Origin of the sequence: Janthinobacterium sp. UMAB-56 (assembly GCF_900095265.1) — a bacterium.
Taxonomy (GTDB): domain Bacteria; phylum Pseudomonadota; class Gammaproteobacteria; order Burkholderiales; family Burkholderiaceae_D; genus Janthinobacterium.
Genome location: NZ_LT607672.1, coordinates 37349 through 82705 on the forward strand (window position 1 = coordinate 37349; position 45357 = coordinate 82705).

The window sequence follows — 45357 nt, forward strand, 5'->3', positions numbered from 1 at the left end:
TGAATAACGGGGTTGGCCCCTGGGGGACACGGCGTCCCCGCCCCCCGGTCCTGGCTTGCGGGTTTAGCACACCTGACGAAATCACTTTTTTGCTCGGGACGCAACAACCTCGTAGGCCAGGCTATTCCGAGCCCCCGTCCGTTATCGGCCAGATGCCGCCGTGCAAAAAAATGAAGTCCTGTCTTGCGCATTATCCAGCCCTATGCCCACGACAACAAATAACGCTTCAACCGGACGTTCGTGATCCATTCTAACAACAACCCTCATGCCGTTGCGGCTGGCCCTACGAAGATAACGCAATGATTCGACTTCTCTACATTAGCCATGCCGCCCCCATGATCTCGGAGGAACAAGTGCAGGACATCCTGCTGTCCTCGCGCCGAAATAATTCGGCCAGCAGTATCACGGGCATCCTGATCCACGGTGGAGGACTGTTCATGCAAGTTTTAGAAGGCCCGGAACAGGATGTGCTGCGCAAATATGTGAAGATTCTAGATGATCCCAGACACAGCGACGCACAGATTCTTTATATTTCTCCGGCGAACGATCGGATCTTTGAGAAGTGGTCGATGGGTGGCATCGAGAGTGATCCCTTGCAATTTCAATATATCTCCAAATTGCGCGCCCGCCGTCTACAGGTCATCGAGCCAAATAAGTTCACGGAGACGATGCGCGAGTTTGCACGGAGGCTGAGAGACGCGAAGTAGGTGAGCAGAGTTGCCCTGCGCGGTTGGGCCGGACTAGTTTTTTATGTCTTTTGGCGCAGGTATGGAATACCAGCGTTTTCAATTGACGCGAAGGTCCGATTTGGGCCTAAGAGGACGCACACGGCGGCCAGCGAGAAGATGGTGAACTGAACTGATGCCATGGCTAAAGCAATGCTGCTCCCCCTGTTTCAGTACCTTTTCGCTGCTCGCCTTCAGCACAGCATCGCCGAAAGGCGCTCGGCCACGTTGCAATGACGTAGTTTGAAAGTCTGCCAACCGCTCTTGGGGCTTAATTCGCCCTGCGCGCCACTCGCGCCACCACCAGCTCGATCAGCTCCGCAATCAATGGCCGGAACGTGGCGGCGCTGCCGCCCTGCCCCAGCATCACGGTGCGCGTGGTCAGGTGCGAGAAGACGGCGTCGAACAAGATTTGCGGCAGGTTGGAAAACGCGGTATCGGGCGCGATGCGGCCCTGGGTGCGCTGCTGCTCCAGCAGGCGCAGGATCAGCGCGTGCCACACTTGCGGGCCGTGCTCATACCAGGTGAGTCCCACGGCCGGCACGGCGGCCGCGCCCGTGACGACGAGGCGGTAGAAATCCACGTGGCGGGGGCTGGTGACGACGGCCACCAGCTCATCGAGTATCAGCTGCAAGCCCTGTTCCAGACCGACTTGCGATGTATCGAGCTGGCGCAGCGCGATGATGAAGTCAGCGCACAAATATTCGACCACCGCCACCAGCAGCTCCTGCTTGCTGCCGAAGTAGCGGTAGGCGGTGGCTTTCGAGCCGCCCGCCTCGGCCACGATAGCGTCCATGCTGACACCATCGTAGCCCGATGCGAGGAAGAGGTCCGCCGCTGCCACCAGCAGCTTGCGCCGCCGCTCCTCGCTTCGGGTACTCGGGGAAGCTGGAACGGTGCGCAACTGGGGCATGAAGCTAACTCTTACTGTGTCTTGGGAAGCGCGTATGCTATCACGTAATCTCCCCTGTCCGGGCTCTGGCGGGCGCCGCCCGCCGCCACCACCACGTACTGGCGGCCCGACTTGGGCGACACATACGTCATCGGCGTACCTTGCGAGCCGACGGGCATGCGCGCCTTCCACACTTCGCGGCCTGTGGCCATATCCATGGCGCGCAGGTAGTAATCCTGCGTGCCGGCATAAAACACCAGGCCAGAAGCGGTGCTCATGCCGCCACCCAGAGTGGGCATGCCCAGCGGGACAGGCAGCCGCGCGCGCACGCCGTTGACGACGGCATCTTGCACCGTGCCGGCCGGACGCTCCCACACCTTGGTGCGCGTTTTCAGGTCGATGGCGGCAAACACGCCCCAGGGCGGACTTTGGCAGGGTATGCCCAGCGGCGAGTTGAAGGCCTTGTGGTCGATGACGAAGGGCGTGCCATCCATGGGATAGGTGCTGCCCACGCCATGGCCAGCCGTCAGCTTGGCCACGTCCACCGTTTCGCGCGGCACCAGCTTGACCACTTGCGGCATGCGGATATCGTTGACGAACATATAGCCATTGCTTTCATCGACGGCCGCGCCGCCCCAATTGAAGCCACCGTAGTAGCCCGGATAAATCAGCGTCTCCTTTGTACTTGGCGCCGTGAACTCGCCCTGGTAATTAAGCTTGCGGAAGCTAATGCGGCAGGCCAGCTGGTCGAAGAAGGTGGCACCCCACATGTCGCGCTCCGTCAGGGTTTGCGCGCCGAGGGCCGGCATGCCGGTGGAATATGGCTGCGTCTTGGACACCCAGTCGCCAGCCGCGTGCTCCTGCGGCACGGGTTTTTCCACCACGTCCGCAATCGGTTTGCCGGTGCGGCGATCCAGCATGAATATCTGGCCGCGCTTGGTCAGCTGCACCAATGCGGGGATCTTGCCGCCCTTGCCGTCCGGGACGTCGTACAGGGCCGGCTGCGCGGCCACGTCGTAATCCCAGATGTCGTGGTGGACGGTTTGATACGTCCAGCGCTCGCGGCCCGTGGCCATGTCGAGGGCGACGATGGCCGACGCGTATTTTTCCGTCAGCGGCGGACGCTTGCCACCCCAGAAGTCGGGCTGCTCGTTACCCGTCGGCAGGTACACCAGGCCCAGTGCATCGTCGAACGCCGGCGCGGACCACATATTCGGCGTGCTGCGCGTGTAAGTCTGCCCTTCAGGCGGCAGCTTGGTGATGGCAGGATTGCCCAGGTCCCAGGCCCACACCAGTTCCCCCGTGTCGGCGCTGTAGGCGCGCACGACGCCCGATGGCTCATCGGTGGAGCGGCCGTCAAACACCCAGCCACCAAGGATGATCAGATTGCGCGCCACCGTCGGCGCGGACGTGTAGGCGTAGTACGGCACGTTCATTTTCACCTTGCCCAGGCCAACGGTCAGGTCGACGGAGCCCTGGTCGCCGAAACCCTCGCACCGCTTGCCCGTCTGCGCATCGATCTCGATCAGGCGCGCATCCATGGTCACTTGCACGATGCGCTTGGCGCACGCGCCTGCCACCGGCGCGCCGGCTGTTCGCATGCCCTCGAACTGGAACGGCTTATCCACCTTGGCCGGCTCGTAATAGCCGACGCCGCGGCAGCGGTTCCACGTCTTGGTGTTGGCCGGCTTGGGATCGAAGCTCCAGCGCTGCTTGCCCGTGTCCGCGTCCAGCGCGATGACCTTGCTGGTCGGCGTGCACGTGTAGATGGTGTCGCCGATTTGCAGCGGCGTGTTTTGCGACTCGGACGCGCCTTCGGCAATTTCGCCCGAGCGGTAGCTCCACGCCACTTGCAGCTGGACGACGTTAGCCTTGTCGATCTGCGTGTAGGGCGCGAAGCGCGTGCCCTTCGGCCCATAACCGTAATGCGCCCAGTTGCTGCTGCCGTCATTGACGGCCGTCACAGCATCCTGCTGCGGCTGCACGCTGGCCTCCGTCACCCCATGCGGCTTGAACATGGCGGCGAAACCGGCCACCAGCAAGACGGCCAACAAGGCAGCGAAACCGCGCGCCTGGCCAGTGTGTTTGCGCCCCGTCAGCCACGGATGCAGCAAGGCGGCCACCAGGCCGATAACCAGGAATGGCGCCAGGCGCGGCACCATGGGCCAGAAAGCAAAACCGATTTCCCACACGGCCCAGGCCATGGTGGCGATGAGCAGCGCGGCGATGATGCTGCTCGCCAGCGGCTTGCGGCGCAAGTACAGCACGCCGGCCAGGATCAAGCCGAGTCCAGCCAGCAGGTAATACCAGGAACCGCCTAGCGTAATGAGTTCGATGCCGCCCGCCGCCAGGGCCAGGCCGGAAAGTACGAGAAATATGCCAAAAACCGCGAGGGCAATGCACTTGCCCCTGGAAACCGACGGGATCGCCGTCGCTCCATTCTTTGTTGAAGTGTCCATTTTTTATCCATGACGCCTCCCCTGCCTAGGCAAACACGCCGGAGATGGCTGATTTTTTAAATCTACGTAGTGAAACTGTACTGTACGGTTTCATTTTATGCCGATTTTTGATGCAAGTAAAGAAAGTGATGTCGGAGCTGGATTTTTGGCGGGGATGGGATGGCGATGCGACGCCGGCGGGCCGGTTTTGACGTTCAAGCAAAGGCTGTTGTAAGGCTCGAAAAACGCCCAGGGCTAGGCGCCCCGCCGAAGACAGTACGAATAGTACGGCGAGGCGGAGCAACAACGCTCTGGGCGTTTTCTCGGGTGTTACAAAGACGCCATGTCGATCACGAAGCGGTACCGCACATCGCTCTTCACGACGCGCTCGAAGGCCTCATTGATATCCTGGATGCGGATGATTTCGATGTCGGAAACGATATTGTGCTTGCCGCAGAAATCCAGCATTTCCTGGGTTTCCTTGATCGAGCCGATCATGGAACCGGACAGGCTGCGGCGCGCGCCCACCAGGCCGAAGGCGCTGATCGGCGGCACGGCGCCGTCCGGGATGCCGACGATGACCATGTTGCCGTCAACTTTCAGCAGGTTGATGTACTGGTTCCAGTCGATGGACGCGCCCACGGTGCAGATGATCAGGTCGAAGGTGCCGGCCAGCTTGCTGAAGGTTTCCGCATCATTGGTGGCGTAATAATGGTCGGCGCCCAGGCGCAGGCCATCTTCGCGCTTCGACAGGGTCTGGCTCAGCACCGTCACTTCGGCGCCCATGGCGTGGGCAATCTTGACGCCCATGTGGCCCAGGCCCCCCATGCCCAGGATGGCGACTTGCTTGCCGGGGCCCGCCTTCCAGTGGTTCAGCGGCGAGTACAAAGTGATGCCGGCGCACAGCAGCGGCGCGGCAGCATCCAGCGGCAGGTTATCGGGTATCGACAGCACATAGCCTTCCTTGACGACGATGCTGTCCGAATAGCCGCCCTGGGTGGCTGTCTTGCCATCCGCTTCCAGGCCGTTGTAGGTCTGGATCAGGCCTGGCATATACTGTTCCAGGTCCACGTTGCGCGTCTTGCAGGTGGTGCAGGAATCGACGAAGCAGCCCACGCCCACGTGGTCGCCCACCTTGAACTTGCTGACATTGGCGCCAACGGCCGTGACGACGCCGGCGATTTCATGGCCGGGTACCATGGGGAAGGCGGCGCCGCCCCATTCGTCGCGCGCCTGGTGGATGTCGGAATGGCACACGCCACAGTATTTGATCGAGATGGCCACGTCGTCTGCGCGCGGGGCGCGGCGCTCGAAGGTGAATGGTTGCAGTGCGGAGGTAGGGCCCAGTGCGGCATAGCCTTTGGCGATGGTGGTCATGAAAACTCCTTGAGTGATAGTGCGGAAAATGCGCGTGCCATGCATGCGATTGCACAAGTGTGCCCGAGAAGCCCGGTCACCGTTACCGCGATCCTGCAAGACCTTTGCACGATCCTCCAAATCTGCGTAAGATCATGCCCTGCCCCTACCCGCCAGACGCCTGCCCGCCCCATGTCCACACAGATTCCCCCGCAAGATGAAATCGCCGCCCTGATCAGCCGCCACGCGCCGCGCACGGGCGACTACACGACGGCCATCGGCAACCTCACCTTCCACCGCCAGTCCTCGGTCACCGAATCGCTGTTCCATGCGGCGCGCCCCAGCGTGGCCATCATCGCGCAGGGGGCGAAGGATGTCACATTGGGAAGCGAAACCTTCCACTACAGCCGCATGCAGTATCTGCTGACCTCCGTCGACCTGCCGGTGCAGGTGCGCGTGGTGGAAGCGAGCGTGGAGCAGCCGCACCTGTGCGTGGTGCTGGGCATCGACATTGCCGACGTGGCGGCGCTGCTCGACAGCGACAATGCGACGCGGCAGAAAATCCTCCCCGCCACGCGTGGCATTTCCGTCAGCGACGTCTCGCCCGAGCTGCTCGACGCCATGCTGCGCCTCGTGCGCCTGCTCGACAAACCGGCGGAAATCGCCGCGCTGGCGCCCCTGATCCGCCGCGAACTCACTTATCGCCTGCTGAACGGCCCCGTCGGCGCGCGTCTGCGCCACATGGCGCTGGCCAGCAGCCAGTCGCACCAGGTCGGACAAGCCATCGACTGGATCAAGCACAATTATTGCGAACCGCTGCGCATCGAGCACCTGGCCGGCATCGCCAACATGAGCATGTCCTCGCTGCACCACCATTTCAAGGCGATCACCGCCATGACGCCGATGCAGTACCAGAAGCTGCTGCGCCTGCAGGAAGCACGGCGCTTGATGCTGGTCGAGCAGATCGACGCGGGCACGGCCGGCTACCGGGTCGGCTACGCCAGCGAATCGCAGTTCAGCCGCGAATACAGCCGACAGTTCGGCCGCGCCCCCATGCGCGACGTGGGCCAGGTACGCGCTCAACTGAGCGGTGCCAGTGCCAGTGCCAGTGCCAGTGCCGGTAGCGCCTATTCCAGCTTGCCGTAAGCGCCGCCGCCCGGCGTCTCGATCACGAACACGTCGCCCGCTTGCATGTCGGTCTTGCCGATATGCGCCAGGTGCTCCAGCGTGCCGTCAACCCGCTCCACGTAATTGCGCCCCAGCGCGCCCGTTGCGCCGCCTGCCATGCCGAACGGCGGAACAATGCGGTTATTCGACAAGATCGCCGCCGTCATCGGCTCCAGAAAGCGCAGCCTGCGCACGCCGCCATTGCCGCCGTGCCAGCGCCCGGCACCGCCCGAACCTGCACGGATGCTGTAGCTGTCGAGCCGCACGGGGAAACGCCACTCGAGGATTTCCGGGTCCGTCAACCGCGAATTGGTCATGTTCGTCTGCACCACGTCCGTACCATCAAAACCGGGGCCGGCCCCCGAGCCGCCCGCTATGGTCTCGTAATACTGGTACTTGGCGCTGCCAAACGTGAAATTGTTCATCGTGCCCTGTGAGGCGGCCATGGCGCCAAGGGCGCCATACAGAGCGTTCGTGATGCAGGTCGAGGTTTCCACATTGCCCGACACGACGGAGGCCGGGTACTGCGGATTGAGCATGGAGCCGGGCGGGATGATCACGGTCAAAGGCTTCAAACAGCCCGCGTTCAGCGGAATATCGTCGTCGACCAGGGTGCGGAACACATACAACACGGCGGCCATGCAGACGGCAGACGGCGCATTGAAATTGTTCGGCAGCTGGCCGGACGTGCCCGTAAAGTCGATGCTGGCGCTGCGCTGCGCTGCGTCGACCTTGATCGCCACCTCGATGCGCGCGCCGTTGTCCAGGTCCAGCGCATAGCTGCCATCGTTCAGGGTGGTGATGACCCTGCGCACGGCTTCCTCGGCATTGTCCTGCACGTGGCACATGTAGGCTTGCACCACGAGCAAGCCGAAATGCGCGACCATCTTGTGCAGTTCTTCAGCCCCCTTCTGGTTGGCCGCCACCTGGGCGCGCAAATCGGCCAGGTTTTGCTGCGGATTGCGGGCGGGCCAGCTGGCGCCCGTCAGCAAGGCCAGTGTTTCATCCTCGCGCAGCATGCCGGTGGCGCCGTCGACCAGCTTGAAATTGTCGATCAACACGCCCTCTTCCTCGATGCGCGCGGAGTCCGGCGGCATGGAGCCGGGCGTGGTGCCGCCGATGTCCGCATGGTGGCCGCGCGAACCGACGTAGAATAGGATGGCCGCGCCCTCCTCGTCAAAGACGGGAGAAATCACCGTCACGTCGGGCAAATGCGTGCCGCCGTGGTAAGGGTCGTTCAGCATGAAGACGTCGCCGGGCCGCATGGCGCCCGCATTGCGCGTCATGACGGTGCGGATGCTCTCGCCCATGGAACCGAGGTGCACGGGCATGTGCGGCGCATTGGCGATCAGCTGGCCTTGCGCGTCGAAGATGGCGCAGCTGAAATCGAGCCGCTCCTTGATGTTGACGGAATGGGCCGTGTTCTGCAGGCGCAAGCCCATCTGCTCGGCAATCGACATGAACAGATTATTGAATATTTCCAGCATCACCGGATCGGCATTGGTGCCGATAGCGACTCGCTCTGGCAAGGTGGCGTCCCTGCGCAAGATCAAATGACCGTGCGCCGTCACTTGCGCGCGCCAGCCAGGCTCGATCACGGTGGTGGCGTTGGCGTCGCTGACGATGGCAGGACCGGCTATGGTATCGCCGGGACGCAGGCTGCTTGCCACATACAGGCCGCTGTCGCGCCACGCACCATCACAGTACATGGCCACCATCTGCACGGGCAGCAGCGCGCCCGCGCGCGCCGCATATGCCGGCGTGGCCACTGCGGGCGCCTCGGATGCGCCGATGGCTTCCACGGAAATGGCTTCGACAATCAAGGCGCGCGCCGGCATCAAGAAGGAAAAACGCTTTTTGTACGCCGCTTCGAACTGCGCCTGCATGCCGGCCGCCGTATCGAACAGCACGACGAGGGCCGAATCCGTGCCCTCATAGCGCAGGTGCACGCGCGACACCAGGGCGATGCGCTCCGGCGCCACGCCCTGGCGCAGCAAGTCACCCCGCGCCAGTTCGCCCAATTGCGCAACATCGGGCGCCAGATCCACGCCCAATGCCGCTTCGACAGCCCGTTCGCGCATGGCGCTCTGGTCGGCCAGGCCCATGCCGTAGGCTGACATCACGCCCGCCAGGGTGTGGATGAAGACCGTGCGCATGCCCAGCGCATCGGCCACCAGGCAGGCATGCTGACCGCCCGCGCCGCCAAAGCTGGTCAGCGCATATTCGGTGACGTCGTGACCACGCTGCACGGAAATCTGCTTGATGGCGTTGGCCATGTTGCCGATGGCGATGGCGATATAGCCTTCGGCCACCTGCTCCGGCGTACTGCCCACCGTGCGCGCCAGGGCCTCGAACTGGGCGCGCACGCTGGCAGTGTCCAGCGCCTCATTGGCGTCGGGGCCGAAGACGCGGGGAAAGAAGGCGGGCTGCAGCTTGCCCAGCATGACGTTGCAGTCGGTGACGGCCAGCGGGCCGCCGCGCCGGTAGCTGGCGGGGCCGGGATTGGCGCCCGCGCTGTCCGGCCCCACCTTGTAGCGGGCGCCATCGAAGTGCAGGATGGAGCCGCCGCCCGCCGCCACCGTGTGGATGCTCATCATGGGGGCGCGCATGCGCACGCCGGCGATCTGCGTTTCGAACACGCGCTCGAATTGGCCCGCGTAATGCGACACATCCGTCGAGGTGCCGCCCATGTCGAAGCCGATGACTTTATCGAAGCCGGCCAGCGCACTGGCGCGCACCATGCCGACGATGCCGCCGGCGGGGCCGGACAAAATACTGTCCTTGCCCTGGAAGGCGCGCGCATCCGTCAAGCCGCCGTTCGATTGCATGAATTGCAGGTGCACGCCGGGCAGCTCGGCCGCCAGCTGGTCCACGTAGCGGCGCAAGATGGGCGACAGATAGGCGTCGACCACCGTCGTGTCGCCGCGCGCCACCAGTTTCATCATGGGGCTCACCTCGTGCGACACGGAGACCTGGGTAAATCCCACCTGGCGCGCCAGTTGCGCCAGCCGCGCCTCGTGCGCGTGGTAGCGGTAGCCGTGCATCAGCACGATGGCGATGGCACGCACGCCGCGCGCATGGGCAAGTTCCAGCGCGCTGCGCGCGGCGGCCTCGTCGAGCGGGGTCACGACGTCACCGTGGGCGCCCACGCGCTCATCGATCTCGATCACGTCGCCATACAACAGTTCCGGCAAAATGATCTGGCGCGCGAACAGCTGCGGGCGATTCTGGTAGGCGATGCGCAAGGCGTCGCGAAAGCCGCGCGTGATGGCCAGCACCGTGGCCTCGCCCTTGCGTTCGAGCAGCGCATTGGTCGCTACCGTCGTCCCCATCTTGATGGCGCCCACCTGTTCGACAGGCAGCGGCGCGCCAGGCGCAAGCCCCATCAGCTGGCGCATGCCGGCCAGCGCCGCGTCGCGGTACTGGCCCGGGTTCTCCGACAGCAGCTTGTGGGTGGCCAGGCTGCCGTCAGGACGGCGCGCCACGATGTCCGTAAAGGTGCCGCCCCGGTCGATCCAGAATTGCCAGTCCATCGTCCTGCCCCCGTGCTTATGTGAGATGGCTATTGTAGCCGCCAAACAGTGGCGCGTTTCAGGCGTGCGCACCTTGCCTTTCGCCCGCTTCGGCCGTATGTTGAAAGCATGCTGACTAACGGAACACGCGCCATGCCCCTGATCGACTCTGCAACACCGCTGTACGCCATCGCCGAACTGCGCGCCATCGAACGAGCCGCCATGCGCGACCTGCCGCAAGGGCTGCTGATGCAGCGCGCGGGCCAGGCTGCCGCCAGTGCCGCCCTGAAGCTGCTGCACGCCCAGGAAGACGGCGATGCGGGCCACCGGTGCGTACTGGTGCTGGCCGGCCCCGGCGACAATGGCGGCGATGCGCTGGAAGCGGCGGCGCACCTGGCCGCCAGCGGCGCCGAGGTGCTCGTCTGGCTGGCGCCCGAGGCGCAAGCCACGTCACCCGAACGCGAACAGGCGCTGAGCCGCGCGCGCAACAGCGCCGCGCGCTTCATGGACGCGGCGACCAGCATCGCCTCGGCGGCCGTGGGCGCGGCGCCATGGCACCTCGTCATCGATGGCCTGTTCGGCATTGGCGCGTCGCGTCCCCTGGATGGCGAATGCCGCGACATGGCACAACTGGTCAACGACCTGGCATGCCCCGTGCTGGCGCTCGACGTGCCGAGCGGCCTGCACGCCGATACGGGCGCCGTCGACGGCACCGCCATCCGCGCCACGCATACGCTCACCTTCATCGGCGACAAGCCGGGCCTGCACACGGCAAATGGCCGCGACTATGCGGGCGAAGTGGAAGTGGCCGCGCTGGCCATCGACCCTTCACTGCTGCCGCCCGCCAGGGCCCAGTTGGGCGGCCTGCATCTGTTCGCGCGCCAGTTGCAGCCACGGCGCCAGAATACGCACAAGGGCAGCTACGGCAGCCTGGCCATCATCGGCGGGGCGCAGGGCATGGCCGGCGCGCCCATCCTGGCGGCCCGCACGGCCCTGCATGCGGGCGCGGGACGCGTGTACATCGCCTTTCCCGACGCGCCGCCGGCGTTTGACAGCGGCCAGCCGGAACTGATGTGCCGCCATGCCAGGGACGTGGACTTCTCGGGCCTGCACTTTGCCGCCCTGGTGGCCGGTCCCGGCCTCGGCGACGAGGTCGACACGGTGGAGCTCCTGCAGCGCACGTTCGCGAGTGACAGCCCGCTGCTGCTGGACGCCGATGCGCTGAACCTGATGGCGGCCGAGCCGGAATTGCAGTCGGCACTGGCCGTGCGCCCTGGCGCAGGGGCGACGATATTGACGCCCCATCCGCTGGAAGCGGCGCGCCTGCTCGACTTGACGGTGGCCGAGGTGCAGGCCGACCGCCTGGGCGCGGCACGCCAGCTGGCCACGCAGCTGGGCGTGATCGTGGTGTTGAAGGGTTCCGGCACGGTCATCGCCGCGCCCGATGGACAAGTCGTCATCAACAACACGGGCGGCCCCGCGCTGGCCACGGCCGGCACGGGAGACGTGCTGTCCGGCCTGTGCGGCAGCCTGCTGGCGCAGGGCTGGCCGGAATGGGAAGCGGCGCTGGGCGCCGTCTGGCTGCATGGCGCGGCGGCCGATGCGCTGGTGGCGGCAGGCAGCGGCCCGATAGGGCTGACGGCCGGGGAATTGATCCCGGCCATCCGCAAGCTGATCAATGCCTTGTCGGCATCATCACGCGCTAGATCAAGCGGCCAGCTGAAATAGTAATCGTGCGCCCGCAACGGGCGGCGATCGAACTGTCGTGCGTGACCAGCACCAGGGTCGAGCCCCGTTCGCGGTTCAGCTCGAACATCAGCTGGATCACGGCCTCGCCCGTGGCCGCATCGAGGCTGCCAGTCGGCTCATCGGCGAACAGCAGCGGCGGTTGCGTGACGAAGGCACGCGCCAGGGCCACGCGCTGCTGCTCGCCGCCGGACAGGTATTTGGGATAGTGCTTCAGACGGCTGCCCAGGTTCACTCTGCCCAGCATGGCTTGCGCCTTTTCCTTCGCGTCAGGGTCGCCGCGCAACTCCAGCGGCAGCATGACGTTTTCCAGCGCCGTGAGGTGGGCCAGCAGCTGGAAGGACTGGAACACGAAACCGAGCTTTTCCTTGCGAAAACCGGCGCGGCCGTCTTCGTCTAGGGCGAAGATATCCGTGCCATCGAGGATAACCTTGCCCTCGCTGGGCGTGTCCAGGCCGGCCAGCAAACCCAGCAAGGTGGACTTGCCGGAACCGGAGGCGCCGACGATGGCCAGCGTCTCCGCCGTTTGCACGGTAAAATCGACTTGATGCAGGATGGTCAGCTCACCATCGGCATCGGGAACGCGCTTGGCCAGCTGGACCACTTCGATGGCCGGCCGGGCATTTTGGCTGTTGGGTGCGGCGGGCCGCTGGGCCGCTGCGTCTGACGGGAGAAAACTGGTGGAAGTCGCTTTAGGGAATTCGGGCATGCTGATCTATCTTAAAAAATTTCGTGAACAAATAAGTGTCAAGGGCAGCAGCCGCATGCGGCGCCGCACCCTGTCCTTGCTTCCTGCGGCAGCCCTGCTCCTGGTGTCAGGCATGACGAACGCCTATTCTGCACCAAAAACGCTGCTGGTGCTCGGCGATAGTCTCTCGGCCGAATACGGGCTGGCACGGGGCACGGGCTGGGTGGCGCTGCTGGAACAACGGCTGGCCGCGCAAAAGAACGACACGCGCATCGTCAACGCCAGCATCAGCGGCGAGACCACCAGCGGCGGACGCGCGCGCCTGCCCGCACTGCTGGCCAAGCACCAGCCCGATGTCGTGCTGATCGAACTGGGCGCCAACGATGGCTTGCGCGGCTTGCCCGTGGCGGCTGCCGAAGCGAATCTGCGCGCCATGGGCGAGGCGGTGAAAAAGACGGGCGCGCAGGTCGTGCTGGTGGGCATGCGCATGCCGCCCAACTATGGCCGCGCCTATGGCGAGCAGTTTTATGGCGTGTACGGCAAGCTGGCCAAGGAATGGAAGGCGCCGCTGGTGCCCTTCATGTTCGAAGGCATCGCCGACCAGCCACAACTGTTCCAGGCTGACCGCATGCACCCGAATGCGCAGGCGCATCCGACGATTCTGAAAAATATCTGGCCACAATTGGCGCCATTGCTGAAAGCCAAGTAAGCCAGCACAGGTTGCAGACAAAAAAATAGCCGCTCGAAAGCGGCTATTTTTATGCGTGGAAACTAACTCTTATGGTGCTTCCGGCGCTGGGGCGGCTGGGGCGGTGACCGGCTTGACGATCTTCACCTTGGCCTTGTTTTTCAGGTACTCGACGTAATCGAACATTTCCTGTTGTGCCAGGATGCCGCTGATCTGGTCTTTCTCTTGCTGGCGGCGCGCTGCGTCCACTTGCGCCGGCTGCTGCACCTTGGCGATGCGGTAGATGCCGTAACCCAGGGCTGGCAGCTCAACGCCCACATAGGCTGGCAGTTTGCCCGTGTCGGCTTTCATGACTTGCGCGATGGCAGCGCGGTTGATGCCGTCAAGCTTGTTGCGCGACACCCATTGCGCCGCACCGAAACCGCTCGCATCACCGGAAGCCTTCAAGGCCGCCAGCTTGGTCTCGCCCGCCTTCTTGGCCAGCTTTTCCGCTTCTTCCAGGGTCACGCGCTGACGGATCATCGCTTCGACTTCGGCCAGCGGACGCTTGCTTGCCGGTTTGAATTCCACCACGCGGCCGGCGATCAGCACGTTCGGTGCGACGGTGACGGCTTCGGTATTGCGCTTGTCTTTCAGCGAGTCATTCGAGAAGATGGCGGTGAGGAACTTGGCATTGTTGAACGGTGCCTTGCCCAGTGCTGGCGACGGCGTGCGCGACAGGTTGGCGACGGTGTCCACTTTCAGTTTCAGCTTGTCGGCCACCGGCTTCAGGCTGTCCGATTGCTCGTAGACCATGTTGGTGAACGTTTCGGCCATTTCCGAGTATTTCTTGGCAGCAAATTGCTTGCGCAGGTCGGCCGTGATTTCGCCGCGCACTTCATCGAGCGCCCGCACGTGCTGTGGCTTGAGCGAGGTGACGGTGAGGATATGGTAGCCGAAATCGGAAGCGACGACATCGCTGATTTCGCCTTGCTTCAGTTTGCTTACCGCGCTCAGCAGCGGTGCCGGCAAGCCATCCTTGCCAATCACGCCCAGGTCGCCGCCCTGCTCTGCGGATGCCGGGTCTTCCGACTTGGCCTTGGCCACGGCGGCAAAGCTGCCAGGTGTCTTGCGCACGTCGGCCAGGATGGCCTCAGCCTTGGCCTTGGCGGCTGCCTTGTCGGCGGCCGATGCGTCTTTCTTGACAGCGACCAGGATGTGGCTGGCCTGACGCGCTTCTTCCGTCGTGTAGGCTTTCTGGTTCTTCGCATAGTAGGCCGTCACGTCGGCGTCGGTGACATCGACTTGCTCGCCGGCAGCGCTGTCGTCCAGCACGACGTATTCAATCTTGGCTTGTTCCGGGATCTCGAAGAACTTGCTGTTCTTGTCATAGAACGCCTTGATCATGGCGTCCGTCACTTTGACTTCCGGCACGTACTGGCCGATAGGCAACAGCAATTCCTGCACTTCACGCTCTTCCGAGGTGATATCGGACAGGCGCTTGGAGACGGTGCTCGGCGCGAAGGCGGTGCCTTGCACGGCGCCGGCCAATTGCTGCAGGGCCATATCGCTGCGGCGACGCGCATCGTACATCTGCGGCGTCATGCCTTGGGCAGCGAGCATGGATTTGTAGCGTTCCAGGTCGAATTTACCGTCCGGCAAGGTCAGGCCAGGGATTTCCAGCACTTCCTTTTGCAGCACGGCATCGCTGATGACCAGGTGGCTACGGCCCACTTCGGCGGCCACGGCGCGCTCTGCGATCAGGTTGTCAAGGATGCTCTGGCGCGCTTCCGGCGTGTCGAACATTTTCTGGTCGAACTGCTCGCCCATCATCTGGCGGTAGCGGTCGATCTGCTGACGTTGCGCTTCTTCATATTGCTGCTGCGTAACGACCTGGTCGCCGACCTTGGCGATGGTGTTCGCGCCATCGCCGAAGCTTTGGTAGCCGCTGATACCGACCAGTGCAAAAGACGGGACGATGACCAGCATCAAGAGAAACTGCATCAAGCGTCGATGGGTACGAATAAATTCAAACATGGTCAGCCAATTCGGGATGAGTGGATCACTATAAAAAAAGGCGAACATGCGTTCGCCTTGATTTCTTCGGCGGAATGGACGGGACAGATGTCCACTTCCCCTTTAGATTCAACAACTTGGCGCTGGAACTAAAGCAGGATTCTGACGCCCAAGCCATTATCTCCTGATTCTACAATGCCCATAGCGCTATAGCAAGAGTAAATCAGGGCGCGCGCCCTGCCCTGGCGCCGCATGCCAGTTATGGCTCGGCTCGGCTCGGCTCGGCGACCGATATTAAACACGGCGCAGCTTAAAGGGGATTTAAAGGATCGCACTTTTTATTCAAAACGGCATGTCGGAAATTGGAGATGGGGGCGCGCGCCGATAATCGGGCACATAAAAGAAAAACCCGCGCTACTTATTCAGCAGCGCGGGCTTCTATATTCTGGCGGAGCGGACGGGACTCGAACCCGCGACCCCCGACGTGACAGGCCGGTATTCTAACCAACTGAACTACCACTCCTTAAGAGCGTATTTTTTTGGCGGAGCGGACGGGACTCGAACCCGCGACCTCCGACGTGACAGGCCGGCATTCTAACCAACTGAACTACCACTCCGAAAAATACACAGTACTACTTGCATTTGCATCCAGGCTTGCGATCCGAAGAACTTCTAGCCTGAAATCGCGGCACCCGGAGGCGCCGCCAAATGTTTCCGGTGATTGTCACCTCACCGAAGTCCGTTAGTTTACAGCATCCTTCAAAGCTTTACCAGCTTTAAATTTTGGAACTTTTGCAGCTTCGATCGTGATCGCTTCTTTGGTACGCGGATTGCGGCCGGTACGCTCAGCGCGTTCGCTGACCGAGAAAGTACCAAAACCAACCAGCGTCACGCTGTCGTTGTTTTTCAAAGTTTCCGTCACGCCGCCGATAACAGCGTCGAGTGCGCGCGCAGCGGCGGCTTTGGAAATGTCAGCTTTTTCAGCAATGTGGTCGATCAATTCAGTCTTGTTCACTAGCATCCCCAATTACAAAGGTATAAAACGTTTACCGTATCGTTGCGGCACTTTTGGCACCACAGCTGTCCGGCGAAAAAAATGTGCAGGCGTATTAAACAAGCCACACTGTATATGTGTCAAGCGCTTTGGGGGCGCAATTCACGTTTCAATATAAAACAAGCGCTCTAAAAGCGCTTGTTTGGGGAAAACAGGGGTAAAACGTTAGTGTTTTACTACCTCGGTAGCCGCATCAGGCTTGGCTGCGGCGGCCGTGACAGCCTCCACTGCAGCGACGTCCGGCAACGGTTCAGGCATGCGCTCGAGGGCGATTTCCAGCACCTTGTCGATCCAGCGCACCGGCACAATCTCCAGTTTGTTCTTGACGTTGTCCGGAATGTCGGCCAAGTCCTTCACATTCTGCTCTGGAATCAAGACCGTCTTGATGCCGCCGCGATGAGCCGCCAGCAGCTTCTCTTTCAGGCCGCCGATCGGCAACACTTCGCCGCGCAAGGTGATCTCGCCCGTCATCGCCACGTCGGCGCGCACGGGGATGCCCGTGTAGACCGACACCATGGCCACCGTCATGGCCGCGCCAGCCGAAGGACCATCCTTCGGTGTCGCGCCTTCCGGCACGTGGATGTGGATGTCGCTCTTCTCGAACACGTCCGCCTTGATGCCCAGGCGCTGTGCCCGGCTGCGCACCACCGTGCGGGCTGCCTCGATCGACTCTTTCATGACGTCGCCCAGGGTACCCGTGCGGATAATGCCGCCCTTGCCCGGCATCGACACGGCTTCGATGGTCAGCAGATCGCCGCCCACTTCCGTCCATGCCAGACCGACCACCTGGCCCACCTGGTTTTCTTTCTCTGCGACACCGAAATCATAGCGGCGCACGCCGAGGAATTTATCCAGGTTCTTCGAGTTGACGATGACTTTCTTGTCGGATTTCTTCAGCAGCAGCATCTTGACCACCTTGCGGCAAATCTTCGACACTTCACGCTCGAGCGAACGCACACCGGCTTCCCGCGTGTAGTAGCGGATGATGTCGCGCAAGGCCGACTCGGCCACCGAAATTTCCTCTTCCTTCAAACCATTGTTCTTGATCTGCTTCGGCAGCAGGTAACGCTGCGCGATGCTGGTCTTTTCATCTTCCGTGTAACCGGACAGACGGATCACTTCCATGCGGTCAAGCAAGGCTGGCGGAATGTTGTACGAGTTCGACGTCGCCACGAACATCACGTCGGACAAGTCGAAATCGACTTCGATGTAGTGGTCGGAGAAGGTGTGGTTCTGTTCCGGATCGAGCACTTCCAGCAGGGCCGACGATGGATCGCCACGGAAATCGGCGCCCATCTTGTCGACTTCATCGAGCAGGAACAAAGGATTGCGCACGCCGACTTTCGACAGCGATTGCAAAATCTTGCCCGGCATCGAGCCGATGTAGGTGCGGCGATGACCGCGGATCTCGGCTTCGTCGCGCACGCCACCCAGGGCCATGCGCACGAACTTGCGGTTCGTGGCGCGGGCGATGGACTGGCCCAGCGAAGTCTTGCCGACGCCAGGAGGACCGACGAAGCACAGGATAGGCGCTTTCAGCTTGTCGACGCGCTGTTGCACTGCGAGGTATTCCAGGATACGTTCCTTGACCTTGTCGAGGCCGTAGTGGTCGCCTTCGAGCACTTTTTCCGCATTCGCCAGGTCGTTATTGACCTTGGATTTCTTTTTCCAAGGCAAGTTGACCAGGGTGTCGATGTAGTTGCGCACGACCGTGGCTTCGGCCGACATCGGCGACATCAGCTTGAGCTTTTTCAACTCGTTGGTCGCCTTGTCGAGCGCTTCCTTCGGCATCTTGGCCGAAGCGACTTTTTTCTCCAGCTCGTCGAGGTCGGCACCATCTTCGCCCTCGCCCAGCTCTTTCTGGATCGCCTTGACCTGCTCGTTCAGGTAATACTCGCGCTGCGACTTTTCCATCTGGCGCTTGACGCGGCCACGAATGCGCTTTTCCACTTGCAGGATGTCGAGTTCGCCTTCGAGCTGGCCCAGCAGGTGTTCGAGACGCTTGGCCACGCTGAAAATTTCCAGGATGACTTGTTTTTGCTCAAGCTTCAGGGGCAGATGCGCGGCCACCGTGTCGGCCAGGCGGCCGGCATCGTCGATGCCAGACAAGGACGCCAGGATTTCCGGTGGGATCTTTTTGTTCAGTTTGACGTATTGGTCGAACTGCTGCACGATCGCGCGGCGCATGGCTTCGACTTCCGACTCGTCGCCCGGCTCGGACTCGAGCGGCGTCAGGTCGGCGATGAAATGCGTCGGCGCATCGCTGATGTGGTTGATACGGGCACGCTGCGCGCCTTCGACCAGCACCTTGACGGTGCCATCGGGCAGCTTCAGCATTTGCAGAATATTGGCGACACAGCCAATTTCATAGATATCCGAAGGGGACGGCTCGTCCTTCGCGGCTGCTTTTTGAGCGGCAAGCATGATGCTCTTGCCCTGCTCCATCGCAGCTTCCAGCGCCTTGATCGACTTTGGACGGCCAACGAACAGCGGTATCACCATATGCGGGAAAACGACGACATCCCGCAACGGCAATAACGGCAGTTGAGTTTGCTCAGTTAATTTGGAAGTTGTCATGGCGTACCTTATAGAAAGCGTGTTTACGATGTTGGCGCTCGCTGCCAAAACACAAGACCGGCGAGAATAAATAATTCTGTGAAACAAACATAAAGTCTATTTCGCAAAACACACCCGCATGACTGTAACAAATGCAGTTTTAACAGTAAAAAAGCCACACGCAGCTAAGCGCCGCGAGTGGCTTTACGATTGAAGCCTGCACTCATTGGTTTAAATTGTACTGCCATGCATTAAGGAATCAAAACCCTTTTTATGCATTTGTCTCGGCAGTTTTCAATTTTCTCCGGAGGCTTTGGCAGTCTCTTGATAAATCAACAAAGGTTTGGCGCCACTGGTGATGGTATTTTCGTCGATGACGACTTTCACCACATTTTGTTCGCTCGGCAGTTCGTACATGACGTCCAGCAAAGCGTGTTCCAGGATCGAACGCAGGCCACGGGCACCGGTCTTGCGCGCCAGCGCCTTCTTGGCGATCGCATGCAGGGCGGCCGGACGAATCTCCAGTTCCGCGCCTTCCATCTCGAGCAGCTTCGAATACTGCTTGATCAGCGCATTCTTTGGCTCGACCAGAATCTGGATCAGTGCCTCTTCCGTCAATTCGGCCAGGGTGGCGATGACGGGCAGACGGCCCACCAGTTCCGGGATCAGGCCGAACTTGACCAGGTCTTCCGGTTCCGCTTGCAGCATCAGCTCACTGGCCGAGCTTTGCGACTTGCTGCGCACCGTGGCCGAGAAGCCGATGCCGCTCTTTTCGGAACGGTTGGCGATCACTTTCGACAGGCCGTCGAAGGCGCCGCCGCAGATGAACATGATGTTGGTCGTGTCGATCTGCACGAAATCCTGGTTCGGGTGCTTGCGGCCGCCTTGTGGCGGCACGGAAGCCATCGTGCCTTCGATGAGTTTCAGCAAGGCTTGCTGCACGCCCTCGCCCGACACGTCGCGCGTGATGGACGGATTATCGGACTTGCGCGAAATCTTGTCGATTTCATCGATGTAGACGATGCCGCGCTGGGCTTTCTCGACGTCGTAGTTGCAGCTTTGCAGCAGCTTCTGGATGATGTTTTCGACGTCCTCACCCACGTAACCGGCTTCGGTCAGGGTGGTGGCATCGGCGATCACGAACGGCACGTTGAGCATGCGCGCCAGGGTCTGTGCCAGCAGGGTCTTGCCCGAGCCGGTAGGACCGACCAGCAAGATGTTGCTCTTCGCCAGTTCGATGTCGTCTTTCTTGCCCAGGTGCTTGAGGCGCTTGTAATGGTTGTACACCGCCACCGACAGGATGCGCTTGGCAGTCTGCTGGCCGATCACGTACTGATCGAGCAAGGCGGCAATTTCTTGCGGCGTCGGCAGGTCGGATTTGGTACCGGTCACCGTCTCGATGCCCGACGTTTCATCACGGATGATGTCGTTGCACAGGTCGATGCACTCGTCGCAAATGAACACGGACGGGCCGGCGATGAGTTTCTTCACCTCGTGCTGGCTTTTGCCGCAGAACGAGCAATACAGTAATTTTTCGCCGCTAGAGGATTTTTTGTCTGACATAAGGCATTTTGGTTGGAACTGCATTAACAATATTGCAAAATCGCAAGCCGGAGTGCGGTAGTTGCCCATAAGGCAACCACCCATGACGCGAGTGAACAACGTGCACAAGCTCCATGCTACCCGAAATAAAAGCGAAACGCCCGAACGTTTGATCGCCCGGGCGTTTACTTACATGCTTAGCAATACCGGTAGGGGCTCATCAAGCGCGGCTGGTCAACACTTTGTCGATCAAACCATACTCAACGGCCTCGTCGGCGGACATGAAACGGTCGCGGTCGGTGTCCTTGGCGATCTGTTCGATCGACTGGCCCGTGCGCTCGGCCATGATGCCGTTCAAGCGGGTGCGCAGGTACAGGATTTCCTTGGCCTGGATCTCGATGTCGGACGCCATGCCTTGCGAACCACCGGACGGCTGGTGAATCATGATGCGCGAGTTTGGCAGCGAGAAACGCTTGCCCTTGGCGCCAGCGGCCAGCAGGAAAGCGCCCATCGATGCGGCCATCCCGGTACACAGGGTCGAGACGTCCGGCTTGATGAACTGCATGGTGTCGTAGATGGCCATGCCGGCCGAGACCGAGCCACCTGGCGAGTTGATGTAGAGCGAGATTTCCTTTTCCGGATTTTCGCTTTCCAGGAACAGCAGCTGGGCGACAACCAGGTTGGCCATCTGGTCATTGACCGGGCCGACCATGAAAATCAAGCGTTCCTTCAGCAGGCGCGAGTAAATATCATACGAGCGCTCGCCGCGACCGCTTTGTTCCACCACCATCGGCACCAGGCCGAGCATCTCTGTGTCCAGCGCCGGATTACGGTTCATACCTGTCATTTCATTTCCTTGTGAAGCAGTTAGGGGATGCTACCACCAGCTTGGGACACCAAACAAACCTACTGCGCGTCGCGATTTGCGGCCTCCGATGCTCACTGTGCATTCGCACAGCTCCGCTTCTCAGCCACAACTCCCATCCGCTCGCTACGGTTTTGTTAGGTGTCAAAGGCAATAATGGCACCCCAATACCAACTGGTTTACGCTTGTGCGTTGCTTCCCATCAGTTCATCGAATGCAACTGCTTTCGACGTGACTTTCGACAGGCCCAACACGTAAGTGACGACGTTTTCTTCCAATACAAGGGCTTCGATCTCACCCAGACGACGACGGTCGCTGTAGTAGTACTTCAGCACTTCGCGTGGATCTTCGTAGCTTTGGGCGAAATCTTCGATTTGCGCCTTGACTTGCTCAGGCGTTGCCTGCAGCGTGTTGTCGCCCACCAGTTGCGACAGGATCAGGCCCAGGCGTACGCGACGCTCGGCTTTTTCTGCGAACAGTTCTGCTGGGAAAGGCACGTCCTTGACGTTCATGCCGCGCTGCGCCATGTCTTGACGGGTCATTTCGGCCAGGCGCTCGGAATCCTGAGCGATCAGCGTTTTTGGCACTTCCAGCTCAGCAACTTTGATCAGCGCGTCCATGACGGCTTCCTTGTTGCGTGCTTTCACGCGGCCAGCGACTTCGCGCTGCAGGTTGACTTTGATGTCTTCGCGCATTTTGGCCAGGTCGCCATCGGCAACGCCCAGCGATTTGGCGAATTCAGCATCGACTTCCGGCAGGTGCGCCCATTCCAGCTTTTGCAGGGTGATGGTGAACGAAGCGGTTTTGCCGGCCACGTCCTTGCCATGGTAGTCCTCAGGGAAGGACAATGGGAAAGTCTTGGACTCGCCCACTTTCAAGCCCAGCGTCGCGGCTTCGAATTCTGGCAGCATGCGGCCTTCGCCCAGCACGAAAGCGTAGCCTTCAGCTTTGCCGCCTGGGAATTCAACGCCGTCGATGGAACCGACGAAGTCGACCGTTACGCGGTCGCCGTTGGCAGCGATCGGCTCACCGCCGTCACCGTGTTCGCCAGCTTCGCCCTTGGTGTGGAAGTGCACGCGCTGCTTGCGCAGGATGTCGATGGTCTTGTCGATTTCGGCTTCCGACACGTCGGCTTGCACGGTTTCGATTTCAACGACCGTCAGGTCGCCAATGGCCACTTCCGGATACACTTCGAAGGTTGCGTCGAAAGCCAGCTGGCCTTCGGCTGCTTCTTCTTTCGGCACGATGTTCGGGAAACCGGCCACGCGCAGATTGTTTTCGTTGGCGGCGTCGTTGAACGCGCGGCCGACTTTGTCATTCAGCACTTCGGATTCAATTTGGTAGCCGTATTGTGCTGCGACCATTTTCAACGGCACTTTGCCCGGACGGAAGCCCGGTGCCTTAGCCGTACGGGCTTGCACTTTCAGGCGCTTCTCAACTTCCGTGCGGACGTCCGTCAGCGGGAAGGAGATCGTGATACGACGTTCGAGTTTGCCCAAGGTTTCGACTGCAGTTGCCATGTAAAAAATCGTCCAAAAAATAAACACTGTTGGTGCGAGAAAAGAAGACCCGACCCCTTGCGCCATCACTGGCGGCAAGACATGGGTCCAGCTTCACTCGCTCGCATATTCATCTGTAAAAGTACTGAAAACAGGACGATGGACCTGGTCTACCCGGCTGAGGGAAAACCCGCACCAGGCACCAAACAATCCGCCGCTTCCAGTACTGCGACAGGGCTCCGAGCAGCCAGCCATGCTTCTCAGTAAATGCAAGGCCAGCCATCATTCGGTAAAGCGTGGCATTATAACAAAGGACTTCGGGAAAGTGGCTGGCTTTGCAGCCTGGCCACAGAGGATACCAGCGGCAGCGAACGCGTCGCTACAGCCTGGGTGGCCCTGTCTTTACTCTTGCCCCGGCATTCATTATTTCGCCAGAGACAGGCTTTCCAGCCTGCTTCGTTCATTAGTATATGCGAACTGGCGCCCCGTCCGAAACAAAGAAATGCGCTCTCATCGAAGATTTCGGCCAAAAAACCTTTGATTTATCTCAATTTGGCCATTTTTTCGGCAAATCACTGCCCGCGCCCCGCCCTGGCACCCGATCTGCGGCGAAAAACAGCGCACAGACAGACATCCGGGCCGACGAAAAGAGCAAGAGGAAAACAGCGAAGACGCCTGCAAGGAGGCTGAGAACAACTTGATGGTGCTGCACATCCAGGCTGGAACAACCCGGATTGGTGCGGATGGGGAGACTCGAACTCCCAAGCCGAAGCACTGGCTTCTAAGACCAGCGTGTCTACCAATTCCACCACATCCGCAATTTGCACGACTTGACGCAAGCTACACGCCGCGCAGGCTGTCACCTGCGCCACCCTGATTCTAACAACTCGGGGGCAATCTGGCTACCGTGGACTTGCCGGGCAAGTCCGCCGTAAAGCAAAGGCGGCATTCTACTGGATTTCCCAGAGGAATGCCGCCTTTTTTATATCAGCTGGCTAACACTGATCGTCAAGCACCATCCTTGTCCAGCACCACCGGCTTCCTGACCCGGAACCAGGCCGCATACAGGGCCGGCAGGAACAGCAGGGTCAGGGCCGTCGCCAGTATCAGTCCGCCCATGATGGCGACTGCCATCGGCCCCCAGAAAACGGAGCGCGAGAGGGGAATCATGGCCAGCGCGGCGGCGGCGGCCGTCAGCACGATGGGACGGCAGCGCCGCACGGCCGAGTCGATGATGGCATCCCATGGGGCCGAACCATCGTTGATGTCTTGCTCGATCTGGTCGACGAGGATCACCGAGTTGCGGATGATCATGCCGAACAGCGCGATGATGCCCAGGTTGGCCACGAAGCCCAGCGGACGGTGCAGCAGCAGCAAGGCAAACGCGGCGCCGGCCACGCCCAGCGGCCCCGTCAGGAATACCAGCAGGGAGCGCGAGAAACTGTGCAGCTGCAGCATCAGCAGGGTGAAGATGATGAAGATGGCCAGCGGCAGGTTGGTCGCGATCGACGCTTCCGCTTCGCCGCTGTCGGCAGCCACGCCCTTCACGGTGATGCGGTAGCCGGCCGGCAGCTTGACGCGCAAGGCGTCCAGTTGCGGCGCGAGCTGCGTCGAGACAGTGGCGCCCTGGATGCCGTCGATCACGTCCGATTGCACGGTAATGGCCCATTCACGCTTGTCGCGCCAGACCACACCCGGCTCCCAGACGAAATGCGCGCGGGCCAGTTGCGAGATGGGCACGGACTTGCCCGTTGCGGTCGGGATATTCGTGTCGTTCAGCACGGAAATCGTCGCCCGCTCTTCCAGAGGCTGGCGCACCTGGATATCGATCAGCTTGTTGTCTTCGCGGAACTGGCCGATGACGGTGCCCGACAAAATCGTATTGGCCGCCTGCATCACCGTTTTCGAGGTGACGCCCAGCGCGCGCATCTTGTCCTGGTCCAGGTCCAGGCGCAGCACTTTCACCGATTCATTCCAGTTGTCATTGACGCCCAGGGTGTTCGGATTGCCGCGCATGATGTCCTTGACCTGGTCGGCAATGGCGCGCACACCCGTCACTTCCGGACCAGTCACGCGAAATTGCACGGGATACGGCACGGGCGGCCCGTTCGGCAGCAGTTTTACCCTGCCCCGCACTTCCGGGAAATCCTTCTTGAAGACATCGACGATTTGCTGGCGCAGGCGTTCGCGGTCAGCCAGGCTCTTCGGCAAGACCACCACTTGCGAGACGTTGGTCTGCGGGAAGATCTGGTCCAGCGGCAGGTAGAAACGGGGACTCCCGGTGCCGACGTAGCTGGTGACGCTGTCCACGCCGTCGAGCTTGCTGACGAAGGCTTCGAATTTCTTCACCTGTTTCTCGTTCGCGACAAAGGTCGTGCCTTCGGGCGACCACAGTTCCACCATTAGTTCGGGACGGCTGGAATCGGGAAAGAATTGCTTTTCGATAAAGTTAAAGCCATAAATACCCAGCGCAAAGATGGCCAGGGTGGCGGCAATCGTCGTCTTGCGCCACTCCACGCACCAGGTGACGGCGCGGCGGAAGCGGCGGAAGTTCGGCGTATCGAACAATTCATGGTCGTTATGCGCGTGCGGCTTGACCTTCAACAAGACATAACCGATGTAGGGCGTGAAGACGACGGCCACCACCCACGAGATGATCAGGGCCAGCGCATTGACGGAGAACAAGGAAAACGTATATTCGCCGGCGGCCGACTTGGCCAGGCCGATGGGCAGGAAGCCCGCCACCGTGATCAGGGTGCCCGTCAGCATGGGCATGGCCGTCGAGGTGTAGGCGAAGGTGGCCGCGTCGAAACGCGACATGCCCTCTTCCATCTTGCGCACCATCATTTCGACGGCGATGATGGCGTCATCGACCAGCAAGCCCAGCGCGATGATCAGGGCGCCCAGCGAGATCTTGTGCAAGTCGATGTCAAGCAGGCGCATGAACAGGAAGGTGACTGCCAGCACCAGGGGGATGGTCAGCGCCACCACCAGGCCGGGACGCACGTCGATGCGCAGCGGCTTCGTGTGCAAGCCCAGCGCGACAAAGCTGACGGCCAGCACGATCAGAATGGCTTCGACCAGGGTATGCACGAACTCGCCCACGGAAGCGGACACGGCTTCCGGCTGGTTCGACACGCGCTGCAGCTCTATGCCCACGGGCAACTCGCTCTTCATGCGCGTCACCGTCGCTTGCAAGGCCTTGCCCATGTCGATGATGTTGCCGCCCTTTTCCATCGACACGCCCAGGCCGATCACTTCCTTGCCATTGAAGCGCATCTTGTCCTTCGGCGGATCGAGAAATTCGCGTTTCACAGTGGCAAAGTCGCCGAGGCGGAAAGTGGTGCCATTGGCGCGCAGTTCCAGGTTTTCCAGGTCTTTGACGGTCAGTATGGCGCCCGTCACGCGCACTTGCAGATTGTCTGTGGGCGTCACCAGCACGCCCGTGGCGTTAATGCCGTTCTGTTCGGACAATTGCTGCACGATGGCGTCGAAGGGTATGCCCATCTGGGCAAATTTCTTGTGCGAAAAGATGATATTGATCTTTTCATCTTGCACGCCGAACAGTTCCACCTTCGATACCTGCCCCACGGCAAGCAATTCCTGGCGCACCTTGTCGGCATAGTCTTTCATTTCCGCATAGGTAAAACCGTCGCCCGACAGGGCGAAGATGGAGCCATAGGTGTCGCCGAACTCGTCATTGAAGAAGGGGCCCACCACGCCGGACGGCAAGGTGCCCTTGATATCGCCGATCTTCTTGCGCACCTGGTACCAGGCGGCCGCCGTTTCCTTGGGCGGCGCCGATTCGCGCAGTTCCAGCAAGATCAGGGTTTCGCCCGGCTTCGAATAACTGGTAATTTCATTGATATACGGCGTTTCCTGCAGCTTCTTTTCCAGCTTGTCCGTCACCTGCTCGGCCATCTGCAGCGCCGTGGCGCCCGGCCAGTACGCTTGCAGCACCATGGCGCGGAAGGTGAACGGAGGATCTTCATCCTGGCCCAGGCTGGCATAGCTGAGCATGCCGCCGATCAGCAGCACGGCCATCAGGTAGCGCGTCAATGGTATGTGTTCGAGCGCCCAGCGCGACAGATTGAAGCCGCCCTTCATTTGACGGCCCCCATACTGACGGCGGCGGGCTTGCTGGCCAGCTCGGCGCCGAGAATGCTCACTTTCTGGCCCGGCTTGAGCAAGTTGACGCCGGCCGTGACCACGGTCTGCCCCGCTGTCACGCCCGAGGTCAGCAGCAACTCATTGCCCGCCACGCCACCCACTGTCACCGGCACGAGCTTCACGGCGCCGTTTTCCACCACCCATACAGAGCTTTGCGATTTTTCATTGAACAGAGCCGTCAACGGTACCTTGATCTGCGGCGTAGCCGTCTGCGAGGCGAACTGAACCACAGCCGTCATGCCCAGGCGTGCCTGCGGCGCGTCCGGGATGCTGACCTTGGCAATATAGGTGCGCGTGGCGGCATCGGCCACGGGCGACACGATACGGATCTTGCCCGGGAGCGCCTGTTTCGGGTCGGCCCACAGGCGCACCACCACATTCTTGACGCCGCGCAAGGTTTCAACCTTGTCTTCAGGAATGCCGATCACGACTTCCTTCTCGCCGCTTCTGGCCACTTGCACGACAGGCGCACCGGGCGCCACCACCTGCCCCACTTCGGCCTCGATGCGCGTGACGACGCCATCGACGTCCGCCAGCAAGCTGGCGTAGCCGGACTGGTTCGCCTGGCCCCGGTACAGCGCCTGGGCAGCTTCCACGTTTGCCTGCGCCGCCTTGTAAGTGGCATTCTTGCCATCGAGCACGGCCTGGCTGACGAAATTCTTCTCGCGCAAATCCTGGTAGCGCTTCAGTTCCACGCGGGCCAGGTCGCGGCTGGTTTCCGCGCTGAGCAGCGAGGCCTTGGCCTGCGCCTGCGACAGTTGCAAGTCGACCGGATCGAGCTGCATCAGTACTTGCCCCTTCTTGACGAAGGCGCCAACCTCGACCTTGCGCGTGACGATCTTGCCGCCCACGCGGAAACCCAGCTGCGACTCGACGCGCGGCACGACCTCGCCCGCCAGCTCGGCACTCACGTCAACATTGCTGCTAGCGAGCACGATTGCGCGCACGGGGCGCACATCGTCCACTTTGACGGCAGGCTTGGAACAGGCCGCCAGGCTCAGCGCCAGGGCAGCGGCGGCGATCAGCCGCAGGGCGGGCATTGCAGGTGCGCCGGTCTCGCGGCGCAGGGTTTTCAGGGCAAACAAGGTATTTTCCTTTACTATGCGGGCTGTTGGATTTTTGCGTGAGGAAACTTTTCGCTAGTGCACGGGGGCTAGCGAAATTTTTTCGCACGCGATATCCTTAAATTTGTGACAATATCAGTTGCATCACCGGAGGCACGCCTGGCCTCTTACTGACTTTCTGGTTATTAATTATAATCGTGCGCAAAAGTTTTTAGTGACTTTTGCGTCATTAATCTCGAGATTAAAAAACTGCAAGACTAAAGAAGCGTGTTCAATGCCTGTAGACCATTACGAAAATTTTCCTGTTGCATCATTTTTACTGCCGCGCCGCCTGGTGCCCGCCGTCGAAGCCATCTATGCCTTCGCCCGCAGCGCCGACGACCTGGCCGATGAGGGTGACGCCACGCCGGCCGAACGCCTTGCTGCCCTGCACGCCTACGAAATGGCGCTGGGCCGTATCGAGCGCCAGGAAGGCCATGCTGGCGAGAACGCCGCCATGTTCGAACGCCTGGCCGCCGTCATCGCCAAATTCCAGTTGCCGCTCAAGCCGTTCTACGATCTGTTGTCAGCCTTCAAACAGGATGTGGAAACGACGCGCTACGCCAGCTATGACGAGGTGCTCGACTACTGCGCCCGTTCCGCCAACCCCGTGGGACTGCTGATGCTGCACCTGTATGGCGCGGCCGATGAACAGAATGTACGCGATTCCGATGCGATATGTTCAGCTTTGCAACTAATTAATTTCCTGCAAGACGTCGCCATCGACCAGCAAAAAGAGCGCATCTACCTGCCGATGGAAGACTTGAGCCGCTTTGCCGTCTCCGCCGCCGCCTTCGAGCGGCCCGAGGCGCATGGCAAGTGGAGCGCCCTGATGCGCTTCGAAGTGGCCCGCGCGCGTGCGCTGATGCTGTCCGGCGCGCCGCTGGCCCTGCGTTTGCGCGGTCGCATCGGCTGGGAGCTGCGACTGGTGGTGCAAGGGGGCTTGCGCATCCTCGAAGCCATCGAAGCGGTCAATTACGACGTGTTCCGGCGCCGTCCCAAGCTGGAGAAACGCGACTGGCTGATCATTTTCTGGCGCGCCCTGCGCATGTCGCGCAAAAGCCTGCATCAAGAGACACAAGTAAAAACGGCTTTTCCCCCGTCAGCCACTCTGTAAGACGATAGAATAGCGGCTTCGATCTGCAACCCTTGCTCTTTTGACTATGTCTCCCGACGAATACTGCCAACAAAAGGCCGCCCAGAGCGGCTCCAGCTTCTATTACAGCTTCCTGTTCCTGCCCGCCGAACGCCGCAAGGCCATCACGGCCCTGTACGCCTTCTGCCGCGAAGTCGATGACACGGTCGATGAATGCACGGACGAAGCCGTGGCACGCACCAAGCTGGTCTGGTGGCGCAAGGAAGTCAAGGCCATGTACGAAGGCAACCCCACGCATCCGGTGATGCGTGCGCTGCAGCCGCATCTGGACGTGTATAAGCTGGAAGAAAAGCATTTGCAGGCCATCATCGACGGCATGGAAATGGACTTGAATCAGACCCGCTACCTCGATTACCAGGCCATGAGCCGCTATTGCTGGCACGTGGCCAGCGTGGTGGGCATCTTGTCGGCCAGCATCTTTGGCGCGACCCGCCCGGAAACCCTGCTGTATGCGGAAAAACTGGGCCATGCCTTCCAGCTGACCAACATCATCCGCGACGTGGGCGAAGATGCGCGCAAGGGGCGTATTTACCTGCCGATCAGTGAATTACAGCAATTCAATGTGACGGCGGCCGACCTGCTGAACGCGCGCCACAGCGAAAACTTTGAAAACCTCATGCGCTTCCAGGTGGCGCGCGCGCAAAAGGCGTATGACGAAGCGTTCGCCCTGCTGCCGCCTGAAGACCGCCGCGCCCAGCGCCCGGGCCTGATCATGGCGGCCATCTACCGTACCCTGCTCAATGAAGTCGAGCGCGACGGCTACCACGTGCTGAAGCAGCGCATCTCGCTCACGCCGATCCGCAAGCTGTGGCTGGCGTGGAAGACGTGGGTTCGTGGCTGAGCAGGCCGTGAAGCAAGGCTTTGCCGTCATCGGCGCCGGCTGGGCCGGCTGCGCGGCGGCCATGGAACTGGCGCGCGCCGGACATGCCGTCACCGTCTACGAGGCGGCGCGCACCCTGGGTGGCCGCGCGCGCCGCGTCGAGAGAGAAAACACTGTCCTCGACAACGGTCAGCATATCTTGCTGGGCGCCTACACGGAAACCTTGCGCCTGATCAAACTGGCTGGGCAAGACCCAAAAGAGCTGATCCTCACCCTGCCCCTGCAAATGCGCTATCCGGCTGGCTCAGATGGCATGGATTTCATCGCCCCGCGCCTGCCCGCACCGCTGCATCTGGCATGGGCCCTGCTGCGCGCGCAAGGTTTGCAGGGCGCCGACAAGCTGGCACTAATGCGTTTTTCCACGGCCATGCGAACGATGGGCTGGCAGTTGTACAACGATTGCACGGTCAGCGAATTGCTGCAGCGCTTCGACCAGACAGAGCGCCTGAACCGGCTGATGTGGCACCCGCTCTGCCTGGCCGCGCTCAATACCCCGCCCGAACGGGCCTCGGCCCGGGTCTTCCTCAATGTGCTGCGCGACAGCCTGGGGGCGAGCCGGCGCCGCGCCTCCGACATGCTGATTCCAAAGACGGACTTGAGCACCCTGTTGCCTGACGCGGCCGCCCGCTACGTCGCGCAGCATGGCGGCGCAGTGCGCACGGGCGCCAAGGTGGCCGCCTTGCAAATTTTGCCTGATGGCCGCTGGCAACTCGACGGTGATGCGCACTATGATGGCGTCATCGTGGCAACCTCATCCGTTCAGGCGGCCAGCCTGCTGCAAGGCGTGCACGATGCGCGCCTCGACAAGGCCATTAGCCAAATGCAAGCCTTTACGCCGGAAGCCATCAGCACCTGCTATCTGCAATACGACGCCTCGCTGCGCCTGGACTTGCCGTTCTACGCGCTCGTCGATGCGCCGCAGCAGCGGCACTGGGGACAGTTTGTCTTCGACCGGGGCCAGCTCGACGCCAGCCAGGCGGGCTTGCTGGCCGTCGTCATCAGCGCCTCCGGCCCTGCCGCGGAGCAAGGGCATGCTGCGCTGGCGCACGCCATCGCGGCGCAGCTGGCGCAGGTGCTGCAGCGCCCGGCACTGGCGCAGCCTGTCTGGACCCAGCTGATCACGGAAAAGCGCGCCACCTTTGCCTGCACGCCGGACCTGGCGCGCCCCGGCAACGCCAGCGGCATGCCGGGCTTGCTGTTGGCCGGCGACTACACGGCCAATGACGAGCGCACGCAAGACTATCCGGCCACCATCGAGGCAGCCGTGCGCAGCGGTCTGGCGGCAGCCAGGATGGTCCACACAGGCCAGGCGGCAAAGCAGAGGTGACGCCGCATCCCGCCCTGGTGTCGCTCGCCCCCGCGAAATTGCATTCTGTCGCACCGCGCTGGTGCGCCCGCCCGCGCTTGGGTAGAGTCTGATCATCGACAACGGCCATGCCACGGGGAATACCATGCACACCACCTTGCACTTGAAAAACAGCTTGAAAGCCGTGGCGCTGCTGGCTTGTGTGGCGCTGGCCACCCTGATCGTCATTCACGGACAGCAAACGCCACAAGCGCCATTGCTGCTGAGCCAGGCAAGCATGCTGCTGCCGGCGCTGGGCTAAGCGACGCGCAGGAACAGGAAGAATATGATGAACAAGCAAGATTATCTCGACGCGCTGCGGCGCGCGCTGGCAGGCTTGCCACCGGACCTGGTGGCCAAGACGCTCGATTACTACGAACAGACCTTCATCGAAGGGGCGGCGGCCGGCCGCAGCGAACACGAGATCGCCGATGACCTGGGCGAGCCGAAAAAGATCGCACTGACCTTGCGCAGCAGCACACACCGCCAGGCTTTCGAACAGAAAAAAACCCCCGTCAACCTGCTGCGCCTGCTCGTCTCGCTGGTGGGCCTGGCCATCTTCAACCTGTTCATGGTGGTGCCTGCCGCCGTCTACGCGGCCCTGCTGGCCGCCCTGTATGCCGTCGGCCTGAGCTTTTACCTGGCTGGCATCGCCATCACGGCCAGCGGCCTGTCCGGCGCCAACGAACTGGTGCTCGATGGCCCGCTGCGCCATGTCTTCATCCATGACGATGACGGCGGCGAAGGCGGCGAGCGGCGCGAGACGCGCATCACCATCGGCGACACGGGCATCGAAATCGACCACGTGCCGGGTCCCTCGCAGCGTGAAGCGGCCGAAGCCGAGGCACCGGGCGCGTCTTCGCGCATGATGGAACGGGCCGAAGCGTTGGCCGGTGGCGGCATCCGTATCTCCACCGACATGGACCGCGATGCGCGCACCACGCAAACCGTCTTCGGCGTGGGCATGCTGCTCGGCGGCATCGCCATCTTCTTGCTCAGCCTGGTGGTCACGCGCTATACCCTGATCGGCATCAGGCGCTACGTCGCCATGAATGTCTCCCTGCTCAAAGGTCACTAGAAAGGCTGCCATGAAACGCTTATTCAAAGTTGGCCTGTCCATGCTCTTGCTGGCAATGGTCCTGATCGCCATGTCGTATGCGGCGCTGCGCGCCAAGGGAATCAGCAATCCCAGCAGCGCTGCCGGCCGCGCCGTGCGCAGCGACACGCGCCCGATTTCCGCCAATATCAACAGCATCGACCTGGCCGGCCCCATCGACCTGGTGCTGCGCCGTGGCGCCACGCCATCGCTGAAGGTGAGCGGCGAACAGCGTTTGCTGTCGAACGTTGACACCACGCAAGACGGCACGACCCTGCATATCGGCCCGAAAGGCATGCTGTTCCACCATCGCCAGCCGCTGCGCGTGGAACTGGTGCTGCCATCGCTCGTGCGCCTGGAAGTGCACGGCAATGGGGACAGCAAGATCACGGGATTTTCCGGCGACAGTTTCATCCTGGAATTGACGGGTTCGGGCGACGTCAGCTTCACGGGGCGCTATAAGCAAGTACAAGCGACAGTCAACGGCAGCGGCGACCTCGACATCAATGGCGGCAACAGTGACAGCGTGGTGCTGGAAATGGTGGGTTCCGGACGCCTCGCCGCCAGCGGCAACACGAAATTCCTGCGTGCCGACCTGAGCGGATCAGGCGATATCGATGCCGAGCACCTGGCCGCAGACAAGGCCAGCGTCAGCCTGCAAGGCTCGGGCCAGAGCACCGTCTTCGTGCGCGACGCCGCCAACCTGAGCTTGCGCGGCAGCGGCGACATCCACGTCCATGGCAACCCGCGCCAGCGCGATGCGCAAAAGAGTGGCTCCGGCGAAATTACTTGGCATTAACTTTATCTTCCAGCCACGCCACGGCCTGCTCGCCAGCCGCCTTGCCTTGCGCCAGGCAGGCCGTCAGCAGGTAGCCGCCAGTGGGCGCTTCCCAGTCCAGCATTTCGCCGGCCACGAACACGCCAGGCATGGCGCACAGCATGCTGCCTTTGACACCGTCGAATTGCACGCCGCCGGCGCTGCTGATGGCTTCATCGATAGGACGCGGGCGCTGCAAGGTGACGGGCAACAACTTGATGGCGCGCGCCAGTGTGGCCTCGTCGGCAAAGTCGGCCGCACCCAGGCACTCGCGCAGCAAGCCCGATTTCACGCCTTTGATGCCTAGCCGGCTTTGCAGGTGGCTGGACATGGAACGGGCGCCACGCGGGCGCGTCACTTCCTCGAATACCCGTTCATGGCTGTGGTCGGGCGCCAGGTCCAGCCAGATGGTCGTGCTGCCGTCGCGCGCAATCTGCTCGCGCAGCGCGGCCGACAACGCATAAATCAGGCCGCCCTCGATGCCGCCCTGGGTGATGACGCACTGGCCCTGGCGCTTGACCGTCAAGCCATCGAGGTCATGCGCCGTGATGGCCAGCGTGGCCAGGTGCTCGCCCGCGTAGCGGCTGCTGAAATGCTCGCTCCAGTCCACGTCGAAACCGCAATTGGCCGGCGCCAGCGCCGCCACGGCAACGCCCTGCCCTTGCAGCAGCGGCACCCAGGCGCCGTCCGAACCCAGGCGCGCCCAGCTGCCGCCGCCGAGCGCCAGGATCACGGCGTCGAAGCAGCGCAGGCGTTCGCCGTCCGGCGTGGCGAAGGCCAGTTGGCCGTCTTGCCAGCCCGTCCAGCGGTGGCGCATATGAAATTGCACGCCCGCTTCGCGCAAGCGGTGCAGCCAGGCGCGCAGCAAAGGCGCGGCCTTCATGTCGGTCGGGAAGACGCGGTTCGAGGAGCCGACGAAGGTGTCCACGCCCAGGCCATGCACCCAGTCGCGCACCTTTTGCGGGCCGAACTGGTCCAGCGCCGGCTTCAGGCGGCTGGCCTGCCTGGCGTAGCGCGAGACAAAGGCCTGATAGCCTTCCGCGTGCGTGATATTCATGCCGCCGCGCCCGGCCAGCAGGAATTTGCGGCCGACGGACGGCATGGCGTCAAACAGTTCCACCTGCGCCCCCTGGTCGGCCGCCGCCTGGGCGGCCATCAGGCCGGCGGGGCCGCCGCCGATGACGGCGATGTGAAAGGCAGGAAGGCTGGAATGGGTCATGGCAAGCTGGGAAGGCGGTGAAAACCCCGGCATTTTAGTCGAGATAAGGCCCGGGAATGGCAAGAATGTCGAAAAATGATGCATACTGCGCTGATATGCTGCTGCGACCAGCGGCTTGACTTCAGCAGACAACGAGACGACAAGAGGAGAGACACATGGGCGCAGGATTCTGGATTTCCCGCTATTTGCTGGCCAGTTCGATTTTATTCATCATCCTGACGGTGGTCGAATACAGCAAGGGCACCACCAGCCAGGCCGATATCCTCAGCGCGCTGGCCTGGTCGCTGGTGGCCTCGGCCATCTTCATCGGCTCGAAGTACTGGCGCTACAGGAAAGCCATCGCCTGCGCCACCTGCAGCGGGGACAAGGCAAAAGCCAAGTCGCCATAAGAACATGGCCGCGTCAGCGGCCATGTTCTTATGTCGGCATTCTCAGCCGCCCGTCACGGGCGGGAAGAATGCCACTTCATCGCCGTCCGCGATCACGGTGTCGGCATCGCACATCACCTGCTGATGCGCCATGCGCAATGCACGCCCCTGTGCCAGCGCATATTCCCAGTTGCCGCCACGGGCGATCAGCAAAGCGCGCACCTCACCGACCGTGCGCAAAGGCTCGCTCACTTCCAGCACTTCCTGGCCCGTGCCCAGCAGTTCGCGCACGCTGGCAAAAAAACGCAGATTGATCTTCATCGATACTTCCTCAGTACAGCAATTCGTTAAACGGGATAAAGCGCAGCATGTCGCCGCGCGCAATCGACAAGCCCGGCGGGCAGTCGATCAAGCCGTCGCCCCACACGGTGGAGGTCAGCACGCCCGAACTCTGGTTGGTGTACAGTTCCAGTTCGCCCTCCTCATTGACCCTGGCGCGTAAAAACTCGTTGCGCTTGTCCGCCTTCAGGCGCTCAAACGCGGCGGGCAGCTTGTAGCTGCGCGGCGCCAGATTGCCCGCCACGCCCTGCAGGCGCAGGATGAACGGGCGTACGAACAGCAAGAAGGTAACGAAGCTGGAGACGGGATTGCCGGGTAAGCCGATAAAGAAGGCCTGATTGACTTCGCCAAACGCCAGCGGTTTGCCCGGCTTGACGGCAATCTGCCACATGTTCAAGCGTCCTTCCGCTTCCACGGCCGGCTTGATATGGTCTTCCTCTCCCACGGACACGCCGCCCGAGGTGATGATCAAGTCATTGCCCTTGGCCGCCTGGCGCAGCACGGCGCGCGTGGCCTCAAGGCTGTCGGGCACGATGCCCAGGTCCGTGATCTCGCAACCCAAATTTTCCAGCAATCCCCGCAAGGTAAAACGGTTCGAGTTGTAGACGGCGCCCGGTGCCAACGGCTCACCGGGCATGGCCAGTTCGTCGCCTGTAAAAAAGACAGCCACGCGCAGCTTGCGCAGCACGGGCAATTGCGCCAGGCCGACGGAGGCGGCCAGGCCCATTTCCTGGCTGCGCAGGCGCCGGCCGGCGTCCAGGATCTGGCCGCCGGCGCGGATATCCTCGCCCTGGCGGCGCACCCATTCGCCCGCATGCGGCACGTGATTGACCGTCACCACGCCGTCAAGCACGCTGCACTGCTCCTGCATCACCACGCAATCGGCGCCGTCCGGGATCAGGGCGCCCGTAAAGATGCGCGCCGCCGTCCCCGGCTGCAAGGGCTGGCCCACGTGGCCGGCCGCGATGCGCTGTGACACGGGCAAGCTGGCCGCGCCGCTGGCGCAGTCACTGGCGCGCACGGCATAACCATCCATCTGCGTGTTGTCGCGCTCGGGCACGTTCAGGGTTGATGTCTGCGCGGCCGCCAGCACGCGGCCGTTGGCGCGCAGCGTGTCGACCAGCTCCACGTCGACCACCGGGCGCGCCGCGCCCAGCATGAAGGCTTGCGCCTCGGCCACCGACAGCATCGGTTTGCGTACAGTGCTGGCGTCTGTCATCACAGTCCCGTATTGGCGGCGATATACGCCTTCATTTTCCCGACATCGGCATCCATCACGACGAACTTTTGCGGCAAGTCTTCGATATGCTCGAAGCCGTCTGGCCGTTCCGCGTCCACGCCCAGCGCTTCCAGGATGGTTTCGTTGAACTTGGCCGCCAGCGCGGTTTCCAGCACGATCATCGGCACATTGGGCTCCAGGTGCTCGCGCGCCACCTTGATGCCGTCGGCCGTATGCGTGTCGATGGTGATGCCGTAGTCATCGGCCACGTCGCGGATGGTGTCGAGGCGGTCCTGATGCGTGGACTTGCCAGACTTGAAGCCGTACTTGGCCACCAGCTTGAATTCATCGCCATCGCTGCCAGGCTTGCCGGACAGGTCGAAGCCGCCGTGGGTTTCCACTTTCGTGAACAAAGCGCGCACGCGCTCGCTGTCGCGGCCCACCAGGTCGTAGACGAAGCGCTCGAAATTCGACGCTTTCGAAATATCCATCGACGGACTGCTGGTGTGATACGTTTCGGCCGACTTGCGCACGCGGTACACGCCCGTGCGGAAAAATTCGTCGAGCACGTCGTTTTCATTCGTCGCCGCCACCAGTTTCGAGATCGGCAGCCCCATCATGCGGGCGATATGGCCGGCGCAGATATTGCCAAAATTGCCAGACGGCACCGTGAACGACACTTTTTGCTCGTTGCTGGTGGTGGCCGCCAGATAGCCGCGGAAGTAGTACACCACCTGCGCCACGACTCTAGCCCAGTTAATCGAGTTGACGGTGCCGATCTTCTGTTGCGCCTTGAACGGCAAGTCGTTCGAGACGGCTTTCACCATGTCCTGGCAATCGTCGAACACGCCTTCGACGGCGATGTTGTAGATATTCTGGTCTTGCAGGCTGAACATCTGCGCCGATTGGAAGGCGCTCATTTTCTTGTGCGGCGACAACATGAAGACGCGGATGCCCTTCTTGCCGCGCATCGCGTATTCGGCCGCGCTGCCCGTGTCGCCCGACGTGGCGCCAAAGATATTGAGTTCGGCGTCGTGCTTGGTCAAGGTGTATTCGAACAGGTTGCCCAGCAGTTGCATGGCCATGTCCTTGAAGGCCAGGGTCGGACCGTTCGACAGCGCTTGCAACATCAGGGTGGTCTGGCCGCCCTTGACGACGTTTTCTTCGAGCACGCGCAGCGGCGTGATGTCGGCTGCGTTTTCGCCGGCGCGGGCATTCTTGTAGACTGCATTGGTATAGGTTTTCGCCGTCAGTGCCTTCAGGTCCGCTTGCGGGATATCGCTAGCGAACTTCTTCAGGATTTCGAATGCCAGGTCGGCATACGACAATGTGCGCCAGGCATTGAGCTCGGCACCAGTGACTTGCGGGTAATGTTCTGGGAGATACAGTCCGCCATCGGGGGCCAGGCCGCCCAGGAGGATGTCGGAGAATTGCTGCTGATTCGATGGCGCTTTATCAGCGCGGGTAGACACGTAGTGCATAAATTTGAAGAGTCCAGTTGAGCTGAGTGCGGTTGATCATGAATGGCAGCGGATATTATAGTGCCAGCCGCTCCCCAAGGCGAATCGCATGCGTACGCAGCCGCCCTGGCGGGCGCGCCTGTTGTCAAACGGCAGCGTCCGGCAAAGGCAAAACCGTTGTGATTTGGAAATTTTTTATGGCGAGATCAAGGCCCCACATAAAGATGGGGCCGCATACTGGCGCGTGCGCCTGATTTGCGCCACACTGGTGTTTGTCGGCCCGCTCCGGGCCTTTCATGGAACCGGCCATGTCGCTGAGTAAAAAACCGTATTTGCAAAGCGCCGCGCTGCGCCCCGACGCCGTCGTCGACCTGGACCACTATCCCTTCACCATCCCCGCCATCCGCGACTTCGTGCAGATGGACTTCCACCGCGACGTGACGTTTTTCGTGGGCGAGAATGGCAGCGGCAAGTCGACCATGCTCGAAGCACTGGCCGTGGGACTGGGCTTCGGCAAGGATGGTGGCACGCGCAACGTGCGCATCGCCCTGCCCTCGGACGAGGAATCGGGCTTGCACGCACACTTGCGTCTGAGCAAGAGCTATAAAAAACCCGAGGACAGCTATTTTTTGCGCGCCGAGAGCTTTTTCAATGTCGCCACCTATATGGACGACATGCCCGAATACCTGGGCAGCTATGGCGGCAAGTCGCTGCACGCGCAATCGCACGGCGAAGCATTCATGGCCACCCTGATCAACAAGCTGCGGGGCAAGGGACTGTATCTGCTGGACGAGCCCGAGGCGGCGCTGTCGCCCAGCCGCCAGATGGCGGCACTATCCGTGATCCACCAGCTGGTGCAAGACGACTCGCAGCTGATCATCGCCACCCATTCGCCGATATTGCTGGCCTACCCGAACGCGAAAATCTTCATGTTTACGGGCGGCGGCATCCACGAAGTGGCGTATGAAGACACGGAGCACTACGCCGTGACGCGCGATTTCCTGAATAACTACCCGAGAAGGCTGGAACAGTTGTTTGAGGAGGAGTGAGAGTGCAATAAGACGCAGCGGAAATCTGGGGTCAGACCCGGCGGGTCTGACCCCGGCACTTAGCAAGCGGCGTGGTTGACGGTGATCACATGCACGGCCAGGCCACCCAAGGACGTTTCCTTGTATTTGTCCTGCATGTCCGCGCCCGTCTGGCGCATGGTTTCGATGACTTCGTCGAGGCTGACGAAATGCGTGCCGTCGCCCTTCAGCGCCAGCGAGGCGGCCGTAATCGCCTTCACGGCGCCCATGCCATTACGCTCGATGCAGGGAATCTGCACCAGGCCGCCGATGGGGTCGCACGTCATGCCTAGATGGTGTTCGATGCCGATTTCGGCCGCGTTCTCGATCTGTTCATTCGTGCCGCCCAGGGCCGCCACCAGGCCGGCCGCCGCCATGGCGCACGCCACGCCCACCTCGCCCTGGCAACCCACTTCGGCGCCCGAGATCGAAGCATTGCGCTTGCACAACATGCCGATCGCGGCTGCCGTCAGCATGAAGCGGCGCACGCCGCCTACCGGGTCGCTGGGGCGGCAATCCTGCGCGTAGTAGCGCAGTACGGCCGGGATGATGCCGGCGGCGCCGTTGGTCGGCGCCGTCACCACGCGCCCGCCGGCCGCGTTTTCTTCATTGACGGCCATCGCGTACAGGCTGACCAGGTGCACGGCGTCGTGCGGCAAGTCGTTGGCGCGGTTGTCCGACGCCTTTGCCTCCTGCGCCAAACGCCATAAATTGGCGGCGCGGCGCTTCACGTTCAAGCCACCCGGCAAGTTACCCGTCGTTTCCAGGCCGTGCGCGATGCAGTCGCGCATGACGTACCAGATGCGGTCCAGGCCCGCGTTCAATTCATCTTCGCTGCGCTTGACGCACTCGTTTGCGCGCAGCATTTCCGGGATCGACAGGCCGCTCTCCACGCCATGCGCCAGCAACTGCTCCATAGTGTCGAAGGGGAAGACGACGCCAGCGCTGGCGGCCGATTCCACTGCCGCTTCCGCCTGGGCCGCAGTTTGCACTTCTTCCGCTTCACGGATAAAACCGCCGCCTATCGAGTAATACACCTTGTCAAAGCGGCTGCCATCGGCCAGTTTCAGGGTGAAGCGCATGCCGTTAGGGTGTTCGGGCAGGGACTCGCTCTTGTGCCAGATCAAGCCCTTGGCAGCCGTGAATGGCACCACGTGCGTGCCCAGCAAAGCAATCTCTCCGGCAGCCTCGATGGCGGCCAGCTTGCTGTCGACTGCATCGGGCGCCACGTCCTGCGGCGTTTCGCCCATCAAGCCCAGAATGACGGCCTTGTCCGTAGCGTGGCCCACGCCCGTCAGCGCCAGCGAGCCATACAGAGCCGCCTCGACGCCCACTACCTGGTCCAGCGGACCGTATTCGACCAGAAAACGCCGTGCCGCCACCATCGGCCCCACGGTGTGGGAACTCGATGGCCCGATGCCGATCTTGAACAGGTCAAATACGCTCATATCCATGTAGTGTCTCTTTATATTGGTTTATTTTTGATCGTGCCGTGCGGATGTCACGCCGCTTGCGCAGCCTGGCCTACATCGACGTTTGCCAGCATGTCGGTCACCATCTGCTCGACGCCGATCTGCGCCTTCCAGCCCCAGTCGGCGCTGGCCTTGCTGTCGTCCAGGCTTTGCGGCCAGCTGTCGGCGATGGCCTGGCGGCTGTCCGGCTTGTAGCTGATCTTGAAGTCCGGCACCATGTGCACGATGGCTTTGGCCAGCTGCTCAGGGTTGAACGACACGCCGGCCACGTTGTAGGACGAGCGGATCTTGATGCTCGCCGCAGGCGCGTCCATCAGTTCGATGGTGGCGCGGATCGCGTCGGGCATGTAGATCATCGGCAAGGTGGTGTTCGCGTCGAGGAAGCAGTCATAGCGTTCGCCGCGCAAGGCCGCATGGAAGATGGCGATGGCGTAATCGGTAGTGCCGCCGCCCGGAGGCGATTTGTAGCTGATGATGCCAGGGTAGCGGATGCTGCGCACGTCCACGCCATACTTGTTGAAGTAATACTCGCACAGGCGCTCGCCGGCCAGCTTGCTGATGCCGTACATCGAGGTCGGGTCCATCACCGTCATTTGCGGCGTGTTCACTTGCGGCGTGTTCGGGCCGAAGGCGGCGATCGACGATGGCCAGAAGATACGCAGCGGTTTACCCGCTACACCCCGTTCGCGCGCCAGTTCCAGGATATTGAGCAGGCCATCCATGTTCAGGCTCCACGCCTTCAATGGCGCCGCCTCGCCCGTGGCCGACAGCATGGCCGCCAGTTGGTACACCTGGGTGATGTTTTCGTCGGCAATAATCTTTGCCAGGCCGTCCTTGTCCAGCACATTGAGCTGGGCATAGCGCTTGGCCTGGTACAGATTATTCGTGCCGATATCGCTGGCGATGACATTGTCCGCGCCGTGCTGCAGCGCCAGCGCGCCCACCAACTCACTACCGATTTGGCCGTTTGCGCCGATGACTAAGATGCGTTCCATGCTATTTTCCCGAATTCTTGTTAATTAGTAGTAGTGGTCGCGGCCAGCAGCCCGAGTTCCTTGCCCGCCTGCTCGAAGGCGGCCAGCACTTGCACCAGCTGTTCGCGGGTGTGGGCGGCGGACAGCTGCACGCGCACACGGGCCTGGCCCATCGGCACGACCGGATAGAAGAAGCCCGTCACCAGCACGCCCAACTCATACAGGCGGGCGGCAAACTTCTGCGCCACGGGAGCGTCGAACAGCATCACGGGAACCACCGGATGGGTGCCCGGCTTGATGGTAAAGCCGATGCGCTCGATCTCGCTGCGGAAGAAAGCCGTGTTTTCATGCAGGCGGTCGCGCAGTTCCGTCGACTTGGCCAGGCGTTCCAATACCGACAGCGAAGCGCCGGCAATCGATGGCGCCAAGGTGTTCGAGAACAGATAAGGGCGCGATTTCTGGCGCAGGGTGTCGATGACTTCCTTGCGCGCCGAGGTGAAGCCGCCCATGGCGCCGCCCAGGGCCTTGCCCAGGGTGCCCGTGATGATGTCGATGCGGCCCATCACATTGTGGTGTTCATGCGTGCCGCGGCCTGTCGCGCCCATGAAGCCGGAAGCGTGGCATTCGTCGATCATCACCAGCGCGCCGTACTGCTCGGCCAGGTCGCAGATCTTGTCGAGTTGCGCAATCGTGCCATCCATCGAGAAGACGCCGTCCGTGACGATGACTTTATGGCGCTTGCCGGCGGCAATCGCCGCTTTCAGCTGCACTTCCAGGTCGGCCATGTCGTTGTGGGCGTAGCGGTAGCGGCCGGCCTTGCACAGGCGGATGCCGTCGATGATGGAGGCGTGGTTCAGCGCGTCCGAGATGATGGCGTCGTTTTCATCGAACAGGGGCTCGAACACGCCGCCGTTGGCGTCGAATGCGGCCGCGTACAAAATCGTGTCCTCGGTGCCGAGAAAGGCGGAGAGGGCTTGTTCCAGTTCCTTGTGTACGGTTTGCGTGCCGCAGATGAAGCGCACGGACGACAGGCCGTAGCCGTATTTTTGCGTGGCGGCAATGGACGCTTCCTGCGTCTGCAGGTCGCCGGACAGGCCCAGGTAGTTGTTCGCACACATATTGATCAGGGTACGGCCATCGTCGCACACCACTTCGGCGCCCTGGCGCGAGGCGATCACGCGCTCGGGCTTGTACAAGCCCTGCTCGCGCAGTTGATCGAGATTCTGTTGCAGACCGCTGAAAAAGGTGTTCTTCGCTTGCTCGCTCATGATGATCCTTGTGTGTCCCTGTTGTATGTGTGGTATCCGGGTGACCTCAGCTGCCATAGGGGAAAGGGGCCGCTTGACCGGCGCGCGCAGTATGCTGTACCGTGAAGCGCTGTTTGAAGTCTACACGTTTCCGTGTTTCCCCTCAAAATCCACTATTTCGAACTGAAATTCAATATAGTGGATATTACCCAAGCCTATTGAACTTTGCAAGCCACCTGCCGATGAAAACCAGCGTTTCGACCAATTCCCCCCCTGAAGTGGGTGCCACCCTGCAACGGCTGCGCCTGGCGCGCGGTCTGACACTGGAGGATTTGTCGCGCATCGCGGGCGTCTCGAAGTCCATGCTGTCGCAAATCGAGCGCGAAAAGGCCAATCCCACCATCGCCATCACCTGGCGCCTGGCCAACGCCCTGGGCGTGCAGATCGGCGAACTGCTGTCCAGCGCGGAAAAAACCGTGGAAACCATCCGCATCACGGACGCCCACGAAACCCCCACCCTGCCCGGCGACCATGCGGGCTACGTGCTGCGCATCCTGGGACCGATGGAGCTGGCGGGCAAATATGAATGGTATGAAGTGACACTGGCGCCGGGCGGCGAACTGGCGTCGCAGCCGCACGACCCGGGCACCACCGAGCATTTGACGGTGATCCACGGCAACCTGGAGCTGGAAGTGGGCATAGCGAAGAAAAAGGTCAAGAATGGCGGCACGGCGCGCTATCCGGCGGACCAGCCGCATACGATACGCAATCTGGGCAAGACGGAAGGCAAGGCTTTATTGGTGGTGATCCATAGATAGTTGCTTTTCAGCGGTGTGCAATAAGCGCTTTCGCCCATGCTAAGATTTTGGATTAGACAAGATTTTCACTGTCTTTCATGGAGCCTTAGCAATGACGATTTCCGAAAGCACCACCCTCTTCCACAAAAAAAAGGTCGTCCAGTACGATCCTGATATTGCGCTGCAATCCGGGCAGGATATCGTCTACCGCCTCTCGCTCGAGTATGACGACAAGCGCAAGATGCCGGACCTGATCACCGGCTTCCTGGAAAAAACCGACAAGAACACACTCGAAGCGCTGATCATCGGCATGTGGGGCGACCCATACGAATCGGGCGCCGACGAAGTGATGGCCGCGCTGATCGCCCATGCGCCACAGCTGCCCAACTTGCGCGCCCTGTTCATCGGCGACATGACGTACGAAGAGTGTGAAATCTCGTGGATCGTGCAAGGCAGCTACAAGCCCCTGCTGGACGCCTTCCCGCAACTGCAGGAATTGCGCATCCGTGGCGGCAATGAGCTCGTCATCGAACCGTTCGCCCACCAGCACCTGCGTCGCTTCACCATCGAAGCGGGCGGCCTCGATCAAAAGATCGCCGAGGCGCTGGCGCAATCGAGCATGCCGCAGCTGGAACACCTGGAACTGTGGCTGGGCACGGACGAATATGGCTTTTCGGGCGACGTCGACCTGTATCGCAAGGTGCTGGCGCAGCTGACCGTACCGACCCTGCGCTACCTGGGCTTGCGCGACGCGGAAATCGCCGACGACCTGGCCGTCTGGCTGGCGGAAGAACCGCTGGTGGCGCAACTCGACACCCTCGACCTGTCGCTGGGCACCATCGGCGACCTGGGCGCCGTGGCCGTGCTCAATCACAAGCAGTTGGGCAAATTGAAGCGCCTGGACCTGTCGCACCACTACATCTCCGAGGAAAACCAGGCGAAACTGAAGGCGCTGCCCTTCGAGGTGGTGCTGGACGATCCGCAGGAAGCCGATGAAGACGATGGCGAAAGCTACCGCTACGTGGCCGTCGGCGAATAGCCGTGGTCGAATAAGCGGAGCACTATCCTTTGCACTCGCCTCTCACCCTGCTGGCAACACAGGGCAGCAAGCGCGTGCGCCTGATGCAGGCGGCGCGCGCGCAACTGCGCCTGCCGCCTGCGCAAGTGCTGGAGTGGCGCGACTGGCTGCGCCAACCAGCCTTGCTGGGAGAAGCCTTGCGCCAACCCGGCCTGTTGAAGATCGAGCCGCCCGGCGACGATCCCGCCGCCCACCTGCTATTGCTGCAGGCCGGCTGCCGGCTGCTGGACCGGCCGCCGGTCGCTGCGCCCGCGCATGGCGAGCTGCTGGCCATGGATGCCTGGTTTGCCGGTTTTACGGCTGCCATGGCATCCCTCGCGCTGCAACTAGCCGAGCTGCCGCAAACACGCGTCTTCAATGCGCCTGCCGAGATCAGCCTCATGACGGACAAGCTGGCTTGCCAGCGCCATCTGGCCGCGCACGGCGTGCCCATACCTGGCCTGCTTGGGCCCGTGCAAAGCTACGCGCATCTGCAAGCGCTGCTGCACGAGCACCAGCTCGACCGCGTATACCTGAAACCGCGCTACGGCTCGTCCGCCTCGGGTGTCGTGGCCTACCGCAGGAACAAGGCGGGCCGCCAGCAAGCCACCACCTCGGCCGCCTTGCAGCATCGGGACGGCGCGGCGCGTCTGTTCAATGTCAAGCGCATGGCGCGCTACGAGAAGCAGCACGACATCGCCGCCCTCGTCGATGCGCTGGCCGCCCAGGAGCTGTACGCGGAAGCATGGCTGAACAAGCCGCGCTGCGGCGACAGCCACTATGACCTGCGCGTGGTGACCGTGGCAGGCCAGCCCGCGCACCGGGTGGCGCGCATCGGCGACCAGATG

36 protein-coding genes and 3 tRNA genes are annotated in these 45357 nt (G+C 61.8%); 16 read left to right on the forward strand and 23 right to left on the reverse strand.

Annotated features, from left to right (window positions below; genetic code table 11):
• Positions 1–299: 299 nt before the first annotated feature.
• Complete coding sequence (locus K0F85_RS26290; RefSeq protein WP_219118798.1) at positions 300–707, forward strand: BLUF domain-containing protein; 408 nt, start codon at positions 300–302, stop codon at positions 705–707.
• Positions 708–996: 289 nt separating this feature from the next.
• On the opposite strand, the gene K0F85_RS26295 is transcribed toward K0F85_RS26290, so the two are convergent.
• From K0F85_RS26295 to K0F85_RS26305, 3 genes are all read right to left on the reverse strand, one after another.
• The gene (locus K0F85_RS26295) at positions 997–1638 is read right to left on the reverse strand and encodes a TetR/AcrR family transcriptional regulator (RefSeq protein WP_219118799.1); all 642 of its coding nucleotides are present in this window, start codon (positions 1636–1638) and stop codon (positions 997–999) included.
• Between the two features lie 11 nt (positions 1639–1649).
• Positions 1650–4076, reverse strand: coding sequence for a membrane-bound PQQ-dependent dehydrogenase, glucose/quinate/shikimate family (locus K0F85_RS26300; protein ID WP_219118800.1), 2427 nt, complete (start codon positions 4074–4076; stop codon positions 1650–1652).
• A gap of 309 nt (positions 4077–4385) precedes the next feature.
• The gene (locus tag K0F85_RS26305; RefSeq protein ID WP_219118801.1) at positions 4386–5432 is read right to left on the reverse strand and encodes an NAD(P)-dependent alcohol dehydrogenase; all 1047 of its coding nucleotides are present in this window, start codon (positions 5430–5432) and stop codon (positions 4386–4388) included.
• 171 nt (positions 5433–5603) lie between these two features.
• Here K0F85_RS26305 and K0F85_RS26310 point away from each other — a divergent pair, with 171 nt between their 5' ends.
• On the forward strand, positions 5604–6557 hold the full coding sequence (locus K0F85_RS26310; RefSeq protein ID WP_219118802.1) for an AraC family transcriptional regulator: 954 nt from the start codon (positions 5604–5606) through the stop codon (positions 6555–6557).
• Here the strand turns inward: K0F85_RS26310 and K0F85_RS26315 are convergent.
• On the reverse strand, positions 6539–10111 hold the full coding sequence (locus K0F85_RS26315; RefSeq protein ID WP_219118803.1) for a hydantoinase B/oxoprolinase family protein: 3573 nt from the start codon (positions 10109–10111) through the stop codon (positions 6539–6541). The two genes, K0F85_RS26310 and K0F85_RS26315, sit on opposite strands and share 19 nt — an antisense overlap.
• A 108-nt stretch (positions 10112–10219) precedes the next feature.
• Here K0F85_RS26315 and K0F85_RS26320 point away from each other — a divergent pair, with 108 nt between their 5' ends.
• The gene (locus tag K0F85_RS26320) at positions 10220–11818 is read left to right on the forward strand and encodes an NAD(P)H-hydrate dehydratase (protein ID WP_257638178.1); all 1599 of its coding nucleotides are present in this window, start codon (positions 10220–10222) and stop codon (positions 11816–11818) included.
• On the opposite strand, the gene K0F85_RS26325 is transcribed toward K0F85_RS26320, so the two are convergent.
• The gene (locus K0F85_RS26325; protein ID WP_374198826.1) at positions 11793–12545 is read right to left on the reverse strand and encodes an ABC transporter ATP-binding protein; all 753 of its coding nucleotides are present in this window, start codon (positions 12543–12545) and stop codon (positions 11793–11795) included. The two genes, K0F85_RS26320 and K0F85_RS26325, sit on opposite strands and share 26 nt — an antisense overlap.
• Here K0F85_RS26325 and K0F85_RS26330 point away from each other — a divergent pair.
• Complete coding sequence (locus K0F85_RS26330; protein WP_374198827.1) at positions 12544–13233, forward strand: arylesterase; 690 nt, start codon at positions 12544–12546, stop codon at positions 13231–13233. The genes K0F85_RS26325 and K0F85_RS26330 overlap by 2 nt on opposite strands.
• A 69-nt stretch (positions 13234–13302) precedes the next feature.
• Here K0F85_RS26330 and K0F85_RS26335 read toward each other — a convergent pair whose 3' ends face one another.
• The 11 genes from K0F85_RS26335 to K0F85_RS26385 form a co-directional block, all read right to left on the reverse strand.
• The gene (locus K0F85_RS26335; RefSeq protein ID WP_219118804.1) at positions 13303–15228 is read right to left on the reverse strand and encodes a SurA N-terminal domain-containing protein; all 1926 of its coding nucleotides are present in this window, start codon (positions 15226–15228) and stop codon (positions 13303–13305) included.
• Between the two features lie 425 nt (positions 15229–15653).
• Positions 15654–15730, reverse strand: a tRNA-Asp gene (locus K0F85_RS26340).
• Between the two features lie 17 nt (positions 15731–15747).
• Positions 15748–15824, reverse strand: a tRNA-Asp gene (locus tag K0F85_RS26345).
• A gap of 125 nt (positions 15825–15949) precedes the next feature.
• Positions 15950–16222 (reverse strand): HU family DNA-binding protein, encoded by a 273-nt coding sequence (locus K0F85_RS26350; protein ID WP_010398442.1) that lies wholly within the window; start codon positions 16220–16222, stop codon positions 15950–15952.
• Between the two features lie 204 nt (positions 16223–16426).
• The gene (gene lon / locus K0F85_RS26355) at positions 16427–18838 is read right to left on the reverse strand and encodes an endopeptidase La (protein ID WP_219118805.1); all 2412 of its coding nucleotides are present in this window, start codon (positions 18836–18838) and stop codon (positions 16427–16429) included.
• Between the two features lie 273 nt (positions 18839–19111).
• Positions 19112–20380 (reverse strand): ATP-dependent Clp protease ATP-binding subunit ClpX, encoded by a 1269-nt coding sequence (gene clpX / locus K0F85_RS26360; protein ID WP_219118806.1) that lies wholly within the window; start codon positions 20378–20380, stop codon positions 19112–19114.
• Positions 20381–20579: 199 nt separating this feature from the next.
• Positions 20580–21197 (reverse strand): ATP-dependent Clp endopeptidase proteolytic subunit ClpP, encoded by a 618-nt coding sequence (gene clpP / locus K0F85_RS26365; protein ID WP_374106865.1) that lies wholly within the window; start codon positions 21195–21197, stop codon positions 20580–20582.
• Between the two features lie 206 nt (positions 21198–21403).
• The gene (gene tig / locus K0F85_RS26370) at positions 21404–22744 is read right to left on the reverse strand and encodes a trigger factor (protein WP_219118807.1); all 1341 of its coding nucleotides are present in this window, start codon (positions 22742–22744) and stop codon (positions 21404–21406) included.
• 714 nt (positions 22745–23458) lie between these two features.
• Positions 23459–23541: transfer RNA gene (locus tag K0F85_RS26375), tRNA-Leu, on the reverse strand.
• Positions 23542–23731: 190 nt separating this feature from the next.
• A complete protein-coding gene (locus K0F85_RS26380) occupies positions 23732–26830 on the reverse strand; it encodes an efflux RND transporter permease subunit (protein WP_219118808.1) in 3099 nt (1032 codons plus the stop codon).
• Positions 26827–27978, reverse strand: a complete 1152-nt coding sequence (locus K0F85_RS26385; RefSeq protein ID WP_257638179.1) for an efflux RND transporter periplasmic adaptor subunit — start codon at positions 27976–27978, stop codon at positions 26827–26829. The genes K0F85_RS26380 and K0F85_RS26385 overlap by 4 nt, the downstream gene beginning before the upstream one ends.
• Positions 27979–28231: 253 nt before the next feature.
• Here K0F85_RS26385 and hpnC point away from each other — a divergent pair, with 253 nt between their 5' ends.
• The 6 genes from hpnC to K0F85_RS26415 all read left to right on the forward strand — a co-directional run bounded on the left by hpnC (position 28232) and on the right by K0F85_RS26415 (position 33272).
• Positions 28232–29113 (forward strand): squalene synthase HpnC, encoded by an 882-nt coding sequence (gene hpnC / locus K0F85_RS26390; RefSeq protein WP_219118809.1) that lies wholly within the window; start codon positions 28232–28234, stop codon positions 29111–29113.
• A gap of 46 nt (positions 29114–29159) precedes the next feature.
• Positions 29160–29993 (forward strand): presqualene diphosphate synthase HpnD, encoded by an 834-nt coding sequence (hpnD, locus tag K0F85_RS26395; RefSeq protein WP_219118830.1) that lies wholly within the window; start codon positions 29160–29162, stop codon positions 29991–29993.
• Positions 29986–31359, forward strand: coding sequence for a hydroxysqualene dehydroxylase HpnE (gene hpnE / locus K0F85_RS26400; protein WP_219118810.1), 1374 nt, complete (start codon positions 29986–29988; stop codon positions 31357–31359). Before hpnD ends, hpnE begins: the two co-directional genes overlap by 8 nt.
• A 124-nt stretch (positions 31360–31483) precedes the next feature.
• Entirely contained in the window at positions 31484–31639 is a 156-nt protein-coding gene (locus tag K0F85_RS26405; RefSeq protein WP_219118811.1) for a hypothetical protein, read from the forward strand.
• A gap of 24 nt (positions 31640–31663) precedes the next feature.
• Positions 31664–32455 (forward strand): DUF1700 domain-containing protein, encoded by a 792-nt coding sequence (locus K0F85_RS26410; RefSeq protein WP_257638180.1) that lies wholly within the window; start codon positions 31664–31666, stop codon positions 32453–32455.
• A gap of 10 nt (positions 32456–32465) precedes the next feature.
• Positions 32466–33272: a head GIN domain-containing protein gene (locus K0F85_RS26415; RefSeq protein ID WP_219118812.1), complete on the forward strand. Its 807-nt coding sequence runs from the start codon at positions 32466–32468 to the stop codon at positions 33270–33272.
• Here K0F85_RS26415 and K0F85_RS26420 read toward each other — a convergent pair.
• The gene (locus tag K0F85_RS26420) at positions 33259–34509 is read right to left on the reverse strand and encodes a TIGR03862 family flavoprotein (RefSeq protein ID WP_219118813.1); all 1251 of its coding nucleotides are present in this window, start codon (positions 34507–34509) and stop codon (positions 33259–33261) included. The genes K0F85_RS26415 and K0F85_RS26420 overlap by 14 nt on opposite strands.
• 155 nt (positions 34510–34664) lie before the next feature.
• Here K0F85_RS26420 and K0F85_RS26425 point away from each other — a divergent pair, with 155 nt between their 5' ends.
• Entirely contained in the window at positions 34665–34898 is a 234-nt protein-coding gene (locus K0F85_RS26425; protein WP_219118814.1) for a hypothetical protein, read from the forward strand.
• Between the two features lie 42 nt (positions 34899–34940).
• Here the strand turns inward: K0F85_RS26425 and moaD are convergent, their stop codons facing one another.
• The 3 genes from moaD to thrC are packed head-to-tail and all read right to left on the reverse strand — an operon-like array spanning position 34941 to position 37916.
• Positions 34941–35198, reverse strand: coding sequence for a molybdopterin converting factor subunit 1 (moaD, locus tag K0F85_RS26430; RefSeq protein ID WP_219118815.1), 258 nt, complete (start codon positions 35196–35198; stop codon positions 34941–34943).
• Between the two features lie 10 nt (positions 35199–35208).
• Positions 35209–36435: a gephyrin-like molybdotransferase Glp gene (gene glp / locus K0F85_RS26435; RefSeq protein WP_219118816.1), complete on the reverse strand. Its 1227-nt coding sequence runs from the start codon at positions 36433–36435 to the stop codon at positions 35209–35211.
• Complete coding sequence (thrC, locus tag K0F85_RS26440; RefSeq protein ID WP_219118817.1) at positions 36435–37916, reverse strand: threonine synthase; 1482 nt, start codon at positions 37914–37916, stop codon at positions 36435–36437. Before thrC ends, glp begins: the two co-directional genes overlap by 1 nt.
• Positions 37917–38004: 88 nt before the next feature.
• On the opposite strand from thrC, the gene K0F85_RS26445 reads away from it, so the two are divergent.
• Positions 38005–38217 carry a hypothetical protein gene (locus K0F85_RS26445; protein WP_219118818.1) on the forward strand — a complete coding sequence of 71 codons (213 nt, stop codon included), beginning with the start codon at positions 38005–38007 and terminating at the stop codon, positions 38215–38217.
• Complete coding sequence (locus tag K0F85_RS26450) at positions 38204–38944, forward strand: AAA family ATPase (RefSeq protein WP_219118819.1); 741 nt, start codon at positions 38204–38206, stop codon at positions 38942–38944. Before K0F85_RS26445 ends, K0F85_RS26450 begins: the two co-directional genes overlap by 14 nt.
• Before the next feature lie 59 nt (positions 38945–39003).
• Here K0F85_RS26450 and K0F85_RS26455 read toward each other — a convergent pair whose 3' ends face one another.
• The 3 genes from K0F85_RS26455 to kbl are packed head-to-tail and all read right to left on the reverse strand — an operon-like array spanning position 39004 to position 42676.
• On the reverse strand, positions 39004–40416 hold the full coding sequence (locus K0F85_RS26455; protein ID WP_219118820.1) for an L-serine ammonia-lyase: 1413 nt from the start codon (positions 40414–40416) through the stop codon (positions 39004–39006).
• Positions 40417–40463: 47 nt separating this feature from the next.
• Positions 40464–41429: an NAD-dependent epimerase/dehydratase family protein gene (locus K0F85_RS26460; protein ID WP_219118821.1), complete on the reverse strand. Its 966-nt coding sequence runs from the start codon at positions 41427–41429 to the stop codon at positions 40464–40466.
• A gap of 20 nt (positions 41430–41449) precedes the next feature.
• The gene (gene kbl / locus K0F85_RS26465; protein ID WP_219118822.1) at positions 41450–42676 is read right to left on the reverse strand and encodes a glycine C-acetyltransferase; all 1227 of its coding nucleotides are present in this window, start codon (positions 42674–42676) and stop codon (positions 41450–41452) included.
• A gap of 221 nt (positions 42677–42897) precedes the next feature.
• Here kbl and K0F85_RS26470 point away from each other — a divergent pair, with 221 nt between their 5' ends.
• The 3 genes from K0F85_RS26470 to K0F85_RS26480 form a co-directional block, all read left to right on the forward strand.
• A complete protein-coding gene (locus K0F85_RS26470) occupies positions 42898–43473 on the forward strand; it encodes a helix-turn-helix domain-containing protein (protein WP_219118823.1) in 576 nt (191 codons plus the stop codon).
• 91 nt (positions 43474–43564) lie between these two features.
• Positions 43565–44491 carry an STM4015 family protein gene (locus K0F85_RS26475; RefSeq protein ID WP_219118824.1) on the forward strand — a complete coding sequence of 309 codons (927 nt, stop codon included), beginning with the start codon at positions 43565–43567 and terminating at the stop codon, positions 44489–44491.
• A gap of 29 nt (positions 44492–44520) precedes the next feature.
• A partial coding sequence (locus K0F85_RS26480; protein WP_219118825.1) for an STM4014 family protein occupies positions 44521–45357 on the forward strand: 837 nt, incomplete at its 3' end.

What these genes read in the sequence shown, in the direction of transcription:
- K0F85_RS26290 (WP_219118798.1), top strand. Translation starts at nt 300, where the DNA reads ATGATTCGACTTCTCTACATTAGCCATGCCGCCCCCATGATCTCGGAG.
- K0F85_RS26295 (WP_219118799.1), bottom strand. Translation starts at nt 1,638, where the DNA reads ATGCCCCAGTTGCGCACCGTTCCAGCTTCCCCGAGTACCCGAAGCGAG.
- K0F85_RS26300 (WP_219118800.1), bottom strand. Translation starts at nt 4,076, where the DNA reads ATGGACACTTCAACAAAGAATGGAGCGACGGCGATCCCGTCGGTTTCC.
- K0F85_RS26305 (WP_219118801.1), bottom strand. Translation starts at nt 5,432, where the DNA reads ATGACCACCATCGCCAAAGGCTATGCCGCACTGGGCCCTACCTCCGCA.
- K0F85_RS26310 (WP_219118802.1), top strand. Translation starts at nt 5,604, where the DNA reads ATGTCCACACAGATTCCCCCGCAAGATGAAATCGCCGCCCTGATCAGC.
- K0F85_RS26315 (WP_219118803.1), bottom strand. Translation starts at nt 10,111, where the DNA reads ATGGACTGGCAATTCTGGATCGACCGGGGCGGCACCTTTACGGACATC.
- K0F85_RS26320 (WP_257638178.1), top strand. Translation starts at nt 10,220, where the DNA reads ATGCTGACTAACGGAACACGCGCCATGCCCCTGATCGACTCTGCAACA.
- K0F85_RS26330 (WP_374198827.1), top strand. Translation starts at nt 12,544, where the DNA reads ATGCTGATCTATCTTAAAAAATTTCGTGAACAAATAAGTGTCAAGGGC.
- K0F85_RS26325 (WP_374198826.1), bottom strand. Translation starts at nt 12,545, where the DNA reads ATGCCCGAATTCCCTAAAGCGACTTCCACCAGTTTTCTCCCGTCAGAC.
- K0F85_RS26335 (WP_219118804.1), bottom strand. Translation starts at nt 15,228, where the DNA reads ATGTTTGAATTTATTCGTACCCATCGACGCTTGATGCAGTTTCTCTTG.
- lon (WP_219118805.1), bottom strand. Translation starts at nt 18,838, where the DNA reads ATGACAACTTCCAAATTAACTGAGCAAACTCAACTGCCGTTATTGCCG.
- clpX (WP_219118806.1), bottom strand. Translation starts at nt 20,380, where the DNA reads ATGTCAGACAAAAAATCCTCTAGCGGCGAAAAATTACTGTATTGCTCG.
- clpP (WP_374106865.1), bottom strand. Translation starts at nt 21,197, where the DNA reads ATGAACCGTAATCCGGCGCTGGACACAGAGATGCTCGGCCTGGTGCCG.
- tig (WP_219118807.1), bottom strand. Translation starts at nt 22,744, where the DNA reads ATGGCAACTGCAGTCGAAACCTTGGGCAAACTCGAACGTCGTATCACG.
- K0F85_RS26380 (WP_219118808.1), bottom strand. Translation starts at nt 26,830, where the DNA reads ATGAAGGGCGGCTTCAATCTGTCGCGCTGGGCGCTCGAACACATACCA.
- hpnC (WP_219118809.1), top strand. Translation starts at nt 28,232, where the DNA reads ATGCCTGTAGACCATTACGAAAATTTTCCTGTTGCATCATTTTTACTG.
- hpnD (WP_219118830.1), top strand. Translation starts at nt 29,160, where the DNA reads ATGTCTCCCGACGAATACTGCCAACAAAAGGCCGCCCAGAGCGGCTCC.
- K0F85_RS26405 (WP_219118811.1), top strand. Translation starts at nt 31,484, where the DNA reads ATGCACACCACCTTGCACTTGAAAAACAGCTTGAAAGCCGTGGCGCTG.
- K0F85_RS26410 (WP_257638180.1), top strand. Translation starts at nt 31,664, where the DNA reads ATGATGAACAAGCAAGATTATCTCGACGCGCTGCGGCGCGCGCTGGCA.
- K0F85_RS26415 (WP_219118812.1), top strand. Translation starts at nt 32,466, where the DNA reads ATGAAACGCTTATTCAAAGTTGGCCTGTCCATGCTCTTGCTGGCAATG.
- K0F85_RS26420 (WP_219118813.1), bottom strand. Translation starts at nt 34,509, where the DNA reads ATGACCCATTCCAGCCTTCCTGCCTTTCACATCGCCGTCATCGGCGGC.
- K0F85_RS26425 (WP_219118814.1), top strand. Translation starts at nt 34,665, where the DNA reads ATGGGCGCAGGATTCTGGATTTCCCGCTATTTGCTGGCCAGTTCGATT.
- moaD (WP_219118815.1), bottom strand. Translation starts at nt 35,198, where the DNA reads ATGAAGATCAATCTGCGTTTTTTTGCCAGCGTGCGCGAACTGCTGGGC.
- glp (WP_219118816.1), bottom strand. Translation starts at nt 36,435, where the DNA reads ATGACAGACGCCAGCACTGTACGCAAACCGATGCTGTCGGTGGCCGAG.
- thrC (WP_219118817.1), bottom strand. Translation starts at nt 37,916, where the DNA reads ATGCACTACGTGTCTACCCGCGCTGATAAAGCGCCATCGAATCAGCAG.
- K0F85_RS26445 (WP_219118818.1), top strand. Translation starts at nt 38,005, where the DNA reads ATGCGTACGCAGCCGCCCTGGCGGGCGCGCCTGTTGTCAAACGGCAGC.
- K0F85_RS26450 (WP_219118819.1), top strand. Translation starts at nt 38,204, where the DNA reads ATGTCGCTGAGTAAAAAACCGTATTTGCAAAGCGCCGCGCTGCGCCCC.
- K0F85_RS26455 (WP_219118820.1), bottom strand. Translation starts at nt 40,416, where the DNA reads ATGGATATGAGCGTATTTGACCTGTTCAAGATCGGCATCGGGCCATCG.
- K0F85_RS26460 (WP_219118821.1), bottom strand. Translation starts at nt 41,429, where the DNA reads ATGGAACGCATCTTAGTCATCGGCGCAAACGGCCAAATCGGTAGTGAG.
- kbl (WP_219118822.1), bottom strand. Translation starts at nt 42,676, where the DNA reads ATGAGCGAGCAAGCGAAGAACACCTTTTTCAGCGGTCTGCAACAGAAT.
- K0F85_RS26470 (WP_219118823.1), top strand. Translation starts at nt 42,898, where the DNA reads ATGAAAACCAGCGTTTCGACCAATTCCCCCCCTGAAGTGGGTGCCACC.
- K0F85_RS26475 (WP_219118824.1), top strand. Translation starts at nt 43,565, where the DNA reads ATGACGATTTCCGAAAGCACCACCCTCTTCCACAAAAAAAAGGTCGTC.